Origin of the sequence: Acrocarpospora macrocephala, from assembly GCF_009687865.1 — a bacterium.
Taxonomy (GTDB): domain Bacteria; phylum Actinomycetota; class Actinomycetes; order Streptosporangiales; family Streptosporangiaceae; genus Acrocarpospora; species Acrocarpospora macrocephala.
In genome coordinates this window covers 1-57,671 of sequence record NZ_BLAE01000074.1, presented here as the reverse complement: position 1 = coordinate 57,671, position 57,671 = coordinate 1, and the positions used below count along the sequence as shown (strand labels likewise).

52 protein-coding genes and 1 tRNA gene (1 of these 53 running past the window's edge) are annotated in these 57,671 nt (G+C 67.7%); 31 read left to right on the top strand and 22 right to left on the bottom strand.

Annotated features, from left to right (window positions below; genetic code table 11):
* The 4 genes from Amac_RS44550 to Amac_RS44535 all read left to right on the top strand — a co-directional run.
* Positions 1–476: the 3' portion of a FadR/GntR family transcriptional regulator gene (locus Amac_RS44550; protein ID WP_246269093.1), read on the top strand. It extends 136 nt beyond the left edge of the window; only the last 476 of its 612 coding nucleotides appear in the window; its start codon lies beyond the left edge, outside the window; its stop codon occupies positions 474–476.
* A 186-nt stretch (positions 477–662) separates the two neighbouring features.
* The gene (locus Amac_RS44545) at positions 663–1,682 is read left to right on the top strand and encodes an LLM class F420-dependent oxidoreductase (RefSeq protein WP_155360499.1); all 1,020 of its coding nucleotides are present in this window, start codon (positions 663–665) and stop codon (positions 1,680–1,682) included.
* A 545-nt stretch (positions 1,683–2,227) separates the two neighbouring features.
* Complete coding sequence (locus tag Amac_RS44540) at positions 2,228–2,860, top strand: response regulator (RefSeq protein WP_155349938.1); 633 nt, start codon at positions 2,228–2,230, stop codon at positions 2,858–2,860.
* 175 nt (positions 2,861–3,035) lie between these two features.
* Positions 3,036–3,683, top strand: a complete 648-nt coding sequence (locus Amac_RS44535; protein ID WP_155360498.1) for a hypothetical protein — start codon at positions 3,036–3,038, stop codon at positions 3,681–3,683.
* A gap of 187 nt (positions 3,684–3,870) precedes the next feature.
* Here Amac_RS44535 and Amac_RS44530 read toward each other — a convergent pair whose 3' ends face one another.
* Together Amac_RS44530 and Amac_RS44525 are read right to left on the bottom strand one after the other, a co-directional pair.
* Positions 3,871–7,326: a DNA polymerase III subunit alpha gene (locus Amac_RS44530; RefSeq protein WP_155360497.1), complete on the bottom strand. Its 3,456-nt coding sequence runs from the start codon at positions 7,324–7,326 to the stop codon at positions 3,871–3,873.
* On the bottom strand, positions 7,326–7,598 hold the full coding sequence (locus tag Amac_RS44525) for a DUF6504 family protein (RefSeq protein WP_155349911.1): 273 nt from the start codon (positions 7,596–7,598) through the stop codon (positions 7,326–7,328). Before Amac_RS44525 ends, Amac_RS44530 begins: the two co-directional genes overlap by 1 nt.
* Positions 7,599–7,732: 134 nt before the next feature.
* Here Amac_RS44525 and Amac_RS44520 point away from each other — a divergent pair, with 134 nt between their 5' ends.
* The gene (locus Amac_RS44520; protein ID WP_155360496.1) at positions 7,733–8,692 is read left to right on the top strand and encodes a quinone oxidoreductase family protein; all 960 of its coding nucleotides are present in this window, start codon (positions 7,733–7,735) and stop codon (positions 8,690–8,692) included.
* A gap of 40 nt (positions 8,693–8,732) precedes the next feature.
* Here the strand turns inward: Amac_RS44520 and Amac_RS44515 are convergent, their stop codons facing one another.
* From Amac_RS44515 to Amac_RS44505, 3 genes are read right to left on the bottom strand one after another with little or no spacing between them, the layout of a single operon-like run.
* A complete protein-coding gene (locus Amac_RS44515) occupies positions 8,733–9,713 on the bottom strand; it encodes a PucR family transcriptional regulator (protein WP_246269092.1) in 981 nt (326 codons plus the stop codon).
* Between the two features lie 13 nt (positions 9,714–9,726).
* A complete protein-coding gene (locus Amac_RS44510; RefSeq protein WP_155360494.1) occupies positions 9,727–10,527 on the bottom strand; it encodes an ABC transporter permease subunit in 801 nt (266 codons plus the stop codon).
* Positions 10,496–11,416, bottom strand: coding sequence for an ABC transporter ATP-binding protein (locus tag Amac_RS44505; RefSeq protein WP_155360493.1), 921 nt, complete (start codon positions 11,414–11,416; stop codon positions 10,496–10,498). The genes Amac_RS44510 and Amac_RS44505 overlap by 32 nt, the downstream gene beginning before the upstream one ends.
* A gap of 114 nt (positions 11,417–11,530) precedes the next feature.
* Here Amac_RS44505 and Amac_RS44500 point away from each other — a divergent pair, with 114 nt between their 5' ends.
* Complete coding sequence (locus Amac_RS44500; protein ID WP_155360492.1) at positions 11,531–12,361, top strand: patatin-like phospholipase family protein; 831 nt, start codon at positions 11,531–11,533, stop codon at positions 12,359–12,361.
* Positions 12,362–12,419: 58 nt separating this feature from the next.
* A complete protein-coding gene (locus tag Amac_RS44495) occupies positions 12,420–13,454 on the top strand; it encodes a 1-acyl-sn-glycerol-3-phosphate acyltransferase (RefSeq protein WP_155360491.1) in 1,035 nt (344 codons plus the stop codon).
* 53 nt (positions 13,455–13,507) lie between these two features.
* Here the strand turns inward: Amac_RS44495 and Amac_RS44490 are convergent, their stop codons facing one another.
* Positions 13,508–14,218 carry a sulfotransferase family protein gene (locus tag Amac_RS44490; RefSeq protein ID WP_170322977.1) on the bottom strand — a complete coding sequence of 237 codons (711 nt, stop codon included), beginning with the start codon at positions 14,216–14,218 and terminating at the stop codon, positions 13,508–13,510.
* 248 nt (positions 14,219–14,466) lie between these two features.
* Here Amac_RS44490 and Amac_RS44485 point away from each other — a divergent pair, with 248 nt between their 5' ends.
* Positions 14,467–15,999, top strand: a complete 1,533-nt coding sequence (locus tag Amac_RS44485; RefSeq protein WP_155360490.1) for an endonuclease/exonuclease/phosphatase family protein — start codon at positions 14,467–14,469, stop codon at positions 15,997–15,999.
* Between the two features lie 266 nt (positions 16,000–16,265).
* Complete coding sequence (locus tag Amac_RS44480) at positions 16,266–16,919, top strand: hypothetical protein (protein WP_174900302.1); 654 nt, start codon at positions 16,266–16,268, stop codon at positions 16,917–16,919.
* A 5-nt stretch (positions 16,920–16,924) separates the two neighbouring features.
* Here the strand turns inward: Amac_RS44480 and Amac_RS44475 are convergent, their stop codons facing one another.
* The 7 genes from Amac_RS44475 to Amac_RS44445 all read right to left on the bottom strand — a co-directional run bounded on the left by Amac_RS44475 (position 16,925) and on the right by Amac_RS44445 (position 23,289).
* Positions 16,925–17,140 carry an SHOCT domain-containing protein gene (locus Amac_RS44475; protein ID WP_155360489.1) on the bottom strand — a complete coding sequence of 72 codons (216 nt, stop codon included), beginning with the start codon at positions 17,138–17,140 and terminating at the stop codon, positions 16,925–16,927.
* Positions 17,137–18,630: a cobyric acid synthase gene (locus Amac_RS44470; protein WP_155360488.1), complete on the bottom strand. Its 1,494-nt coding sequence runs from the start codon at positions 18,628–18,630 to the stop codon at positions 17,137–17,139. Before Amac_RS44470 ends, Amac_RS44475 begins: the two co-directional genes overlap by 4 nt.
* Positions 18,627–19,565 (bottom strand): cobalamin biosynthesis protein, encoded by a 939-nt coding sequence (locus Amac_RS44465; protein ID WP_246269094.1) that lies wholly within the window; start codon positions 19,563–19,565, stop codon positions 18,627–18,629. Before Amac_RS44465 ends, Amac_RS44470 begins: the two co-directional genes overlap by 4 nt.
* 161 nt (positions 19,566–19,726) lie before the next feature.
* Positions 19,727–20,536 carry a phosphotransferase gene (locus Amac_RS44460; protein ID WP_155360486.1) on the bottom strand — a complete coding sequence of 270 codons (810 nt, stop codon included), beginning with the start codon at positions 20,534–20,536 and terminating at the stop codon, positions 19,727–19,729.
* Positions 20,537–20,632: 96 nt separating this feature from the next.
* Positions 20,633–21,463, bottom strand: a complete 831-nt coding sequence (locus Amac_RS44455) for an ABC transporter permease (RefSeq protein ID WP_218041663.1) — start codon at positions 21,461–21,463, stop codon at positions 20,633–20,635.
* A gap of 163 nt (positions 21,464–21,626) precedes the next feature.
* Positions 21,627–22,574 carry an ATP-binding cassette domain-containing protein gene (locus Amac_RS44450; RefSeq protein WP_155360485.1) on the bottom strand — a complete coding sequence of 316 codons (948 nt, stop codon included), beginning with the start codon at positions 22,572–22,574 and terminating at the stop codon, positions 21,627–21,629.
* A gap of 121 nt (positions 22,575–22,695) precedes the next feature.
* The gene (locus tag Amac_RS44445; protein WP_155360484.1) at positions 22,696–23,289 is read right to left on the bottom strand and encodes a PadR family transcriptional regulator; all 594 of its coding nucleotides are present in this window, start codon (positions 23,287–23,289) and stop codon (positions 22,696–22,698) included.
* 222 nt (positions 23,290–23,511) lie between these two features.
* On the opposite strand from Amac_RS44445, the gene Amac_RS44440 reads away from it, so the two are divergent.
* A complete protein-coding gene (locus Amac_RS44440) occupies positions 23,512–24,219 on the top strand; it encodes a DUF4352 domain-containing protein (protein ID WP_170322976.1) in 708 nt (235 codons plus the stop codon).
* Positions 24,220–24,379: 160 nt separating this feature from the next.
* Here Amac_RS44440 and Amac_RS44435 read toward each other — a convergent pair whose 3' ends face one another.
* Entirely contained in the window at positions 24,380–25,318 is a 939-nt protein-coding gene (locus Amac_RS44435; RefSeq protein WP_170322975.1) for a tyrosine-type recombinase/integrase, read from the bottom strand.
* Positions 25,319–25,439: 121 nt separating this feature from the next.
* Between Amac_RS44435 and Amac_RS44430 the strand changes: the two genes are divergently transcribed.
* A tRNA-Arg gene (locus tag Amac_RS44430) sits at positions 25,440–25,513 on the top strand.
* A gap of 269 nt (positions 25,514–25,782) precedes the next feature.
* Here the strand turns inward: Amac_RS44430 and Amac_RS44425 are convergent.
* Positions 25,783–26,217, bottom strand: coding sequence for a hypothetical protein (locus Amac_RS44425; protein ID WP_155360481.1), 435 nt, complete (start codon positions 26,215–26,217; stop codon positions 25,783–25,785).
* Positions 26,218–26,559: 342 nt separating this feature from the next.
* Entirely contained in the window at positions 26,560–27,033 is a 474-nt protein-coding gene (locus Amac_RS44420) for a transposase (RefSeq protein ID WP_155360480.1), read from the bottom strand.
* A gap of 130 nt (positions 27,034–27,163) precedes the next feature.
* Here Amac_RS44420 and Amac_RS54120 point away from each other — a divergent pair, with 130 nt between their 5' ends.
* The 6 genes from Amac_RS54120 (at position 27,164) to Amac_RS44395 (ending at position 32,433) form a co-directional block, all read left to right on the top strand.
* On the top strand, positions 27,164–27,685 hold the full coding sequence (locus Amac_RS54120) for a hypothetical protein (RefSeq protein ID WP_170322974.1): 522 nt from the start codon (positions 27,164–27,166) through the stop codon (positions 27,683–27,685).
* The gene (locus tag Amac_RS44415) at positions 27,682–28,362 is read left to right on the top strand and encodes a tyrosine-type recombinase/integrase (protein ID WP_170322973.1); all 681 of its coding nucleotides are present in this window, start codon (positions 27,682–27,684) and stop codon (positions 28,360–28,362) included. The genes Amac_RS54120 and Amac_RS44415 overlap by 4 nt, the downstream gene beginning before the upstream one ends.
* Positions 28,362–29,291 carry a tyrosine-type recombinase/integrase gene (locus tag Amac_RS44410; protein WP_155360478.1) on the top strand — a complete coding sequence of 310 codons (930 nt, stop codon included), beginning with the start codon at positions 28,362–28,364 and terminating at the stop codon, positions 29,289–29,291. The genes Amac_RS44415 and Amac_RS44410 overlap by 1 nt, the downstream gene beginning before the upstream one ends.
* Positions 29,288–30,274 carry a tyrosine-type recombinase/integrase gene (locus tag Amac_RS44405; RefSeq protein WP_155360477.1) on the top strand — a complete coding sequence of 329 codons (987 nt, stop codon included), beginning with the start codon at positions 29,288–29,290 and terminating at the stop codon, positions 30,272–30,274. The genes Amac_RS44410 and Amac_RS44405 overlap by 4 nt, the downstream gene beginning before the upstream one ends.
* A gap of 450 nt (positions 30,275–30,724) precedes the next feature.
* Positions 30,725–31,231 carry a SigE family RNA polymerase sigma factor gene (locus Amac_RS44400; protein WP_155360476.1) on the top strand — a complete coding sequence of 169 codons (507 nt, stop codon included), beginning with the start codon at positions 30,725–30,727 and terminating at the stop codon, positions 31,229–31,231.
* Positions 31,228–32,433, top strand: a complete 1,206-nt coding sequence (locus Amac_RS44395; RefSeq protein ID WP_155360475.1) for a hypothetical protein — start codon at positions 31,228–31,230, stop codon at positions 32,431–32,433. Before Amac_RS44400 ends, Amac_RS44395 begins: the two co-directional genes overlap by 4 nt.
* A gap of 180 nt (positions 32,434–32,613) precedes the next feature.
* On the opposite strand, the gene Amac_RS44390 is transcribed toward Amac_RS44395, so the two are convergent.
* A complete protein-coding gene (locus Amac_RS44390) occupies positions 32,614–33,309 on the bottom strand; it encodes a helix-turn-helix transcriptional regulator (protein ID WP_155360474.1) in 696 nt (231 codons plus the stop codon).
* Between the two features lie 118 nt (positions 33,310–33,427).
* Here Amac_RS44390 and Amac_RS44385 point away from each other — a divergent pair, with 118 nt between their 5' ends.
* From Amac_RS44385 to Amac_RS44355, 7 genes are all read left to right on the top strand, one after another.
* Entirely contained in the window at positions 33,428–33,940 is a 513-nt protein-coding gene (locus Amac_RS44385; protein WP_155360473.1) for a DUF2231 domain-containing protein, read from the top strand.
* Between the two features lie 14 nt (positions 33,941–33,954).
* Positions 33,955–34,365 carry a hypothetical protein gene (locus Amac_RS44380; RefSeq protein ID WP_155360472.1) on the top strand — a complete coding sequence of 137 codons (411 nt, stop codon included), beginning with the start codon at positions 33,955–33,957 and terminating at the stop codon, positions 34,363–34,365.
* Between the two features lie 782 nt (positions 34,366–35,147).
* Positions 35,148–36,032: a hypothetical protein gene (locus Amac_RS44375; RefSeq protein ID WP_155360471.1), complete on the top strand. Its 885-nt coding sequence runs from the start codon at positions 35,148–35,150 to the stop codon at positions 36,030–36,032.
* 97 nt (positions 36,033–36,129) lie between these two features.
* Entirely contained in the window at positions 36,130–36,996 is an 867-nt protein-coding gene (locus tag Amac_RS44370) for a metalloregulator ArsR/SmtB family transcription factor (RefSeq protein ID WP_155360470.1), read from the top strand.
* A complete protein-coding gene (locus Amac_RS44365) occupies positions 36,993–37,592 on the top strand; it encodes a dihydrofolate reductase family protein (RefSeq protein ID WP_155360469.1) in 600 nt (199 codons plus the stop codon). Before Amac_RS44370 ends, Amac_RS44365 begins: the two co-directional genes overlap by 4 nt.
* A gap of 656 nt (positions 37,593–38,248) precedes the next feature.
* Positions 38,249–38,569, top strand: coding sequence for a DUF6247 family protein (locus tag Amac_RS44360; protein WP_155360468.1), 321 nt, complete (start codon positions 38,249–38,251; stop codon positions 38,567–38,569).
* A complete protein-coding gene (locus Amac_RS44355) occupies positions 38,570–38,824 on the top strand; it encodes a hypothetical protein (protein ID WP_218041662.1) in 255 nt (84 codons plus the stop codon).
* A 300-nt stretch (positions 38,825–39,124) separates the two neighbouring features.
* Here the strand turns inward: Amac_RS44355 and Amac_RS44350 are convergent, their stop codons facing one another.
* Positions 39,125–41,761 carry a hypothetical protein gene (locus Amac_RS44350; RefSeq protein WP_155360467.1) on the bottom strand — a complete coding sequence of 879 codons (2,637 nt, stop codon included), beginning with the start codon at positions 41,759–41,761 and terminating at the stop codon, positions 39,125–39,127.
* Between the two features lie 434 nt (positions 41,762–42,195).
* Here Amac_RS44350 and Amac_RS44345 point away from each other — a divergent pair, with 434 nt between their 5' ends.
* The 4 genes from Amac_RS44345 to Amac_RS44330 all read left to right on the top strand — a co-directional run bounded on the left by Amac_RS44345 (position 42,196) and on the right by Amac_RS44330 (position 49,650).
* Positions 42,196–42,333, top strand: coding sequence for a hypothetical protein (locus Amac_RS44345; protein ID WP_155360466.1), 138 nt, complete (start codon positions 42,196–42,198; stop codon positions 42,331–42,333).
* 305 nt (positions 42,334–42,638) lie between these two features.
* Positions 42,639–43,169: a CAP family protein gene (locus Amac_RS44340; RefSeq protein ID WP_170322972.1), complete on the top strand. Its 531-nt coding sequence runs from the start codon at positions 42,639–42,641 to the stop codon at positions 43,167–43,169.
* Positions 43,170–43,500: 331 nt separating this feature from the next.
* Complete coding sequence (locus Amac_RS44335; protein WP_155360464.1) at positions 43,501–46,260, top strand: glycosyl hydrolase family 95 catalytic domain-containing protein; 2,760 nt, start codon at positions 43,501–43,503, stop codon at positions 46,258–46,260.
* A 207-nt stretch (positions 46,261–46,467) separates the two neighbouring features.
* Positions 46,468–49,650 (top strand): ATP-binding protein, encoded by a 3,183-nt coding sequence (locus tag Amac_RS44330; protein ID WP_155360463.1) that lies wholly within the window; start codon positions 46,468–46,470, stop codon positions 49,648–49,650.
* 87 nt (positions 49,651–49,737) lie between these two features.
* Here Amac_RS44330 and Amac_RS44325 read toward each other — a convergent pair whose 3' ends face one another.
* Positions 49,738–50,589 carry an ABC transporter permease gene (locus Amac_RS44325; RefSeq protein ID WP_155360462.1) on the bottom strand — a complete coding sequence of 284 codons (852 nt, stop codon included), beginning with the start codon at positions 50,587–50,589 and terminating at the stop codon, positions 49,738–49,740.
* Between the two features lie 280 nt (positions 50,590–50,869).
* The gene (locus Amac_RS44320; protein ID WP_155360461.1) at positions 50,870–51,871 is read right to left on the bottom strand and encodes an ATP-binding cassette domain-containing protein; all 1,002 of its coding nucleotides are present in this window, start codon (positions 51,869–51,871) and stop codon (positions 50,870–50,872) included.
* Between the two features lie 109 nt (positions 51,872–51,980).
* On the opposite strand from Amac_RS44320, the gene Amac_RS44315 reads away from it, so the two are divergent.
* From Amac_RS44315 to dapD, 3 genes are all read left to right on the top strand, one after another.
* Entirely contained in the window at positions 51,981–53,393 is a 1,413-nt protein-coding gene (locus Amac_RS44315; protein WP_155360460.1) for a dihydrolipoyl dehydrogenase family protein, read from the top strand.
* 54 nt (positions 53,394–53,447) lie between these two features.
* On the top strand, positions 53,448–55,097 hold the full coding sequence (locus Amac_RS44310) for a sialidase family protein (protein WP_155360459.1): 1,650 nt from the start codon (positions 53,448–53,450) through the stop codon (positions 55,095–55,097).
* A gap of 96 nt (positions 55,098–55,193) precedes the next feature.
* Positions 55,194–56,159: a 2,3,4,5-tetrahydropyridine-2,6-dicarboxylate N-succinyltransferase gene (gene dapD, locus Amac_RS44305; protein WP_155360458.1), complete on the top strand. Its 966-nt coding sequence runs from the start codon at positions 55,194–55,196 to the stop codon at positions 56,157–56,159.
* Between the two features lie 180 nt (positions 56,160–56,339).
* Here dapD and Amac_RS44300 read toward each other — a convergent pair whose 3' ends face one another.
* Complete coding sequence (locus tag Amac_RS44300) at positions 56,340–57,107, bottom strand: hypothetical protein (protein ID WP_155360457.1); 768 nt, start codon at positions 57,105–57,107, stop codon at positions 56,340–56,342.
* Positions 57,108–57,114: 7 nt separating this feature from the next.
* Positions 57,115–57,399, bottom strand: coding sequence for a hypothetical protein (locus Amac_RS44295; RefSeq protein WP_155360456.1), 285 nt, complete (start codon positions 57,397–57,399; stop codon positions 57,115–57,117).
* Positions 57,400–57,671: the final 272 nt, after the last annotated feature.

The window sequence follows — 57,671 nt, the reverse complement described above, 5'->3', positions numbered from 1 at the left end:
GCGCGATCCTCACCTACGACCCGGACGGCACCCTCACCGACCTGCTCCGGCTCAACCTCGGCCTGTCCAGCCTGACCATGCGCGAGGTCATCGACACCCGGCTCATGATCGAGCAATGGTCGGCGGCCCAAGCCGCCCGAATACCCCACGACACCGATTCCACCCAGGCCATGGCCGCCGCCCTCACCGCCATGGACAACGCCACCACCCCGGAAGACTTCGTCCACCACGACATGGCCTTCCACATCGCCCTCACCGACCGGGCCGGAAACACCCTCAACTCGGCCATCATGCGAGCCCTCAGCAACACCCTCCGCCAGTACGCGGTCGAAGCCGTCCACCGCCTGGGCCACACCACCGACCTGCAGACCGACCACCGGCTCATCCACACCGCGATCACCACAGGCGCGCCGGCGGATGCCGTAACCGCCGTAACCGAACATTTCGCGCGCGCGTATCCGCCGATTACTCATTAACCGCGAACTCCCGCAGGCAGCCACATAGCCACCGACCAGGCGATTCACCGCCGCGGGTTCGGTGAACGTCTCGGCCGCACTCGGCGAGTTGGTCCTGGTGGTGTTCACAGGCCGACCCACAGTTCCGGGCTTCTCATCAATACGACAATCTGGCCACGCAAATATAGAACGTGTTCTACTACAGGCATGGCGAACGATCTGAGGCTGGGACTGAACCTGGGCTACTGGCAGCGGGACGCGACCGACGCGACCGAACTCGTCCAGACCGCGGAACGGCTGGGGTACGACTCGGTGTGGACCGCGGAGGCGTACGGCAGCGACGCGTTCACCCCACTCGCCTGGTACGGCGCCCGCACCAGCAGGATCAAGCTGGGCACCAGCGTGGTCCAACTCTCGGCCCGGACCCCCGCGGCCACCGCGATGACCGCGATGACCCTGGACCACCTCACCGGCGGCCGCCTCCTGCTCGGCATCGGCGCCTCCGGCCCGCAGGTCGTCGAAGGCTGGTACGGCCAGCCCTTCCCCCAGCCCCTGGCCCGCACCCGCGAATACGTCGAGATCATGCGCAAGATCTGGCGCCGAGCGGAGCCCGTGACCAGCGACGGCCCGCACTACCCGCTCCCCTACCCAGGCGGCGCCAACCTCGGCAAACCCCTCAAACTCATCACCCACCCGCTCCGCCCGGACATCCCCATCTACCTCGGCGCAGAGGGCCCAAAGAACGTCGCCTTATCCGCAGAAATCGCCCAGGGCTGGCTCCCCCTCTTCGTCTTCCCCGAGAAGATCGAATCAATGTACGGCGACGCCCTCGAACACGCCGCCCCCGGCTTCGACATCGCCGCCATGGTCCTCGTCATCGTCACCGACGACCTCCGCGCCGCCCTGGACGGAGTAAAAATGATGTTGACCCTCTATATAGGCGGCATGGGGTCTAAATCCCGCAATTTCCACGCCGACATCATCGGCCGCATGGGCTACGCCGAAGCCGCCGAACACATCCAGGCCCTCTACCTGGCCGGCCGCCGCGACGAGGCCTTCCAGGCCATCCCCGACGAGCTGGCCGACGGCATCTCCCTCCTCGGCCCCCTCCCCAGAATCCGCGAACGCCTCGACCTATGGCGCAAAAGCCCCGTCACCAACCTCCTCATCATGGGCCCCCACGACGAACCCACCCTCACCGGCATCCGCGACCTCGTCCTCGGCTAACACACGGCAAGACCCCAACATCCGCGACTTGCGGGCAGCTAACTCGCCACCGCGTAGAAGCGGAGCCGCTCGTGCGGGGGACGCTGCTCGTTGTAGGCCCAACAGCCCCTGTCCCTCCCGGGACGCCACACAGGCGTGAAATTGGGCCCGCCAACACCGAAGTTTCTGCCAGATACCTACCCGAGGTCTCCATTTCCGATCAGAGGTGACACCCGGCAAGAACCCAGCATCCACCCGCCGCCACCCGACAGAAGCGGCGCCCGGCAAATCCCCAAATCCACGGCCTCGTCCTCGGGTAACACGCGGTAACCCCCGATAGGAACACGTAGCAGAATGCCGCTCTTACACCAGAGCGGCGAGAACCACCACCAGCGCTAACGGCACCGGATAACGGCGAGCGACCCCGGCGCCCCCCTAAGCCATTAGCCCCGATAGGCCACCTCTCACGCGACGAATCCACCGCGCCAACGGCCGCTCAACAGAGGTCCCCCGCAGCAGCCGTCGGGCGAGAGTCACCGGACAGACCGTATATTCCTCGCGTGAAGGTGCTCATCGCCGATGACCAGGAACTCGTCCGTGCCGGTTTCACCATGATCCTCGACGCCCAGCCGGACATCGAGGTGGTCGCCGCGGTCGCCGATGGTGCGGCGGCGGTGCAGGAAGCCCGGCGGTTGCGGCCGGACGTCTGCCTTTTGGACATCCGGATGCCCAAGCTTGACGGTCTCGAAGTCACCCGCGCCCTGGCGGGCCCCGGCGTGCCCGACCCGATGCGTGTGGTCATCGTGACCACGTTCGACCTGGACGAATACGTCTATGGCGCGCTCCGCGCGGGCGCGTGCGGGTTCCTGCTGAAGGACAGCGGCCCGGCCCTGCTGATCGAGGCGGTCCGCGCCGCCGCGGCGGGTGACGCCCTGGTTTCCCCGTCGGTGACCGTACGCCTGCTGGCCCATCTGTCCCGTCCGGTCGCCCCCAGGACCACCGGCGAATCGTTGACCGAACGTGAGCTGGACGTCGTGCGTCTGGTGGCCCGGGGCCGTACCAACCAGGAGGTCGCGGCGGAGCTTTTCGTGTCGCTTTCCACGGTAAAGACGCATCTCAGCAGTATTTTCATCAAACTGGACGCCCGAAATCGGGTGGAGATCGCGGCTTGGGCCTGGGAGTCCGGTGTCATGGCCTGATTAGCGGGAGCTCTGCCGGGATATTAATGAGAAAGTCGTGATCTGGACAGCCGAATCGCCTGGTCAGCGACTATGCGGCTGGCTGTGGGACGGGTTTCTCGTTAGTACAAGTGAGGCAAGTGCTCGGTGACCGGCTGCGACCGGAGGATGAGCTCGCGTGCCGGGGGGAGAATTCATGCGCTCGCTTCAAAGAGCCGCGACCGGGGTCTACGCCGCCCTCACCGCACAGGTCACCGCCACCACGGCACTGGTCATCTTCGAGGAGACCCGCGGTCACCGCCTGGCCCAGCAACTCGCCTCGTTCGGCGGCGACCCGAACGCGCCGGGGGCCGCCGAGGTGGTCGGCGCGGTCACGGTGTTCGCCATCCTCATGATGATCATCGTCGCCACCACCCTGATCGCCGCCGCGACCTACCTGGTCTGGCTTCGCCGGGCCCGCCCCAGTTCGTCCGCGACCTCCGTGCTGGCCGCCTGGCTCCTGCCCGGCGTCAACCTGATCATCCCGCCCCTCCTCGCCGACTGGGCCTGGCAGGACACCGACCGCCAGGGCCGCACCCGCTGGCTGACCCTGCTCACCACCTGGTGGACCAGCTGGCTGATCGTCCTGTGGATCCTCCTGATCCACCTCCCCGGCTCCACCGGCCTGACCGGCCTCGGCCCATCCGAACTGTCGATGATCACCCTCGCCGCGCTACTCTGCGCCACCACCGTCCGCGAGATAACCACCAGCCGCGCCAAATCCCGCTCGATTAGCCACACACCCTCAGCCATGGCACATTTCCACCGAACCTCCCTACCCGGTTCCACCAGAAGAATCGCATAGGAGCCAAGCCGCTCGCCGTTATCCGGCGCCGTTCACGCAGGTGATGGTCCTCGCCGGGCGCCGAGAGCGGCGGCCCCGGTCGGTGCCCACGACGGTGACCACGTCGCCGCGGTGGAAGTTGTCGTAGTTTGTCTGTTCGGTATGTGCCAACACTGCACAGGAGAGCCCAGGCACTGAAACACGCCCGTCAGGGTGTGGGGCCTGAGCTGCCCATGCTGGCGTGCCACAACACCCGCGGCGGCTCCTTGACCCCCGCCGTAGGCCCGATATCCGCGTACGGCGAGAGCCGATACCCGTTCTCGTACCTGATCTGGCGCCCCCCGACCCCATCTCCCGACCCCGGCCTTTCCGCCAGGACGGCATGCACCGCCTGGATGCCCTGAGCACGCCAGAGCCGGTCGAGATCGGTCAGATTCCAGCAGTGCACGGCCCGCATCGAGATCGCCCGCGCCCCCGTGCGCCGCACCACCCCCCGGGCGACCAGCAGCCACGACCCGAAGACCGTGGACGCGGTATGCCCCTGCACCGACTCGAAGAAGGTCAGATCGACCGGCCCGGTGGAGTCGTCCAGCGTGGTGAAGATGACCCGCTGCCCGGATCGCACGGCGGGCGTCTGGGTCGCCACCTTCACCCCGGCGACCAGGATCTCCGCGCCGTTGCGCTGGCGGAGCAGGTCGCGCGCCCGGACCACGCCGATCGCGTCGAGCAGCTCGTCGTGGAAGCCGATCACGTGCCGGCTCACGTCCATGCCGAGCACGGCCAGCTCCGCCTCGACCGCCTCCGCCTCGGTCATCTCCGGCAACTCCCCCGGCGTGATCCGCTCGGCGAACCCCATCGGCAGCTGCACGGCCAGCGCGCTCACCCCGGACCTGGACGCCCGTTCCAGCACCCCGACCTGGGCGATCAGGTCACGCCTGGTCAGCCGCCCGGGCCGCCAGCGGGGCTCCCCGGGCCGCAGGCCGTGCACCGCGTCGAACCCGCCCACCTCGACGATCCGCTCGGCCACCGGCCGGGACGGCCGCGCCCGCGCCCAGAAGTCGGCCATCGACGTATACGGCCTGCCCGCCACCATTCGATCCACTTCGGCCTCGCTGATGCCTTTGATCGCGGAGAAGGGCACGCGCAAGCCGTACCCCCGGCCGAACTCCTCGGCGCGGGCCGCGCTGGCCCGCGCGTCGCCGGGGCTCGCCGGGCCGAGGTCCTCGGGGCGCACGGTCAGGGTGAGCTTCTCGACCCGCCAGTCCCGGTCGGAGTGGTTGATGTCCAGCGGCAGGATGTGCACCCCGCACTGGCGGGCCTCGTCGAGGATCACCCGATTGGGATACATGCCCGGCTCGTGGGTCAGCACGCCGGCGAAGAACGCGGCCGTGTGGTGGCGTTTGAGCCAGGCCGACTGGTAGGTGGGCACGGCGAACGCCGCCGCGTGCGCCTTGCAGAAGCCGAACGCGCCGAACGCGTCCAGGATCTGCCACACCTTCTCCACCGTCTCGGCGTCGAACTCGGGCCGCACCCGCAGCTCCCACCAGGCTCGCACCTTGCGCCGCCCGTCGGGGCTGGAGAGGGTCCGGCGGATCTTCTCCGCCTCCGAGAGGCCGCATCCGGTCATCGCGTCCACGATCCGCAGCACCTGCTCGTGGAAGACGACCACCCCGTGCGTCTCCCGCAACGATTCCCGCAGGTCCTGGTGGGGATAGTGGGCCGCCCTGAACCCATGCCGGGACTCCAGGAACGGCGTGACCATGTCCGAGTTGACCGGCCCTGGGCGGAACAGCGAGATATCCACGATCAGGTCGTGCATGGTCCGCGGTTCCAGCTTGGCGACCAGTTCCCGCTGCCCGGGCGACTCGATCTGGAAACACCCGAGGGTACGGCTGGCGCAGATCATGTCATACGTGGCCACGTCATCCCGGGGCACCTCCTCCAGCGCGATCTCCTCCCCGTCCACCCGGCGCACTTCGCTCACCGCATAGGCCATGGCGGACTGCATGCGCACGCCGAGCACGTCCAGCTTGAGCAGGCCCGCCTCCTCCACGTCGTCCTTGTCGAACTGCGACATCGGGAAGTCCAGGAAGCTGCGCTCGATCGGGGTGCGGCCGCCGAGGCCGGAGTTGCCGATCAGCACGCCGCACGGATGCAGCGCGATGTGCCGGGGCAGCCCGTCCAGCCGTTCGGCCAGCCGGAACACCGTCTCCAGCGCCCGGTCGTTGAGCCCGCTTCCCCGCAACTCCGGCAGATCGTCCAGCGCGGCCCGGATCTGCCTGGCCCGGACGTGCGGGAACGCCTTGGCGATGGCGTCGATCTCGTGCGGCGGCAGGCCCATCGCGGCGCCCACGTCCCGGATCGCGCTGCGCGCGCGGTAGGTCTCCATCATGGAGACGCAGGCCACCCGATCCGTGCCGTACCGCTCGAGGATGAGGCGGTAGCAGTCCAGGCGGCGGGCCGACTCCACGTCCACGTCGATGTCGGGCAGGCCGATGCGGCCCTCGGCGAGGAAACGTTCCATCAGCAGGCCGTGCTCCAGCGGGTTCACCTCGCCGATCCTGATCAGGTAGTTGACCAGGCTGCCCGCGCCCGAGCCGCGGATCGCGCAGCGGATGCCATGCGAGCGGATCATGTCGGTGATCCCCGCCACTGCCACGAAATATCCGGACAAGCTTTTCTTTTCGATGATCCGCAGTTCGTCGTCGAGCCGCCGCCTGGCTTCGCGTGAACGATGCAGGCCGCGCTCGTGCAGCCCGTCCTGGCAGCGGTGGCGGAGGAACGGCACCGGATCCATGCCCACCTCCGGCAGGTGCAGGATCGGATCCTGCTTTTTCAGCAGCGGGACGATCTCGAACGGGTCGAGCGCGGACGCTTCGGCCGTGCGCCGGGTCTCGGCGAGCAGCCGCAGCATCCGGCCCTGGTCGCCGCCGCAGATCCGGGCCGCGACCCGGGCCATCTCGGCGCCGCTTTTGAGGTATGCGTGCGAGGACGGCTGGATATGCCGCCCGTGCAGGGGCACGAGTTTGCGGGCCGCGTCCAGGACGTTGCCGATCTGGTAGTCGGCAGGGTCGAGGTGGCGGACCGCGTTGGTCAGCACGGCGGGGACGCCCAGGTTGTCGGCCAGGGCGAGCAGGCGGGTGGCGGTGGTGGCGTCGCGGTAGCCGTACCGATCGACGAGTTCGACGGCGAGGTTCGGGACGAGGGAGCGCCAGGTGGTGAGCAGGGTTCTGGCCTGGCCGTCGCGGCGGGCGGCCATCGCCCGGCCCACGTCGGAGTCGGGGCCGAGCAGGACCGTCAGGCGGCCGGACTCGGCCAGCATCGCGGGGGTGACGAACGGCGCGCCGCGCTCGCCCGCGTGGTGGGCGGCGGTGATCAGGCGGCACAGGTCGCCCCAGCCGTCGGAGCGGGCCAGCACCACGATCCTGGTCTCCTCGTTCTCCACGGCCAGGTCCACGCCGACGATCGGGGTGATGCCCGCCTGGTAGCAGGCCTGGACGTGTTTGATCGCGCCGTAGAGGCCGTCCCTGTCGGTCACCGCGAGCATGTCCATGCCGTGTTCGGCGGCACGTTTGACCAGGGCGTCCGGGAACGCCGAGCCATACCGCAGCGAATAGGCCGAAGCGACGTGCAGGTGACAGAAGCCAGGGTGGAACGTTCCCATCAATCCCACGCCCGGAGCAGGAGCCATGCCTCGCTCGCGGTGTCGAACCGCAACTCGTAGGTGCCGACCTCCCGACCGGCGGCGGCCTCAACCCGCCAGAACCGGCGCTCGCCGGGGTCGGTCTCGGAGGTCTTCCACCATTCGCGGGCGACCACCCAGTGGTCAAGGATCTGGCGGACGACATAAAGCCGGTCACGCCAGACAAATCGAGCGGGCTGCCCGTCTCTGACCCACACCTCGATCGGATCGCCATAGAGTCGGCTCACGGTCATTCTCCCTGTGGCTGGCAACTGCCACCCGGGGGAAGACGGGCGGTGCTGTATCGAACATATGTTCTCTGGAGATCGAACGCAAGTTCGGGTTGCTGGAGAATGAGCGTGGGCAAGACCAGTCAGAGGGGAGTCGCATGCGCGCCATCGTCGTTTCCGCTTTTGGCGGATCTTCCGTACTCGACTACACCGAGGCGCCCGACCCGGTGCCCGGGCCGGGCGAGGTGCTGGTCGACGTCGCGGCGGCCGGGGTCAACTACATCGACGTCTATCACCGCGAGGGCCGCTACCCGATGCCGCTCCCGCTGGTGCCCGGCTCCGAGGGCGCGGGCACGGTCGCCCAGGTCGGCCCCGGTGTCGCCGACGTCGTGGTGGGCGACGCGGTGGGCTGGGTGAGCGTGCCGGGTGCGTATGCGGAGAAGGCCGTCATTCCCGCCGCGAAGGCGATCCCGTTGCCGCCCGGCGTCAGCCCGGAGCAGGCCGCCGCCGTCCTGCTGCAGGGCCTGACCGCCCACTATCTGACCACTTCTACCCATCCGGTACGGCCCGGCGACACCGTGCTCGTGCACGCGGCCGCTGGCGGGATGGGCCTGCTGCTCACCCAGATGGCCAAGCTGCACGGCGCCCGGGTGATCGGCACGGTGTCCACGCCCGAGAAGGAGAAGATGGCCAGGGAGGCGGGGGCGGACGAGGTGATCGGCTACGACGACTTCGCGACGCGGGTCCGCGGGCTGGTTCCCGAAGGCGTGGACGCGGTCTACGACGGCGTCGGCGCGGCCACCTTCGACGGCTCGCTGGCCTCGGTCCGCGCGCGTGGCCTGCTCGCGGTGTACGGCGCGGCCAGCGGCCCGGTTCCCCCCTTCGACCTGCAACGTCTCAACCAGGCCGGTTCCGTCTTCCTGACGCGGCCGTCGCTGGGGCCGTACACGGCGGACCGGGAGGAGCTGCTGGGCCGGGCCTCCGACGTGCTGGGCTGGCTCGCGTCCGGGCAGCTCCACGTGCATGTGTTCGCCCGGCTGCCACTGGCCGAGGCAGCGCGCGCCCACGACGACCTGGAAGGCCGCAAAACCGTGGGGAAACTGCTGCTGATCCCTTAGCGGCTTGGCCGAGCCCGCCGTGCCGGAGGCGCGGCCAATGTCACAGCTGGTTCGGCCAGTCCAGGAGTCGTGCGCCGAGAATGGCCGTTTCCAGGGTGAATCGCTGGGTCGGGTCCTCGGGGGAGAATCCGGTCAGGCGGCGGACCCGCTCCAGCCGGTAGGTGACCGCCCGGGTGCTGATCCCCAGCCTGCGGGCGGCCGCCGTCTGGTTGCCCTGAGCCGCGAAGACCTGCTCCAGCGTGTCGATGAGCGGCTCCGGGCCGCCGCGCGCGTCGAGCAACGGGCTGAGCACGCTGGTGACCAGATCTTCTATGGCCTCCCTGTCCCGCAGCAGCACCGGGAAGACCAGCAGGTCGGCGGCCTTCAGCACGGGCGCGCGCAGTCCCAGCCGGTCGCCCAGGTCGAGCGCGTTGCTCGCCTCCCGGTAGGAGGTGACCACGCCGCCCGGGCCCCGATGGGCGCGGCCGATCCCGATCCGCCAGCCCGGCTCGAACCGGGACCGCACATGATGGGTGAACTCGCCGGTCGCGGCCGCCAGCGTGCCCGGCACCACGCAGACGAGCAGCCCGGCCCGCACCGCGATCAGGATGTTGTGCGAGCCGAACCGCGCGATCAGCTCCCGCTCGATCGTCCCGGCCAGCGCGTCGGGCACGCCGGTGACCGGGCGGGCCACGGCCACCACGTACGACTCGGCCAGCCTGAGCCCGAAATGTTCGGCTCGTTCGGCCAGCCGTTCAGCCCGGCCCTGGAGCAGGTCGTCGACGAACTCCCTGCGGGCCGTCTCCTCCGAGCGCAGGGCCAGGCGCTGGGCGTCCTCGTACCCCTCGATCAGGGCCGAGACGGCGCGGCGCAGCGCGGGCAGCACGGCGGCCGAGCCGAGCTGCTCGGCCTCGCGCAGCGCGGCGTCCACCATCGTGCGCAGTGGAACGCCCTGCTGGGCGGCCTTCGTCCCGGCTGAGCGGTATTCGTCCAGCATCGCCCGGTCGGGCAGCCGGCCAGCTGTCTCTCCGAGCAATCCCATCGGACACTCCGCATCAGACTCCGACATCGCGCCGGTCGAAGGCCAGTGCCGCCGTCAGCAGCAGCACCGCCGTCGCCCCCGCCAGAACAAGGTAGTCGCCAACGGGAAAGCCCTGGTAAATCGGCTTGCCTTCGAGGTAGTAGTGGAACGGCGAAACCCACTTCAGCCACGATATGGCGGACACGTTCTGGCCGATCGTGACGACCGCGTACCCCCCGATCGTCCACACTCCGGCCACGGCCGAGGCCAGCCCCTTCCGCCCGGTGGCCGCGCCGACGGCCAGGGTCAGCGTGCCGAAGAAGAGCGCGAGCAGGAACACGCCGGTGTGCGCGGCCAGGATGCGATCCGCCGGCACGCCGACACCCACGTTCGTGGCGATCGCCCAGGCGAGCAGGTAGGTCAGCGCCACCGCGGCCAGCAGCCCGAGCAGGCCCGCCCCGAAGCGCTGGAGGAGCAGGCGGACACGTTCGATCGGGAGGGTGACGGTCAGCTCCAGCAGGCCGGACTCTTCCGGCTGGGCGATCGCCCGGTTGCCGATCCCGCAGGCGCAGGCGATGAACAACATCGGGACGAACAGCTGGTAGACCACCGACTGCAGGAATCCGGGACCGCTGGTGAAGTCGGCGAGGCCGCCCATCAGGTCCTTGAGGGCGCCCGGGTATTTGGCGAGGGCGGCCGGGCCGTACACCTCGGGGCTTTCCTTGATGTTCGCGTAGATGCCGATATAGATGGACATGAAGACGCTGATGCCGATGGTCCAGCCGATCAGCATCCGCCGGTACTCACGCAGGCTTTGCGCTACCAACGCGGGCATGCTGATCCTCTTCTCCGCTGTAGTAGGTCAGGAAGATCTCTTCCAGGTCGGGTTCCGCGCTGACCAGGTGCACCACCGTGAACCGGGCGGCGGCCTTGATCAGCGCATCGGGGCGGCCGTCGATCGTGCAGGTCACGCTCGCCCCGGCCGCCCTCAGATCGCGTACGCCCGGCAGCCCTTCGAACGCCTCCGGCGGCACCGGCGCGTCGAAGTGCAGCTCGACCCGGCGAACCGCCTTCTCGCGGAGCGCGGCCACCTCCTCGACCGCCACCAGCCGCCCGGACCTGACGATCCCCACCCGATCCGAGACATGCTCCACCTCGGCCAGCACATGCGAGGACATCAGCACGGTACGCCCATCGGCGCGCACTTCCCGCACCATCGCCAGGAACTCCTGCTGCACGAGCGGGTCCAGGCCGCTGGTCGGCTCGTCCAGAATCAGGAACTCGGGGCGGTGCATGAAAGCCTGGATCAGCCCGACCTTCTGCTTGTTGCCCTTGGAGAGCTTGCCCATCGGGACCGACAGGTCAGCCTCCAGGCGTTCGGCCAGCTCGTCGATCCTGGCCTGGGCGACGCCGCCGCGGGCGTCCGCCAGAAAGCGCAGATACTGCCCCGCGCGCTCGCGCCCCGCCAAAGCCAGCTCGCCGGGGAGGTAGCCGATCCTGGCCCGCACCTTCGCGTCCCCAGGGTCGAGGCCGAGCACCGTGGCCCGGCCCCTGGTCGGCCGGATGACGTCCAGGAGCAGCCTGATCGTCGTCGTCTTCCCCGATCCGTTCGGGCCGAGATAACCGAACACCTCGCCCGGCTGGATCGCGAGGTCCAGGTCCTCCAGACCTCTACGCTGGCCGTAGAACTTGGTCAGTCCTTCGGCTTCCACTACCGCTGTCATGCCGTTCATGGTGGCCGTCCCGGCCTGCCGCCGATAGGTGCCCAGTCCTACAGTTGCCCGCCGATTGCTTTCGCGGTTCCGGCAACATGCCTATGTTGGGAGACGGAGGATCTGGTGGATATCACTGCGTTCGTGCTGGGTGGGGGCGGGGTGCTCGGAGCCCACGAGGTGGGCATGCTCCGCGCCCTCGCGGAGGCCGGGATCACCCCCGACCTGGTGGTCGGAACGTCGGTGGGCGCCCTCAACGGCGTGCTCCTCGCCGCCTCCCCGGCCGACGCCGTCGACCGCCTCACCGAACTGTGGGGATCTTCCATTGTTCGTACGGCTTTCGCCGGCTCGTGGGTGACCCGGCTGTCCACGCTCGCCAAGACCGGCACCCACCTGCACCCGATCGAACCCCTGCGCCGGCTGCTCGGCGCCGCCATCCCCGAGACGTTCGAGGAGCTCCAGGTCCCGTTCCAGTGCGTGGCCGCCTCCATCGAGGGCGCCAGCGCGCGCTGGTTCTCCACCGGGCCGCTCGCCGACGCCGTCCTCGCCTCCTGCGCCGTTCCGGGGTTGCTGCCGCCGGTACGGATCGGGGACGAGCACTACCTGGACGGGGGTCTCGTGCACAGCATCCCCGTCGGGCGGGCCGTGCAGCTCGGCGCGCGGCGGATCTTCGTGCTGCACGTGGGCCGGATCGAGCGCCCGCTGACCCCGCCCAGCAAACCGTGGGAAGTCGGGCTTGTCGCCTTCGAGATCGCCCGCCGCCACCGCTTCACCGAGGAAATGGCCTCCCTGCCCGACGACGTCGAGGTGCATGTCATGCCAGCGGGCTTTAACGGCAAACCCGGCCTGTCCGACCTGCGCTACCGCGATTCCTCCCGAATCGGGGACAACATCGCTCGCGCGTACCACTCCTCGACGGCCTACCTGGCCGCACTGACCAGCCCATCCGCACCATGACCGCGTCGCCCCAGCACGTTTGTTCTCCGGCAGAGCCGCCGGGAGTTAGGAGCCGGTCATGGTGCCGCCCCGGATTATCCGGCGCCTGATCTTCGCGCCGTTGGTGATCGCGCTGACGCTGGCCGTCATCGTGACCCTGCCGATCTGGCTGCTAGTCGGCTTTCTGGCCTCCCTCCGGCTACCGCCCCCGCAGCGGCGGGGAATGCGGCTCATCGCCTTCGCGGTCATCTGGCTGGCCCTGGAATCCGCCGCCCTGATCGCCTGCCTCGGGCTGTGGATCGCGAGCGGCTTCGGCGGCCGCATCCATGTCGAAGCCAACCAGGAACGCCACTACGCGCTGATCCGCTGGTTCCTGTCCCGCATCTACGGCGCCGCCGTACGCATCTTCCGCCTTTCGGTCGACATCGACGAACCCGAGTTCACCCCCGAGGAAGCCTCCCGCCGCCTCACCCGCCCCGTGATCGTCCTCTCCCGCCACGCGGGCCCCGGCGACTCGTTCCTCCTCGTCTACCACCTCCTGGCCCGGTACGGCAGACGCCCCCGCATCGTCATGAAAGCGGCCCTGCAACTCGACCCATCCCTCGACGTGGTCATCAACCGCTTACCCAACGCCTTCGTCCCCCGCAAAATCGCCGAAAGCGGCATAATCACCGAAATCCAACGCCTCTCCGCCGGAATGAACCCCGTCGACGCCCTCGTCATCTTCCCGGAGGGCGGCAACTTCACCCCCCACCGCCGCCACCGCGCCATCGGCCGCCTCCGCGAAAAGGGCCTCCGCGAGGAAGCCGCCCGCGCCGAATCCCTCGACCACCTCCTCCCACCCCGCCCCAACGGCGCGATCGCCGCCATCGAGTCCTGCCCCACGGCCGACGTCATCTTCGTAGCCCACACCGGCCTCGACGACCTGATCACGGTCGGCGACGTGTGGCGAAAACTCCCCGCCCGCACCCACATCCGCGCCAAATGGTGGCGCTACCCCTCCGACCAGGTCCCCCGCACCCGCGAATCCCAAATCACCTGGCTCTTCGACCAGTGGACCCAAATCGACAACTGGATCACCGAAAACCGGACCGCCCAACCGGCTCCTAAATAATCTTCACCAATTCGCCGAGCCCGGATTCTCTTCGGTAAGGGGAAGGGCGGCTGTCAGCGGATCGCTGAGCCTTCTTCTGGGTGCATCTTTCGGAGGGTGAGGGCGCGGCGGCGGCGTAGGGCGGCCGTGCGGACGAAGGAGTCGGTGATGTTGAGGTGCGGGAACGGCTCATCGGGGATCTCGACGCCGAGGAAGTCGCATAAGGGCTGCCAGCCTTGCCGTACGTCGAACACCAGGAGGCGGTCGGGGGCGATTACTCGCTGTACGGCGGTGTTGTGTCGTTGGAAGATTTCCATGGCCAATTGGGGCTCGTCGAAGCGGCCCTCGAAGGTGTCCTCCCAGATCAGGCGCTCGCACAGGGCGCGCCGGCGGCGGAGGGACGGATAGAGTCGTTCCTCCAGGCGCATGATCGCGCCCTCGATGCCGGGCTTTCTGGCCATGTATCGGTAGATGGTTTCGCGGGCGCTGACATACCAGCTTTCGGGGTCGCGGATGGTGAGCACCACCTTGGCGTCGGTATAGGTGTCGGCCAGGTCGCGCCAGAACGAGCACGCCGGCCAATCGACGGCCGACCGGTATCCCGCCAGCAGATCTTTCCAGTCCACCTCCTCGCCTCTTACTACGGCCTCCCACCGAGGGATCAGTTCGGGGTGCTCGCCCAGGGAGGACATGTGGTGGCATGGGCCGTAGCCGAGCTTCACCAGGGCTGCTTGCAGGGAGTATGTGCCGGTTCGTCCCATACCAGCGCCGATGATCTCCACCATGGGATCCTCCGTGGATCGACGAGGTGCGTCGCCTGTTGTACGAACGAACCAGCACGCCGGGATTCACCAACCGCCGGACTCTGACGGCAAGCCCGTCCATGCATGATCACGGTCTTGCCGAACGATGCCGGCCGCGTCGTCGCGGAGCCCTATGATCACGCGTTCCCAATATGATCACTTTACGGTAATCTTGCGGCCTCTCACGTACTAGATCCTTCTTTCGACCATTTGACGAAGAAGGATATTAAATGACCCGTTTTCTGGCCTTCATCGGGCTGCTGGCCGCTGTGGCCCTGCCCGCCCTCCCGGCCCACGCCGCTGCACCCGACGGCACGCTCTCGCTCCGGACAGCGAGCGTGAAGGCGGGTGACCCGATCGAGCTGTCCTACTCCACGCCGCGTCCCCACGCCAAGAACTGGATCGGCCTCTACACCGACCCGGGCAACGGGCCCGTCGACCAGAAGTACGTCGGTCCCTCGCTGAAGTGGGTGTACATCACCTCCGGCTCGGGTACGGCCACCCTGCCCACCGACGGGCTCGAACCAGGCGACTACATCACCTACGCCCTGGCGAAGGACGGCTACGAGTGGCTGGCGCAGCCCGCGAAGCTGAAGATCGTGAGCAGTGAGCCGCTCCACTTCGTGACGCGTGAATTCACCCTGCGCAACGCCCGCGCCAAGTCCCCGTACACGGCCAGCGTCAAGGGTACGGTCCGTGGCGAGGCGACCTTCCGGAAGGTGAACGGCCCGGCCTGGGTACGGGTCGGCGGGGACGGCTCGGTGACCGGCACGCCGCCGGCGTCGGCGTCGGCGAAGACGGCCACCTTCACGGTGGAGGCGCGCAACGACGCGGGCGAGAGCGACACCGCCACGGTCAGCGTCCCCGTACGGCCTCCGGGCGGGCCGCTGGTGCCCGAGCTCAAGACCATGTCCTGGAACCTGTGGCACGGCGGTAGCCAGGTCAAGGGCGGCCGGGAGAAGCAGCTGAAGTTCCTGCTCGACCGCGACGTCGACGTGGTCGGCATGCAGGAGACGTCGTCCACGTCCGCCAAGGAGCTGGCCGAGGCGCTCGGCTGGGACTACTACCAGGCGGGCGCGGACCTGGGCATCATCAGCCGATACCCGATCGTCTCGCGCGGGCCGCTCCCCTCCGAGTCGGGCCTGGCGGGGATCAACGCGAAGATCAGGCTGGACGACCGGCACGAGGTGGCCATCTGGAACGTGCACCTCGGCTACACCCCGTATGGCCCGTACGACGCGTGCTTCGGACAGTGGAGCGTTGAGCGGCTGATGGCCAGGGAGGCCGAGTCGAAGCGCACGCGCCAGATCCAGGAGATCATGTCGGCCATGTCCGGCGACCTCGCGGCCGCGGATCGCACACCCGTCCTGCTGACCGGCGACTTCAACGCCCCGTCGCACCTGGACTGGACTCCGGCGACCAAGAAATGCGGGTACGACTCCGTGCCCTGGCCCACCTCGGTCGCTCCCGAGCAGGACGGGATGAAGGACTCCTATCGCGTGGCCCACCCCGATCCGGTCGCGGCCCCCGGCATCACCTGGTCGCCGGTCTACCCCACGTTTACCGGCGGGTACGGTCACGACGGCCACACGGGTGAGCCCGAGCCGCAGGATCGCATCGACTTCATCCACTACAAGGGCGATCTCAGGGTGAAGTCATCCGATGCGGTCGTCGAGGGCACCCCGGCACCGATTCCGAACCACAAGGACAACGCCTGGACCTCCGACCACGCCGCCGTGCTGACCACGTTCGCCGTCCGCTGACCGGGCCCCGCAGTCACGGGTGGGTTCGCGCTCACGCGCGGCGATGATCAGATGATGCGCGCCGCCGGGCTGTCCTCGACCACCGAGGACAGCCCGGCGGCCGCTTCTTTCGGTTCCTGAGAATCTGGCGTGGACGCTTACGTACGTCTTACCCCTGTCCTATTTCAATCGGCATTGAATGGAAGGGGTGAGCAATGAATGATCCTGAGTTCAGGCCGGCGGAGGTTCTGGGTTATGAGCCTGTTCGGCGGTCCAAGAATCGGGTCGTGATCGCTGGGGTGGCGGCGGCGTTAACCGTCGTCACGGGGGTTGGGGTGGCCGCGGCCGCCTCGTCGCCCACGCCGAGCGAAAGCGGGTCGCCGGCGCCGAGTGAGAGTGGGACGCCGACGCCTTCGGGGACGCCCAGTCCGGTGGAGCCTTCCGAGAAGCCGGGGAGGATCTGGGGGCCGATGAAGGGCGGGATGTTCGGGGCGATTCATGGCGAGTTCGTGGTGCCCAAGGAGGAGGGCGGTTTCCAGACCGTTTCCACCCAGAACGGGACGGTGACGGCGGTTGATCAGGCGTCGGTCACGGTTCGGAGCGAGGACGGGTTCTCGCGGACCTATACGATCGCGGACACGACGCGGGTCAATGGCGGTCGCGAGGGGATCGACTCGGTTGAGGTCAATGACCAGGTGACCGTGCTCGCGACGGTGGAGGCCGGGAAGGCGACGGCCACGATGGTGATCAACATGACGCGTCCGGAGTGGCCTGGCTGGGTCGGTCCGCGCGGCGGCGGGCTCGAGTGGGGACCCGGCCCGGAGCTCCGCAAGCGGTTCTCCCACGGTGATCAGGAAAAGCTCAAGCGTTTCCCACCCGACTCCGAACCTGCCCCTGATTCCGCGAAACCAGAACCGGTTACCCCCACACCGACAACCTGATGGCTTCAGCCGTTGGAGAGGATGGAGAGGCGGTGGCGGTATTCCGCCTCGTCTATCTCGCCGGCGGCGTAGCGGCGGCGGAGGATTTCTCGCGGGTCGTCGGGGTGGGCGGCAAAGGAATGGCGGGGACGGCGGGAGAGAACGACGACCGTGACCACGCCGGCGACCACGGCGAGAAGGAACAACAAGCCCGCGATGAGAAGAAGGGCGGTTGATGTCATCGTGCGCCTCCTGGGTGGACGAGGGGGAGGTCCCGGGGCGGGCCGTTCTCGATGAGGTCGAGAATCGCGCCGGTATTCACATGCTGCTCGATAAGGTCGCCCAGCGCGTCGAGCCGGGCGGCTCGGAAATCGGCGAAGGAGATGCCGGGGGCGGGGGTGAAAGGGCGGCCCGCCGTCGCGGCCACATCGGTGAGGAACGCCTGGCGGAAGGCGTCGTTTTCCAGAGCGCCGTGCCAGGTCGTGCCCCAGACCGAGCCCGCCCGGCAGCCGTCGAGAAACGGCCGCGACGGAGTGGCCGTGTCCACGGTCACGGTGCCATGGTGAATCTCGTAGGCGGCCACGCGGTGACCGTACGCCGTGCCGACGGGTCTGGCGAGTGTTTTTTCGGCGGCGAAACGGACGGTGGCGGGGAGCAGCCCGAGGCCGTCGATCAGGCCTTTCCTGGATTCGACGGAATCGTGGATCGTGCGGGCGAGCATCTGGTAGCCGCCGCAAATGCCGAGCACCGGCCGTCCGGCGGCGGCCCTTTCCTGTACGGCTTGCGCGATACCCGTCTCCCGTACCCAGCCGAGGTCGGAAACCGTCGCGCGGGAACCGGGGAGGATCACCAAGTCGGCGTCCTCCAGTTCGGCCGCCGACCGGACGAAGCGCACGACGATCCCTGGCTCGCTCGCGAGGGCGTCGATGTCGGTGAAGTTCGAAATTCGTGGCAGCCGGACGACGGCGACGCGGAGCGAATGCGGGCGGTAGGGCTGGGCGGGGCGGTTGTCGAGGGCCAATGAATCCTCGACGTCCAGCCAGAGCCCGTCGAGCCACGGCAGCACGCCGTAGGTTTCCCGGCCGGTCAGCCCGTGCAGCATGTCGAGGCCGGGGGCGAGGAGTTCGGGCGCTCCGCGGAATTTGTTGATCAGGAAACCGGCGATCAGCGCCTGGTCGGCGGCGTCGAGCAACGCGACCGTGCCGTAGAGGGAGGCGAACACTCCGCCGCGATCGATGTCGCCGACCACGATCACCGGCAGGCGGGCGGCCTGGGCCAGCCCCATGTTGGCGATGTCCCCCGCACGCAGGTTGATCTCCGCCGGGCTTCCCGCGCCTTCGCAGATCACCACGTCGTACTCGGCCCGGAGGCGTTCCAGGGACTCCACGGCGACGGCTCGTAGCCGCGCTTTGAACGCGCCGTACTCCATCGCGTCCACGTCCGCGATCGCGCGCCCGAGCACGACGACCTGGCTGCGGCGATCACTCCCCGGCTTGAGGAGAACGGGATTCATGTCCGCCGTCGGCTCGATCCCGCAGGCAGCGGCCTGGGTCGCCTGCGCCCGGCCGATTTCCGCGCCGTCGGCGGTGACGAAGGAGTTGAGCGACATGTTCTGCGCCTTGAACGGCGCCACCCGCACCCCCTGCCGGGCCAGCCACCGGCAGATTCCCGCCGTCACGACGCTTTTTCCGGCATCCGAGGTGGTCCCGGCGACCAGCAGCGCGCCCTTCACCGGGCACCGATCCCGCTAGCTTTCCGGGTGGCCAGTGCCGCTCTGGTGAAGACGGCCAGGGCGGCGGCGGTCCAGGAGACGGCTCTGGCGAGGCGTATTGAGCGGCGGATGTCGGGGACCTCGGGGGGAGATCCTTCGCCGAGTTCGGGGCGGTGTTCCAGGCGGCCGGCGTAGTTGTTGACACCACCGAGGCGTACGCCCAGAGCGCCCGCGAAAGCCGCCTCGCAGCGGCCGGAGTTGGGGCTCGGGTGGCGGTGGCCGTCCCTGGCCAGCACGCTGATCGTGGTACGGGGCGAGCCGCCGACGGCGGGGGCCAGGGCGGCCGTGAGCAGGGCGGTCAGGCGGGCGGGCAGGTAGTTGGCGATGTCGTCGAGCCGCGCCGAGGCCCAGCCGAAACGCTCGTATCGCGGCGAGCGGTGGCCGACCATGGCGTCAAGGGTGTTGATGGCCCGGTATGCCACCAGCCCGGGAACTCCGGCGATCGCCCCCCAGAAGAGCGGCGCGACGACGGCGTCGGAGGTGTTCTCGGCGATGGACTCGACGGTCGCCCTGGCCAGTTCCGGCGAAATCAATTGGGACGGGTCACGTCCGCACAGATGGGGTAATCGTCTCCTTGCGGCGGTGATGTCGTCTCGTTCGAGCGCGCTGGCCATGTGCGCACCCTCACGGGCCAGCGTGGTTCCCCCGAGAACCGCCCAGGTGGCGGCAGCCGTCACCGCCGCACTAACGACCGGCCGCCCGCGGCTCACCCGCTCCGCGACCACGCCGATCCCGGCCACGACGCCGACACACACCCCTGTGAACACGGCTCCCCGGAACCGCGAATCCCGATATATCCGCTTTTCGAGGGCTGCTGCCCTGGCACCGAACACCGCCACCGGATGCCCTCTCCGAGGATCCCCGACAACGGCATCCACCCCGACCCCGACCGCCATCCCCACCGCGACCGCCCCAGACCTGATCACCCGGGCATTCTCCCCCATCCCTCGCAATCAGCCCAGACAGGGGTATAGGAACACCTCCGCACACACCCCCGAAATAGGCGCCCATTGCCTCGTATGTGCGCGCTTCCGCACACGTCCGCTCAATGCAGGAGCTAGACCAGGTGATCGCGCAGGTCGTCCTCATGGGCGTCCAGCCAGGCGCTGGCCCGTCTGATGCGCTGACCTGCGCCGTTGGCCCAGAGCTGGGCCCAGGAGCCGCCATGGGATTCCGCCTTGCGGCGCATGGCCAGATAGGAGCGGTCGAATCGCAGGCGGGCGGTCGGCAGGAGGTTCCGGCGGTCGCGGGGCGTCAAGCCGTACGCGTCGGAGAAGAGGCGGAGGCGGCGGCCGACGTCGAGGCCGCGCTGGCGGGGGTCGCGGTCGAGGGGGTCGGCGATGGGGGCCCAGTGGCGGAGAGTGGTGACGACGTCGAACAGGCGGGTGGTGGGGCGGGCCAGGTCGAAGTCGATCAACGCGTGCGGGCGGCCGTCGCGGAAGATGACGTTCTCGGGAGTGACGTCGCAGTGGCCGATGATCTCGGGGGTTTCGTCGGAGGTGGAACCCTGTTCCCAGATGGCGTTCGCGGGTGGGACAAAGGTGACGACCGCGTCGTGGTAGCGCCGCAGGAGGCGGGCGAGCGTGATGAGGGTTTCGTCGGTGACCGCGTACTCGGGGAGGGGGCGGACGGCGGCGGCGCCGTCGATGTAGGTGAGGATCTCGCGGCCGTACGCGTCGATGCCGAGCACGCGCGGCGCGCCGTCGAACCCCGCGGACTCCAGATGGCGGAGCAGGGCATGGACCGATGGCGTGGACGGCTTGAGCGGACGGCGCACGGTCAGGCCCACACGGACGACACCTTCGGTGACATCGCCACCGGTGAGGGGTGTTTCAGACTCGGCCCGTCGCTTCGTCGAGACGAACATGCCACCTCAGCGTAGTGGCCGGCCTCTTCTTCTGAACGGGATTCGGGAAACATCGGCGAGCGGCGGCGCCATGACCTGGCGCCGCCGCCCTCGGTGTCAGATCGAGCGCTGGTACGAGCCGAAGGCCCGCGTGGCCAGGTAACCGAGCAGCAGAGCGATCACCGCGAGATACCCCAGATGCGCCCAGACCGCACCCCAGTCCGGCGAGCCCGACAGCGCCTCACGAGACGCTACGACCGCCCAGTCGACCGGGTTGAAGCGGGACACGCTCCGGATCCAGTCCGGCGCCGCGCCCTGGGACATCAGCGCCGACGACAGGAACGACAGCGGCAGCGCGAGCATGATCGACAAGCCGATGAGGGCCTCCCTGCTCCGCAGCACCAGCGCGTACGCGTTGGAGATCGAGCAGAACGCCCCCGTCAGCAGGATCGTCGCGGCGAGCGAGACGAGAATCCCCGGCGCGGTGTAGGTCGCGCCCAGCGGCCACCCCACCAGGAAGATGATCGCCGTCTGCACCACGATGGTGATCGAGTTGTACGCGAGCGACGCGATGATCAACGCCCCTCGCTTCAACGGGGTGGTGAGCATTCGATCCATCGTGCCCTGGCCGATCATCTCGATGAACGTCATCCCGCTCCAGCTCGCGCCGAAGAGCACGTTCATCACGATGATCCCGGGAATCAGGAAGTCGATGTAGCTGCTCGCGCCGAAGCCCGGCAGCTCCGCGACCCGTTTGAACAGCTCCCCGAACAGCAGCAGCCAGATCATCGGCTGGACCAGCGAGATCGCGACGAAGAACGGCTGCCGCAACAACGCCCGGACCGATTGCATCGTGAGATACCGCGAATGTGTCGCCAGCGCCCAGCGAGCCGATCCCCCGGCGACGGGGACGGTTTCCGGGCTCATGGTGGAGATTGCCCCGCTCATCGACGTCGCCCTTCGGTTCGCGTAGGTGTGCTCGTGTCTCGGTGAGCCGCGGCGGAGATGGCCGCATGGCGGCGCCTGGATGCCTTCCGCGTAGGACGGACAGGTTTCGCGACCGCTGCGGCGGCGATGTCGTGGACCGGGTTGGTGATGATCCTGATCATGCTCATGCCGCGACCCCTTCCGCGTCGGCGAAGGAGCGGCCCGCGTAGCGGAGGTAGACGTCGTCCAGGGACGGCCGGGCGACCGAAACGGAGGCGACGGGGATACCGGCGGAGTCGAGGGCGGCCAGGACGGCGGGGATTGCGGTGGCGCCGTCGGAGACTCTGGCCCGGAGGGAGCGGCCGGAGCTGGTGACCTCGGTGGCGATCCGGGCCAGCAGCGCGCGTGCCTGGGGGATGGTGGCGGTGTCGGCGAGGTCGATGGTGATGGCGTCGCCGTGGAGTTCGTTCTTGAGGTCGTCGGGGGTGCCGGTGGCGACGACCTTGCCGCGGTCGACGATGGCCAGGCGGGAGGCCAGTTTGTCGGCTTCCTCCAGGTAGTGGGTAGTGAGGAGGATGGTCATGCGCTCCTCGGCGGCGAGGTGGGTGAGCTCGGTCCACATCTCGGCGCGGGCTTCGGGGTCGAGGCCGGTGGTGGGTTCGTCCAGGAAGAGCACGCGAGGATGGTGGATCAAGCCCATGGCGACGTCGAGTTTGCGTTGCATTCCGCCGGAGTAGGTGCGGCTGGGGCGGTTGGCGGCGTCGGTGAGGCCGAAGCGGGTCAGTAGTTGGTCGGTTCGGGTTTTGAGGGCGGCGCGGCGCAAGCCGTACAGGGCGCCTTGGAGGTTGAGGTTTTCGCGGCCGGTGGCGGCGGGGTCCACGCTGGTCTGCTGCGGGACACACCCGATAACCCGCCGCACCTTGTCCGGAAATTTCGTGACATCGAGGCCTGCGACGTGGGCGGTGCCGCTGGTGGCTCTTGAGAGGGTGGTCAGGATTTTGACGGTGGTGGATTTGCCCGCGCCGTTGGGGCCGAGCAGTCCGAAGACCGTGCCCGGTTCGACGTCCAGGCTCAGCCCGTCCAGGGCACGGACCTTGCCGTACTCCTTGACCAGGCCTGCTGCGTTGATCATTTACGTGACCTTTCCGGCCACGCGCGTACGATGTCTCCTGATGCGTTGACGGGTCGCCGCGGGTGGCCTGTTGGCTCCTCGCCCCCGGCGTCGTGCTGCAACACCCGCCGGGGGCCTTATGTCACTGCTTATGGAAGTCGTGCCAGAACGCCAGCCCTTCGATGGTCTCCTCCCGGATCTCCCGCACCAACGACGAGACGAACTCCAGCTCGGTACGGCGAAGCGAGATCCGGTACTCCCATTCGATGTAGAACAGCCTCGGCAGCTTTCTCATGGACGCGTGCCCCCGCAACCCATCGGCCGCCGCCAGTTCCTGCTCAAGCCTGGACACCCGCTCCTCAAGCAGCCGTACCGCCTCGTCCGGCCGCAAACACCCCAGCAGCGACAACGCCGCCTCGAATTGGGTGAACTCCTTCGTGGGCACCGCGACCAGCTCGCTCAGCCAGTCGAGCAGTTCGACACTGCCCGGCTCGGCGATCGCGTACACAGTGCGCTCCGGACGGGATCCGTCCCGCTGGATCTCCTGGGCCACGATCAGGCCCCGGCGCTCCAGCGACTGCACGACCGAGTAGAGCGACCCGTAGTTGAGCTTGATGCTGTCCTCTTTGCGGCGTTCGCGAAGGGTTGTGGCCATCTCGTACGGATGCATCGGCCGCTCGAAGAGCAGGGCGAGCACCGCGAGCGCGAGCGGATTGCTGCGTTGCCGTGACCCCATGGCCGACCTCCTTTACTCGATTCCGAGTATTTTCGAGATACATCGCGAGTGTCAAGAGGGCATCGTCGGAAGTTCGACACCCCATGGCCACCCGAATGGGAACATGTCCGTCATCGAGGAGATACACCGGCATGCCGGTCTTTGTCGTCGAGAGACGGCATGATGTCAGTTGTCAGACAGATCAATAGCCGCCGACGGGCATTCCCATCGCCTGGAGCCACCATGTCGCAGTACCCGCAGGGCCCGCAGGGGTATGGGCCGCCCGGCTACTACTACCCGCCGCCACCACCGCCGCCCCGCAAGAGCAGCACGCCGCTGATCCTGCTGGTCCTCGGGATCTTCATCGTGGTGGTGGCAGTCAGTGCCGGCGTCCTGGTGGCGATCAACCGGTCGACGGTGACGGCGGAACCGACGACGTCGGCGACGCCGCGTACCAGCAAGACGGTGAAAACCGCCGGCACCGGGGACGAGACCGAAGAACCCCAGGAGACGGCGGCTCCGGCGGAGGGGGCGCGGCGGCTGGGCCAGGCCATCGAACTGCACGGCATCGCCGAGGAAACCGTGGTCCAGGTGACCGCGCGGCGCATCATCGCCCCGGCGCGGCCAGCGAATCAGTACATCGTGCCCAAGGAGGGCTCGCAGTACATCGCCGTCGAACTCGTCCTCAAGAACGTGGGCGAGAAGCTCTACAACGACGCGCCCACCAACAGCGGCAAGCTCATCGACGTGGACGGCCAGCAGTACAACGCGGCCTTCGCCGAGGTACGCGACGGCGTTTCTCTCAACGGCATGGTCACAGTGTCTGTCGGCGACAGCCGCAGGGGCGTCCTGGTGTACGAGGTCCCTAAGGGTACGAAACTCGCCAAGTACCAGTTCGTCCTGGACAGCGGTTACGGCAAAGACCAGGGCGAATGGGTGATCAACGGCTGAGAGGTCTCGATCGCGAACGTCAGGAGTTGATCAGGGCGTCTTCATTCGTACGGCGCGTGGCCCGGCCGCGCCGGGCAGGCGGCTCTGATTCGATCGGCACAATGGTCTGGCCGCGCGGAACAAGCTCAGCCAGAGTGGCTCGGCTTGGGTCGAGTAAGCGTTAGATTCGATCGCCAGGCGACAGCCTGGCGTGCTCCGCCAGCGCTTCGGTTCCCGCGGTTTCGGCGTAGTGGCGTGCCATCACCGGCGTCTTCCAGCCCCCGACCCGCATGAGGTTGAGCGGATCCCCGCCCTCCCGCAGATACCCGCTCGCCATCGTGTGCCGGAACCGATGCGGAAACACGCCGGGGATGCCCGCCTCCTCGCCACGCCGGTGCAACATCTGCTGGATCCCGGTGGCGGTCAGCCGCCGATCTCCCCCATGCGCGGTCACCCCCCGCTCCGGCAGCCAGAGCCACGGTGAGGACGCATGCCTCAATCGCGTACGAGCCCGCAAATACCGATCGACCGCCGCCGCCGACTTCCGCCCAAGCGGAGCCAGATAGACATCCCCTCCCCCGAGGATGATCCGCAGCACATGCCGTCCCAGCCAGACATCGTTCGCCTCGGGATCGGACGCGCTGTACCGCAGCCCCGCCAGCGCCGACACGCGCATCCCGTTGTCCATCAAAATCCGCATGATCGCCGTATCCCGCCGATCGATCCACGAATCACCGGCACAAACCGCCAGCAGCCGGGCCTGCTCCTGCTCGGTCAGCGGCCGGACCGGCTTCCGGTCCACCTTCGGCGGTTCCACCTCGGCCAGCGGCGACCCCTCCGCCCGCTCCCCCTCGGCGACCAGCCACCCGAAGAAGACCCGCAGGTTGCGGAAGTGCTTGTGCGCGTTACCCGGCGAGGAAACCTCCAGCGAACGGGCCAGAAACGCACGAATCTCCTCGGGGCTGACCCCCTCCACATCCGCCCGCATCCCCCCGTCGATCAGGAACGCCGACAGCCCGCGTACGCTGTCCAGGTAGCTGCGAATGGTTCCCGGCGACTTGTGCCCTGCCTGCAACGACAGCTCCCACGACGGAAGCAGTTCCAGCAGCGTGGGGGACACGGGCACCTGTCTTCGGGGGCGGACCATCGCTCCTCCAAAAATCCGACGCTGTTCCGGCACAACCCAGCTATGCTAGCTTCGCACAAGACCGCCAAATAAGCTGGTCAACGCAGCAGCGGAAGCGCCCATAGCTCAGCCGGATAGAGCATCGGACTTCTAATCCGACGGTCGGGGGTTCGAATCCCTCTGGGCGCGCACGCACTTCAGCCCCTATAGGTCCACAGAAGTGGGTCATCTGTGTGACCTGGGTTGCCCGTTCAGCGGACAGGCCCTGCTGGGAGCCGCCGGATTCGGGTTCTTGACTCTGCGACTGACCTATCTGATCTTCATCCGGCTCCCTTGTGCACTCGCGCTGCTCGTACGCTCAGACGTCTCCAAGGTGGCCGATCCGCCTTTCGAACCCGGAAGCCGTCCCGTTCCGCTCATTGCCGCCGAGTCGACGCCCGGACGGATGAAACGGCTCATTAATCATCTGCATCCCATGCGCCCAGGAAGAAGAACTCCAAGGGAATTTCCATGTTCGGCCATGGGCCGATTTCCTCGGTAATCGAGAGCAGTTTGTGGATCACCGTCGCGAAGCGTCTCGGGCCCACTCGCAAAAGATTATCAGAATTTTCAAGCAGAATCGCATAAGGCCCCCGCCCTTCATCGGGGATATTCCCGTAGTAATCCTGGAATCCCCACCAGTTACCACCGGTCGGATGCGGCCATCCGAGCCGATCGCCTATGTCGTCTAGCAACTCGGCCACGGAAGCGTCCTCCGTCACCCGGACGGCGGAGACCTGGAACCCCAGACCGTCCAAGAGTTCGCCCAATCGTGACTGGTTTGACTGGTTTACCAGGTAGGGACGCCCTCCGCCCACCTCAGGGGCCGCCGCTAGGACCTCCAGGTAGCTCATGTTCGCAACCTTTAATCAGCATCCGGGGTATCCACCCCTGATCTGGACGAACGCTCCACCGTCGTCATCGTAGTGCTTGGAGAAGTACACCTCTCTGCCCCCGCCGAACACCAGGCGACCGTTATAGTCCTCCCGTGTCTTGCCCGGCTCCACCGGCCACACATCCGATTCCACGTAGTAGAGCGAGTTTCCAGGATTTTTGGGAAGCCCGCCACCGGAGTAGATTCCGTTGATCCCTTTTCCCTTAGCTTCCTGTTCCCGCCCTGTTGGACTCCGGGAGGCGGTTCTTCGAATTCATCCACTTGGGCTCTTAGTGAGTGTTTGAGATGGGTCAGTTGCGGGCTATGCGAGGGTTCGTGCCCGTTGGCATGTGGCGGGTGTTCCGCGGGTGAGGCGGGCCATGCCGTTGATGGCGGCCCAGCGGATCATGGCTTCAGCGGTGGCGGGGTGGCGTTCGTAGTCGCGGGCCAGGCGGCGATGGCCGGTCAGCCAGGCCAGCGAGCGTTCCACCACCCAACGGCGGGCGATCACGGCGAAGCCGACCTGGCCAGGCGCTTTGCGCACGATGTCCAGCGTGGAGGCCAGGACCCGCCGGGCCCACTCCACCAGGGCACCGGCGAAGCCGGCGTCGGCGTAGACGAACCGGACCGGGGTCAGCAGATACAGGGACAGCAGGGTGGTCTTGGCGCCGTCGCGGTCCTGGACCGAGGCAGCCATCACACACACCACCAGCAGCAACGCGAGGGTGTCGGTGACGATGAACCGCTTCCTGCCGTTGATCTTCTTGCCGTTATCCCGGTGCCGGGATAACGGCAATTATCTGGGGTGGTGGGTTATGCCGGGCCGAGTGCGGGTCGGCTGGTCGGCGGGGACGTGACTGGCAGGAACGCCGTCATAACTGCGCGAGTGTGTCGGCTTCTTCGTGAGCGCACCGAAGGAGGCAAACATGATGGATCGATATCCGGCTCGGGTGTCAGGTCCGTTGGCGTCGTACGTGGCAGGGTTTCGGGCGGAGTTGGTCCGGCTGGGATACACGCCGCGGGTCGCGCAGGACAACGCCTACGTGATGGCGCACCTGAGCCGCTGGCTGGAGTCGGAAGGCATGTCTTCCACGGAGCTGACCGGGCAGCAGGTGGAGCGATTCGTGGAGGCACGGCGTGCCGCTGGCTATCAGCGATGGGTGACCGTTCGGGCGTTGAAGCCGCAGCTGGGATATCTGCGGGAGATCGGCGTGATCCCGGAGGTGGACTGCGAGGAGATCGACTGCCCGGTCGAGCACGTGCTGCAGACCTACGGCGTCTACCTGCGTCGCGAGCGTCGGTTGGCCGAGCGGACGGCACGCCAGCGTGTGGACGTCGCCCGCAGGTTCTTGAGGACCTTGGTCGTCGGGGAGGCACTGCGGTTGGAGCGGCTGGAAGCGGCTGCCGTCATCTGCTTCATCATCGAGGAGTCGCGGCGCCGTCGATGAAGGTGACGACCTGCTCGTTGCGGTCGCTGCTGCGCTTCCTGTTCGTCACCGAGGTCGCAGACCGGGATCTGGCGGAGGCGGTGCCGTCGGTCGCCAGCTGGCGGATGAGCGCCCTGCCGAAGGGCGTGGACACCGAAACGGTGACCACACTGCTGGCCGCCTGTGATCAGACCACCAAGGTCGGGTGCCGGGACTTCGCCGTGCTGATGTTGATGGCGCGGCTGGGCCTGCGCGCGCGGGAGGTGGCTGCGCTGCGCCTGGACGACGTCGAATGGCGGGCCGGTGAGCTCGTTATTCATGGGAAGGGCGGCCGTATCGATCGGCTGCCGCTGCCCGCCGATGTGGGTGCCGCGCTTGTCGGCTACCTGCGTAACGGCCGTCGGCCCTCGGCGGTCCGGGAAGTGTTCCTGCGTTCGTGCGGCCCGGACACGCCGATGTCTCGCCAGTCGGTGGTCATGGCCACCCGCGGGGCCTCTGCTCGGGCCGGGATTCCCACGGTCGGTGCGCACCAGCTGCGGCATCGTGCGGCATCTCAGGTCCTGGCCAATGGCGGGAACCTGGCAGAGGTCGCGCAGCTGCTGCGCCACCACGGCGAGGAGACCACAGCGATTTACGCCAAGGTCGACCGGGACGCGCTCGCGGCGGTCGTCCGGCCATGGCCCGGGGCAGGTGAGTGATGAGCACCATGCGGGAGGCAGCCGAGGAGTACCTGGCGATGCGGCGCGGTCTGGGTTACAAGTTGCGGCAGGAGGGCCGGATGCTCCGGCAGTTCGTCGCGTTCGGCGAGGGGCACGGTTTGGAGCACTTGACCATCGAGGCCGCGCTGGAGTGGGCCACTTCGCCCAGTGAAGCCGATCCATCCTGGTGGGCGAAACGGCTGACGGTGGTGCGCGTATTCGCCCGCCACATGGCGACCATGGACACCCGCACCGAGGTCCCGCCAGCGGATCTCCTTCCCCGCGGCCACCAACGGCCGACGACACCGTATCTGTATTCGCCCGAGCAGATCACCGCCCTGGTGGGCGAGGCCGGCGCGTTGACCTCGCCGCTGCGGGCCGCGACCTTCACCGCCTTCATCGGCCTCATGGCGGTGACTGGGCTGCGGACCGGTGAGGCGATGGGGCTGGATCGCGACGAGGTGGACCTCGCCGAGGGCGTCCTGCTCGTTCAGGGCACCAAGTTCGGCAAGTCCCGGTTGGTGCCGCTGCACCCCAGCACCACCGACCAGCTGCGGAGCTACGCGCGGCGACGCGACGAGCTCTGCTCGCGGCCATCGACCCTGGCGTTCTTCCTGTCCGGAGCCGGAACCCGTCTCACCCACACCAACGCCAGCAAGACCTTCAACCGTCTGCTGCGGGCCACCGGCATCTGCACACTGCTGGGCGCGGCCAAGCCGCGCCTCTACGATCTCCGCCATTCCTTCGCGGTCGCCACCCTGGTGACCTGGTACTCCCAGGACGCGGACGTGACCCACCTCCTTCCGGCGCTCTCCACCTACATGGGGCACATCAGCCCGGCGACCACCTACTGGTATCTGCACGCCTGCCCGCAGCTGATCGCGGCCGCCGCGACCCGCCTGGAGGAGGTATGGAAGGAGTCGGCGTGACCGCTCTAGCCCCCGTCTTGCAGGGTTTCTTCACCGAACGCCTGACCCAGCGCAGGGTCAGCCCGCACACCGTCAGCGCCTACCGCGACACCTTCCGCCTGCTGCTGCTCCACGCCCAGCAGCGGCTCGGCCGTCCACCCTCGGCGCTGGATCTCAACGATCTCGATGCCGTCTTCATCGGCGCCTTCCTCGACCACCTTGAACACCAGCGCGGCAACGCCATCACCACCCGCAACGCCCGGCTCGCCGCGATCCACTCCCTGTTCCGCTACGCCGCCCTACGCTGCCCCGAACACGCCCTGCTCATCCAGCGTGTCCTGGCGATCCCGCACAAACGACGCGACTCCACCCAGATGTGCTTCCTGAACCGGCAGGAGAGCGACGCGTTCCTGGCCGCCCCGGACCGCACGACCACCCTGGGCCGACGCGATCACCTGCTACTGCTCGTCGCCATCCAGACCGGCCTGCGCGTCTCCGAGCTGACCTCCCTGACCTGCGCCGACACCGCCCTCGGCACGGGTGCTCACCTGCGCTGCACGGGGAAAGGCCGAAAACAGCGGTGCACCCCACTGACCAAGCCCACCGCCCGGCTGCTGCAGCAGTGGATCACCCACCGGCACGCCGACCCAGCCGATCCGCTGTTTCCCACCCGCACCGGCGGGCACCTGAGCAGAGACGCTGTCGCCGATCTGCTGACCAAGTACCTGCCCGCCGCCACAGCGACATGCCCGACCCTCGGCTCCAAGCACGTCACCCCGCACACACTGCGTCACTCCGCCGCTATGGCGCTCCTCCAAGCCGGCATCGACACCTCCACCATCGCCCTCTGGCTCGGACACGCCAACACCAAGTCCACCGACGTCTACCTCCACGCCGACCTGGCCATGAAGGAACAAGCCCTCGCCCGCACCACCCTCCACGAACCCCGCCCCGGCCGATACAAACCCACCGACGGCCTACTCGCCTTCCTTGAGAACCTGTAGTTATGACGGCGTTCCTGCCAGTCACGTCCCCGCCGACCAGCCGACCCGCACTCGGCCCGGCATAACCCACCACCCCAGATAATTGCCGGCGGCATAGCCGCGGGTGGCGCACGGGATGGTGTCGGCGCCCTTTAGTGGTCGGCTCCGGAAGTCCTTCGTGGGTTGATCATGTAGCTGGCCCGGCGGAGGATACTTCCTGATGATCGTCAAACTGGGCCGAAGCCATGGCCCAGGACGGAACCGGCGAAACCTACCGCGAGCACATCCGCCTTCTCCAGGCCTGCGACCACCAAGTACACGACCAGCGCCACCACGGCCGTCAGCGCGACGCCCCCACCGGCGAAACCCAGAAGACGACGAGATATACCGCCATTGTCCGTGCTTTCCCGGGTCCGGCATAGATTGGCGGGCCGCCCGCGTCCTTGATGGGTGATACCGCAAGGAGGACAGGTGGATCTGGAACCGGATTTCCGGGCGTTCGTCACCGAACGGTCGGGGGCGCTGTTCCGCTCCGCGTACCTGCTGACCGGGGACCGCCACACGGCAGAGGACCTAGTGCAGACGGCGCTGACCAAGACGGCGGCGAAGTTTCGCAGCCTGAACGACCCGAGCGCGCTGGAAGGCTACGTGCGGCGGGTCATGTACAACGAGCAGGTCAGCTCGTGGCGGCGGCGCAGGCAGATGACCGAGGTCGCCTTCGGCCACCTCCCCGACCAGATCGCCGAAGGTCACGCCGACACGGCCGACCTGCGGCTGGTCATGCGGGGGGCGCTCGCCCGGCTGACGCCGAAGCAGCGGGCCATGCTCGTGCTGCGCTACTTCGAGGACCTGTCCGAGGCCGAGATCGCCCGGGTGCTCGGGATGCGGATCGGCACGGTGCGCAGTCAGATCTACCGCTCGCTGGAGCGGCTCAGGAAGGTCGCGCCGGAACTCAGCGCGGTAAGGGAGCTCAGGTGAACATCGAGGATCTGCTCCGGGAAACCCTCGCCGACATGGCCGACGACGAGACCCCGCCCCATCCGTCCAGGTTTCTGGTCACCCGGCCGGTCCGGCGCCCCCCGTGGCTGGCGCTGGCCGCGGCGGTCGCGATCGTCGTGCTGGTGGCCGGGTCCACGTACGCGGTCCGGGGACTGACCTCGCAGGACGCGCCGCCGCGGCCCGCAGTGGTTCCGTCACCCGCGAGCGAGCCCCGAACCGTGCCGCTGGCCAAAGTCTGGCCGGACGCGGTCCACACCGTGCCGCGGAAACTGCCCAACGGCCTGACCTTCACGCCGGAGGTGTTCCTTGACGCCGACACCCTGCTGGCCAGGACCGGCCCCGCGCAGAAGCCCCGATACTGGGCCTACGAGCTGGACGGCTTCCGCGCCAGGGAACTCTTCACCTTCACCGCGCCCCCCGCGACCGACTACACCTCGGGTGTGACCTTCGGCGAAGGCCGCCTGGTCTGGTACACCGTCTCCTGGGGAGCCATCAAGGGCGCCCTCGACCTCTGGACCGTCCCCGCCACCGGCGGCCGAGTCACCAAGGTCACCACCATCCGCCAGAACATGAAGTACGGCGACCTCGACGCCCTCACCATCCAGAACGGCAGCGTGATCTACTCCCGCCGCAATCCGGGCGGCATCTACCAGGTCCCGCTGACCGGCGGCGACCCGGCCCCGCTCCCGTCCTCCCTGCCCGGCCTGCACCTGCTCGAATGGCCCTGGGCCGGAATCGCCCACGCCGAATGGCCGGCCAGAAACCAGCACATCGTCAACATGCTGACCGGCGAGAAACGCGACATCACCGCACTCCAGGGGGATCGCTGGATCTGCTCCCCCACCTGGTGCATGCAAACGCGCGGCCAGTTCGACCCCGTCGCCATCGTCAAACGCGACGGCACGTCCCGCCGCGAAGTCTTCGGCCCGAGCCTTCTGACCGGCCCGCCCACCAACGATCGCTTCATCATCCTGACCAAGAGCAAAGGCGGCACCTACCGCCTGGCCCTACACGACATCACGACCGGCGACACCGGCGACCTCGGCATCACCGGCACCCTCGGCACGACGGCGGCCAGCAGGATCCAGAAACAAACCATGCTGAACGGCGGCACGCAGAACCTCTACACGTACCCGCTGAAAGGCAAGCAGATCGTGGTCAACCTTACCGCGATCAAATGACTCCAGCCTGTTACGCGCGGGGGCGGCGAGGTGTCGGCTCCGTGAGTGTTTGAGATGGGTCAGTTGCGGGCTATGCGAGGGTTCGAGCCCGTTGGCGTGTGGCGGGTCCTCTGCGGGTCAGACGGCGGGCCATACCGTTGACGGCGGCCTAGATCCATCGGGCACGGCGACTGACCGGCCTCACGGTCTGCCGCTGAGTTCGACGCAGCAGGCGCCCGGCCGCGGCGCCAGGATGGCGTTGACGGTCTCGGCGCCCAGGCCGGTGAGAAAGCCGGTGAGGAAAGCGTGATTGATCCCGCAAACCAGGTCGGGGTCCTTGGCCGCCATCGGGTGGAACGGGCAGTTCCGCAGCCGGACCAGGGTCGGCGCGGTCCGCGAAGGCTCGAAACCGTGGCGTTCCAGCATCAGCCCCGCGCAGGTCAGGGCCCGTTCGGTGCCAAGGCGGCCCAGCTTCAACTCGGCACGTTCCGCTTCGCCCGCCATCCGCCCTCGCTCGGTGGCCACGCGGAGGGCGGCCGCCCGCCCGGTCTCCCCCGGCTCCTGCAGGCGCACGGCATCCAGGAGAATGTCCGCGAGCAGGCCGTGCTCTCGCTGCGGAATGCTCACCTGGACGCTCGCGGCGCCCGGCCGGTAGACCTTCGGCGCCCGGCCGACCTGGCGTAGCCCGTCCGGTCGCGCGTAATCGGCGGTGAGCAGGCCGACGGCCACGAGTTTGTCCAGGTGAAAGGCCGCGAGTTTCCGGGAGATGCCCACGCTTTCCGCGGCCTCGTCCCGCGTTACCGGGCGGCCGGACCGCCGGATGAACTCATACATCCGGCGCCGCAGGTCGTCACTGAGTACGGCAACCGCTTCCAGCGTGGCGCGATCGGGGGTCACCAAACCAGGTTAACACCTACTCTCGTAGTCAAAACACGACATGTTGCTGATTGTGCCCTGATGATTGACCCCGTGCCTTTATATCGCTAAAACTTGTTAGTGATATAGGAGGTTGGGAATGTCCACTCCACCACGACGGGCCAAGGAGCCGGTGACGGTGCTCGCCGGGCCGTACGGGCATCCGTTGCATCCGATCCTCGTGACGGTTCCGATCGGGGCCTGGGTGAGCAGCCTGATCTTTGATCTGGGGTCTCATCTGGTCAGGGAGCCGGGCTTCCTGACCGAGGGCTCAATCTGGCTGATCGCGGTGGGGGTGATCGGCGCCCTGGTGGCGGCCATGTTCGGGTTCCTCGACCTGCTCGCCATTCCGGGCGGCACGCCCGCGTTCCGTACCGGGCTCGTGCACATGGGTGTGAACGTGGCGGTAATCACCGCGTACGCGGTGGCCTGGGCTTGGCGGCTGGCCGGGGACGGCCTGGCCGCGGTCGGCGCCGGCCAGATCGCGCTGTCGGCGATCAGCCTGGCCGGTCTGGCCGTCTCGGGGTTCCTGGGCGGCAAGCTCGCCTTCCGGTACGGCGTGCGGGTCGCCGATGAGGTCACCCAAGCGCGGGGTTTCGATCTCAATTCATAACGAAAGAGGGCATCATGGGCATTGCCGCACTCATCACCTGGTTGATCACCGCGGTAGGCGGCTTCTTCATGCTGAGCATCTGGATATCCCGGGGCGGTCTCCGCCAGCGACCGACCCACCTGCCGGTCCCGTTGATCTTCGCGCACTTCCTGCTGGCCGCCGCCGGACTTATCGTCTGGATCATCTACGTAGCCGCGGACGTCGACGCCCTCGCCTGGGTCGCGTTCGTCATCCTGCTCCCCGTCGCCGTGCTGGGTTTCACCATGCTGGCTCGCTGGCTCCAGTCCCGCCAGGGCGACGCCGCCGCCGCGGACGCCCCCGCGGAACGAAGCTTCCCGGTCCCGGTCGTGATCGGCCACGGCTTGTTCGCCGTGATCACGCTCGTCCTCGTCCTGCTCACCGCCCTCGGCGTCGGCGAGAGCTGACCCGACCCTCTCCCCCCAGCCGCGAGGCTGTCGTTGCGACGTTGGACCGTGTTGGCCGAGGCGGGCAACGCCTTCCTTGGCTCGATCCTGGATCGAGGACACGACCGTCCTGGCCCCTTTGACGTGCCCCAGCATCTCCGGCGATTCGTCCACCGCGACCACCTCGTGGCCGAGCGCCAGCAGCCCGTGCGTCACCCACCCGGTTCCCGCGCCCAACTCCAGGATCCGGGCCCCGGCGGGCACCGCGCCGTGGATCAGCTCGGGTTCGCCGCGCGGTTTGCCCGGCCGACCTGCCCTGGCGGGGTAGGTCCATTTCTTCTTGACCAGCCTGCGATGCCAGGCCAGCAGCGTGCCGGGGGTCACGATGCGATGCAGCCGAAGCTGAGCAGGCAACAGTCGGGCCAGCGCAGACAGCACCGCCCGATCCGCCCAGTCAGGCTTTGGACGGGTGACCTGGCGACGCAGCACCGCCACCTCGATGCTCGAGCCACGAACCCCCAGGTCAACCTCGGCGGCTGAGTTTCCGCACCCGACAAGGTCAGCCGTGCTCGGTCCATGCTCGTCCGTCCCGGAACGGGGCGTCAGGACGCGTAACAGGCGGACGCCTAAACCAGCCCCACACGGGACGGACTGACACCAACTGACACGTCGCAAGCTAAAGGATCTTGCTTCTAATCCGACGGCCGGCAAGCTTCGACATCGGCGAGGGAAGCGCTGCCGCGCAAGTGTTCAGGGAGATGCCTCGTCGGAAGTCTCGCCAGGCAACCCCTTATGATCACCGGGTGGCCTTGCCGAGGATCGCAGCGATCGTCCTGATGCTCGCCCTGACGGTCGGCTGCGGAGGCGATGCGGTCACGGCGCGAACGCCCGCCGAGGCGGTGGCTCAGCGGATGAAGGGCTCGACCGGCGTGAAGGTCGCCAGGCTCGTCCGCCTGGACTACGGCGAGAACGTGTTCACCCCTCCAGCGGAGGACGACTTCATCGTGCCGGTCAACATCGGCGAATACAGCGAGAGCCGTACCGCTGGAGTCCTAAGCGCGGCTGCCTCCGACCTGACCACGACCTACTACCAGACCAACGTCCCCGATGAGCTGAAGAGCGTTTTCCCAACCGACCTGTCCTACATGACGACCCGGGCGATCTCGATCGCAGGCTCCGGCACCTACAGGTACCGGGCTGATCGGCAGGATGTTCCCGCGGGCAAGTCCTGGCTTCACAGCCGCAGCTCCGGGTGCGAGCAGCGGTTGCGCGCCATCGGCTCGCTCGGCGTACTCGACCTCGTCTCACCGGAGGTGCTGCGAAAGCTGGCGGCCCCGGTTCCCTCTGCGGGGGAGGCCATCGACGGAGTTGCCACCGTCGTGCACGCCGGGAGCAGCTCGCAGGCAGAGTTCGGCATCGCGGCTCCACACGACGACCCCGTGCTCGCCGCCCAATTGCTCAAGCGGCTCGGCTCGATACAGGTCTCCTGGCAGTTGTGGGTCGGACCGGACCGGCTTCCCCGTCGGGTGCGCCTCACCTTCACCCATCCCATGGCCGAGGACAACCAGCCCAAGACCGCCGTGGCCGAGGTCGACTTCACCGACTGGGGCAGCGATGTGCTCATCGACTCCCCACCGCCGGACCAGGTGCACGAGACCGGGACCTGTCTGGACCCGGAACCATACTGAGCGGCGTACGACTTCGAGAATCCGGTCTGGCCGATCCCGACGCTACCGGACTGATATTCCTTGACACGAATATTCTCTGAAGAGAATACTTCTGTCCATGGACGCACTCCTTACCGCACTGGGCGACTCGGCCCGCTGGCGGCTCGTGAGTCTGTTGGCCGAGCGGCCCCGCTCGGTCGGCGTTCTCGCCCAGCTCGCCGAGGCGCGCCAGCCGCAGACGACCAAGCACCTGCAGGCCCTTGAGCGCGCCGGCGTCGTCACCTCCCAGCGCACCGGCCAGCGCCGCATCTACGCGCTACGGCCCGCTCCGCTGCGGGACCTGGCGGCTGCGCTCAACCGGCTCGCCGACACCGCGGACCAGGTCGGTGGCCTACGCGAGACCTACGACCGTTACGGGCTCAGCCTCCACGCAGAGCGGCTCGCCGCGGAGGAGTCGGGGTGGGCCGACGGCCGCTCGTTCAGGTTCCTCCGGTCACTGACGGGGCGCCCCGAGCTGGTCTGGCGCCACCTGACCGAGACCTCTCTGCTCGCCCGCTGGTGGACGCCCGACGACCTCCGCGTCTCCGAGCTCGTATTCGAGGCGCGACCGGGTGGGCGGATCGTCCAGGAGTACCGCGATGCCGAGGACGCCGACGGCTCCGACCTGGTCGCCGGGCGCGCGGAGGGAGTCGTCGACGACGTACGCCCCGGTGAGCGCCTCGCCTACCGGCTCTCCCCGCTGCTTCCCGGCGGCGGCCTCGCCTTCACCGCCCACGTCGACCTCGGCCTCCGGCCCACCGACACCGGCACGGACCTCGACGTCCACTACCGGATCACCGACAGCACAGTCGACTCCGCGGACTTCATCGCAGGCATCGAGATCGGCTTCGGCCAGAGCCTCGACAAGCTCGCGGCGACCCTCGCCGCAGATTCCTACAGCACCGACAACACCGAGCACGACACCGACACAAGGAGCACGAAGTGACAGACCAGACCGGCCGCAGAGTCGTCACCAACATGAGCCTCTCCCTGGATGGCCACTACGCCAAGCCGGACGACCCTCTGGACATGGGCTGGGTGATGCCGTACGCCGTCACCGACGTCGCCCGCGACCACCTGACCAGCCTCTGGGAGCCGGCGACGACGGCCCTGCTCGGGCGGGTCAACGCCGAGGGGTTCCTCGGTTTCTGGCCCACCGTCATCGGCATGGAGGGCGCCGACCCGCGCGACGAGGGCTTCGCGAAATGGCTCGTCGACACCGACAAGGTGGTCCTCTCCTCCACCCTCGGCGAGGCGCCGTGGGAGCGGACGACGATCGTCGACAAGCCGACCGCCGAGGTGGTCGCGGACCTCAAGACGACCGAGGGCGGCGACATTCTCGTGCTCTCCAGCGCGAGCGTCATCAAGGCGCTGCTGGCGGCCGACAAGGTCGACCGGCTGGCGATCACGATCTTTCCGATCTTCCTCGGCGGCGGACCGCGCCTCTTCGACGACGGCCTGCCCACGGGGCAGTGGACGCTCGTCAGCCAGGCCGCGGGCGAGCACGGCACGCTGGCTCTCATCTACGACCGAGTCCGCTGAACCGACCGATCAGCGCACTCAGCCGGCGAGGTGGCCCCCAGCTTGGAGCCAGCTAGCGCCACGGCCCGCATGGGAGGACAGGGAGCCACAGCCCTTCGTAAGCGCCCTCCGTCATAGGAAACTCCGGGCATGCGAACGGCCCGCACACGGCGGGCTCAATCGCGTTCAGCTGAACATATGTTGGCGTTCGCGCAGGTCATGTCAATCCAGCCTGGCCCGATGCCTTTACGCCGCATCAGTGAGGAACTCTTCGTGCTGCTCTTCACGAGCAAGTGCCCGAAGGAAACGTCCCGTCAGACGGCGAGTGATTGTTCCTGGCGCCGTGGTGAGTTCCGCCCACGTCACCTCCGTAGCTCGCGTGGACGAGGCGGCCGGAGGTGATCATGAAGGCGAGTGCCGGGAACGCTGGCAATCTCGCCGACGCGGACAAAGTCGTCTTCCGTCAGTTCGTCCAGCCTGGTAGGGCTCACCAGTGTGATCACTTCAGCTATATGCACGGCAATGCCGGACTTGAGTAGATTCAGACCGAGCGTGATCTAGTTCGCCATCGATGCTGGGCGACGGAGCAGCCCTTCGAGGGTGGTTTTTCTCCACCCCAGGCAGGCTCTCCTGCCCGCTGATGTACGGGTACTTAGCGTCGGGGCTAGCATGGCTTTATGACCGCTCAGCCCGCGCACGAAGGGCCGGTGCCGTTCCTGGTCCCGCCGGAGAAGAACCTGCGGGCGATCCGGGTCGCTCTCCTGCCCGAATACCACCCGGACTTCGACCGCCAGTTCCGTCAGGTCATGGCGGACGCGACAGAGACCCTGGATCTGTCCCTGATCACCGACTTCATCGAACACTGGTGGCGGTTGGCGCGCCTGTGTGGTGATCCTGCGCGTCACCGAAGCGCCATGGACAAGGCCGCCCGGCTTGAGCGCGGCGAGCACGTCCCCACGCTCTCGCGGGCTGAGACGATGGCCCGGCTGGGTCTGTAGGTGTACGTCGTTGAGGTGCTGGAGGAAGCCTCCGCCCAACTCTTGGAAGCTCCCGCAGAAGCCAGGCACGCGTTCGTGGCGTTATGGGACCTTCTCGAACTCCATCCATGGAGCGGCGACTCCGCCAGCAGGGAGAAGCCGGACGCGAACATGCGCATCCACTCGTTCGGCGAACGCGGTGAAGGCATGGCCTTGTACCTGATCCTGGAGGATCAGCGCCGGGTGGCCGTGCTGCAAATCACCTGGATCGGCTGACGGCCCGGACCCGCGAGTTCGCCGGCCAAGCTGGGGTACGCGGCAGACCGTCGGTACGCTGACCAGCAGAGAGCCCTGGCGCGGGGAAGCGTCCGGAACTGTCACACGTTTGGCGGCGGACTGGCTGTCATTCGTCTGCTGCTTCGCTCCAATCTCCTTCACGGCCGGCTCTACTGGAGCTTTGCGCCTGCGGCTGGTCCGTTTGGCTCCGCTGGGGGCCAAACGCGCGGTCCGGCACGCGGCGCTAGCTGCCTCACGACACCGGCGTTTCGACGCAGTGCAGGCGGTTGTCGAGGTTGTTCAGGGCTGTGGCCAGGGCGTGGTATCGGACCTGTGACCGCATATGTCGGCCCAGCCCCAATGGTCGGCGGGGCGGCCGTCGGCTGACAGGCCGAAGGTTAGTCGGGCGATGTTGGCGTCGCCGATATTCGACAGATGACGGAAGCCTCCGAGTGGGGTACGGACAAGATTCGCCTCGGTCAGGCGTTGTTCGAGGACATCCGCCGCGGCGTCTTGTCCCAAGCGGCGGAGTTTGTCCAACAGCGAATCGATGAGCGGCTCGGTCAGCGGTATCTCGGCAGCGGTGCATCGGCACAGGTCCTCGATCGCGTCGCGTGCGTCGCCCGCTTCCAAGACATCGAGCAGCAATATCACCTGCCAGTCGTCATCGGTGGGGGCGTGCGCGAGGCGGTCGACCATGCGTATGAAGGTCGTGCGGAAGGGCGTCTCGGGAAGCAGGTCCAGGTCGCGAAACGAATTGAAGCCTTCCGGAGCCGATGACAACACCCAGTAGGGGGGAGCCGCGAGGGGTTCGATAGCCCTGAGGAGGTGAGCGAAGCCGTAGCACCCAAGGGGTTCGCGCGCGACGAACGGGACACGGTAGGGGAGGTCACGGTCTAATAGCTGGGAGATCGCACGATCTGCGCCGATTCCGTGGAGGGCTTCGAGAAGGAAGCCCACCCCTTCCCCGACCTCGAGGTCGACTTCCAGGGCAGGGTTGCGCGCCAGCAGGTTGTGTAACGTGCGCAGGGCGCCGATGTGAGCGAGTTCTTCGGGAACTTCTGCCGACGGGTCGAACCGGCCTGACCACTCGAACGCGACATCGGGCCCAGCGCAATACCAAAGACTTTGTATTAAGAGCGCGACCCCGCTGGCGTCAGTGAGCCGGCAGTGGGCTCCGGGGTCGCGAACGATTAGCGCCGCGACCGCCTCATGCGCGTGCGCTTCGTACAGACCGTCCAGTAAGAAGCCCAATGGCTCGGGATCATCGAGCGTGACCTGCTCGCAGAAAGTGACCAAATCTGGGCGTGCCGCGAGGGCGGCTGCCGCGCTCGCACAGCGTGTCTCGGTCAGGGCCGTCAGGAACGGCCACAGGGTGTCAGGGTGATCGAACGTCATGGCCGCCGGCGCCCGCAGGGCGAAGGCTTCGGCTGCTTCGTGGTCTTCGTCCGCCAACGCTCGAAGTACGCTGACCGACGACCATGTATCGACATCGGCGGCTATAACCGCCGCGTGTGCGAGAAGTGTCGATCGGGCGTCGTCGGCCCCGGTGTCCTTGAGAGTTTCCAGTAGGGTGCCGATTCCCTCTCCCCCTGACACTTGTTCCACGACCCAGCGGCTCACGTCGGCCGTACTGGCGGGGTCCACCTGATGGATGATCTCGACCAGACCGCTGCCGGAGTACGCGTCGCCGAGTGTCATGACAGCTCGCTGGAATGCGCGGGCCGCGTCGCGGTAGTAGTCGATGCCTTGCAGATAGAAACCAACAGTCCGTGCGCTCTGCGGGTCGGCATGGCGGACGAGTACCTCCAGTAGCGTGCGCGGCGGTTCGACCTGCCAGCGTCCGGTCAGGGCGAACTGAACGAGAAAGTCCTCGGGTTCGTAGTACGCGCCGAGGTCGCCCGACCTTTGCCGTAGCGCGGTGAGTGCCGTCAGCGTGCGTCTTATGTCGGTCCTGGATCCGTCGGTACGGACGCCCGACGTGATGTTGTTCAGGGCTGTCACTGCCCAGTCCGGATCGCCGGGGCGCTGGCGGTCGGTCAGGTACCCGTCGGCAGCCGCTTCCAGCAGAACTGCGGGCAGAGGCCGGTGGTGTCCTAGTCGGCGCGCGTCGAGCGCCGCGGTGATCAAGGCATGTTCGACAGGGGAGAACAGTCCTCCATGAAGGTAGGCGTCCAAGAGTTCATTGGCGCCGGTGAGACGCTGGGTCAACCGCCCGTCTTCGCCGCTTGCCTGGGCCGCGGCTTCGAGTCTGGGATCGTCGGAGGCCAGCCGGCCCAACTGCTCGGGCTCGAAGTTCGGCGGTACGGGAATCCGCGCCGTGGCGGGCCCTTCCAACAGGTCCCGGACGCTCGCGTGACCATCCGGGAAACGGCCGCGGGCAAGGAACTCGCTCAGATAGGGGTGCTCCCACATCGATCCGATCACCAGGACCTCGGATGCCCGGTCCAACAGGCTAATCAGCAGGCGGGCGACTCGCTGACCGGATGGGCCGTACAGGAACCGCTGCGTTTCGTTGAGCCACAGCACGGTTCTTGGCTGGATCGTGCTCTTCGTGAGGAGACGGAGTAAGTCTTCCGCGTCTTCGGGCCGGATCAGAGGCCAGTCTCCGGCCAACGCGGCAACCGCCTCGTACATCGCGCGGGTCTTGCCCGTCGTCGATTCCCCTGTCAGTAGGGCGAAAGCTGCGGATCCGCCGTCTTTCACGGACGAGATGACCGCGCGGAGCCGGTGGTCGTGCACGCGGGTCAGATACTTCGTCAGTTCCGGCAGGTCAGTCGGCTCGATATCGCCAGCGGGCAGGACCGCACGGTGAATGCCAAGAAGCCGTGGCGACAGGTCGCGGATCGTGTGGCGGGCGTACGGCGCCGAAGGCGGCGAGGTGCGATCAGGCGATATGCGGTTGTCCCGAACGCTCTTGGCGGAGGACAGCAGCACGGTCCATTCCCGCTCGCTTCGCTGTGCCTCGGTCAGTCCTGCCCGCCGTCGTTCAGCGGCTCGGACGCAAGCGCGTACGACACGGAGAAGACGGTCCTCCGACTGCGGGAGATTGAGCCCTTTCTTCCAGTCGGAGATCGTCGCGTGTCCGACACCGCTTTGATCCGCCAGTTGACGGTCACTCAGTCCGGAAGAGTCCACCAGCGCGGAGAACCGAAGGCAGAAGTCCTCTGGACCAGGTCGCCGCATGGTGCCTCCCCTGTCCACCGGCTGTCGTGTCCGAATGCCCCGGACGGTTGCCCACTAAATCCGACGCCCGTCATCTGCGCAGTTGAGAAAACGTCAGCGGCCGGTGTCCGGAATGCCTGTCGAGTGGCCGCCTCTTTCCCATCAAATTCTCCCGAGGAAACAGATCACGACGAATCGAGGAAGCCGTGGACCGACAGGATGAGCGTAACCAGGAAATGCACCGCCGGACGTCCGGATGGCAGGTCGTGCAGGCGATCACCAGCCTGGGCAGGCTGATCGTCGAAGTCGCACGCTGGGTCATGGACGACGGGTCCCGGAGTTGACGGAGTCGGTCATCCGTGCGACCGGGAGGCCGGCTCCCCCGAAGAGCCGGGAGCCGGCCGCAGTGAATCTCTCTTGCACCACGAGTAAGGCCATGGCATCTTCCCCACCGCGACACCGACGACGCCGGGCGAAGAATCAGGGCATGATCACGTACTTGATTCTTGAAAATCAGCGCCACGTGGAGATCTTGGACCTGGTGCGGGTTCAGTTCTAATGAGCGGGCTGAGGTGTGCGGCAGGTACCTTGATCACGAGATCCTTGATTACTTTGTGTAGTCATACTACAACATATAGTTATGACACGTATGCGCTTCGTTGCAACCTCAGCCCTTCTCGCCGTCGGTCTCATGCCGGCTGTCGCTCAGGCTTCGGTGGAGCCGCCTCCGGGGCTGAAGGACCAAACCCTCGCTAGCGCGAACAGTAATCGGGCCAAGTATGGTGCCAGGCCACTGGCATGGAGCGATGCGCTGTATCCGGCCGCCGACCAGTGGGCGCGTGGATGCCGGTTCCAGCATCCACGAACCGCAGGCCGCTATGGCGAGAGCCTGTTTGCGACGTACGGCGCCACCAGCGCCACCGCCGCACTCACGGACGCCTTCAAATCCTGGATGTCCGAGGCATCCAGCTACAACTACAACAATCCGGGCTTTTCTGGAGCAACAGGTAATTTCACTCAAGTGGTATGGAAGAGCACCACCAAACTCGCGATTGCTGTTGCTCAATGCCCCGCGGGCAGCATATTTCCATTCGCATCCTATTTCGTGGTGGCACGTTACAGTCCGCCCGGTAACGTCACCGGCCAATTCCCGCAGAACGTAGGTCGCCGCGTGGCATAACAGGGCGACGCCGCCCCGAAGAGATCGTGGGCGGGCGTTCTCGCATCCGGCACCCGCTGATCAACGAGAGCCCGCCCCAACGAGCCGATCCCGTCGTGACCAATCTGTTGCCAAGCTCGCTCTTTGAAACCTCGCGGTAACACTCTAGCCTTCGGGATAACGTTATCCCAAGGCCATTACGGACAACCCGGAACATCCAGCCAGGGCGACCGCCACCCACCTTCGAGCTCAGCGGCCCGCTTCCGACGTGGGCGGATACCTGCTGCCCGGCCCCGTTTCCCAACACGCCGAGCTCAACTCCGGTCACCGAAAGGTACTGAAAGGCACCACCATGAGAAGACCGCGACGCATTGTGTTAGCCGCCGCTCTCGCGACGGCACTCACCGGCTCGCTGCTGACCGCCACCCCGGCCAGGGCGGCGACCCCCACCGCCGACCAGCAGTGGGCGCAGGTCCAGCAGCTCGTCGGCGCGATCAAGGGCCGCTGGACGACCCCGGCATACGCGAACTCGATCACGCGCACCATGCCGGACACCGCGCTGCTCGGAAACGGCGACATCGGCGTCACCTCCGGCGGCGGCGTCGGCTACAAGACGTTCTACATCTCCAAGGGCGACTTCTGGATCGGCACCCAGTCGCCGTCCCTGATCGCCCTCGGATCGGTGACGATCACGCCCGCGACCGGCGCGGAGAACTCCGCCAACCTGGCGATCGGGGCGACGGCCACGGCCTCCTCGTCGCACCCCTCCTTCCCGCCCAGCCGCGCGGTCAACGGCAACTGGGGCGCGGGCTACGAGGGCTGGGTGTCGAACGTCGGCAAGCCGCAGACCCTCAACCTGGACCTCGGCTCGGCCAAGACCTTCAAGCGCTACATCCTCAAGCACGACGCGGCCGCCCGCCCGAACGAGAGCGCCAACACCAGCAAGGACTGGACGCTCTCGGTCAGCACCGACGGCCAGAACTACACCACGGTCGACACCGTCACCGGCAACAACCTCCCGACCACCGACCGGACGTTCGCCCCGGTCACCGCGCGGTACCTGCGACTACACCTCGCCGAGCCGACCCAGGCCACCACCCCGGACTCGATCAACAACCCGCGCGCCAGGATCGGCCAGTTCGAGCTGTACGACACCGAGGGCCCGACCCAGCCCACCGACCCTTTCCTCGAGGAGCAGAACATCCTCAAGGGCGACGTCGAGACCTCGATGACCATCGGCGGCCAGCCGGTCTCGATGAAGACGTGGACCGGCGCCGACGACAACATCGTGGTCACCCAGATCCGCTCGCTCGGCAGCCACACCGTGCGGTTGCAGGCGCGGACCTCGACCGGTTCCGTCGACGCGCGCGGCGGCCTGACCAGCACCTCCGGGGTCTCCGGCGACAGCGTGTGGGCCACCCGTACCACCCTGGCGGCACCGCGCTGGACCACCCGCGCCTCGCTCGCCACCCGCGTCATCGGCGGCCAGGTGATCGGCTCGCCGACCGCGAACGGCCCGGCCGGTCAGATCGTGTTCGACCTGCCCGCGGGTGAGACCGTGAACATCGTCACCGGTGTCGCGGGCGGCGGCCAGAATCCGGCCGACCCGGCCCCGGCCGCGCTGGCGCTGGCCGGCGCGCAGACCGGCGCCACCGTCGACGCGCTCTACGACGCGCATCTCGACTGGTGGAAGCAGTACTGGCTGAAGTCGTATGTCGATCTCGACGACGACGTGCTGGAGAAGTTCTACTACGGCCAGCTCTACCTGCTCGGTTCCTCGCTGCGTGAGGGGAAGACGGCGTCCGGCCTGTACGGCATCTGGGCCACCTCGGACTTCCCGCAGTGGGGTGGCGACATGCACCTCAACTACAACTGGCAGGCCAACTACTACGGCGTGTACTCCAGCAACCGGGCCGACCTGGCGTTGCCGTACTACGACCTGGTGGCGGACTTCCTGCCCGAGGCCAGGCGGCGGGCGAAGGAGGACCTGGTCAGGGTCAAACCGGACTACATCACCCCGCGTTTCCCGAGCGGCGGCGTGCCCGGCGGCGTGCTGTTCCCGGTCGGCATCTCGCCCTTCGGCGCCACCAGCGACAACAACTACCACCAGCAGGTCGTCAACGGGCTTTTCACGGTGACGCAGCACATCGCGTACTGGGACTACACGCGGGATCGCGAGTTCCTGGCCATGACGGCCTACCCCGTCATGAAGGAAGTGGCCGAGTTCTTCGAGCACTACCTGGAGTGGGACAAGGCCGCGAAGCAGTACAACCTCTACTCGGGGCCGCATGAGGGCATCTGGGCGAAGAACTCCAGCCCGGACATCGGCATGCTCAAGCTCCTGCTGACCAAGACGATCGAGGCCAGCGAGCTGCTCAAGGCCGACAAGGAGAAGCGCCCGGTCTGGAAGCAGATCCTCAAGCACCTGCCGCCGGCGCCGACGATCGTGCACAACGGCAAGACCGTGTTCGCGCTGGCCGACCCCGGCACGGTGAGCGACGGGCGGGACATCCGCCCCGGCGACAACACCATCAACCTGGAGTTCATCCACCCGGGTGAGCAGATGGGCATCACCTCGCCCGAAGCGGACCGGCAGATCGCCATCGACACGATCGACGCGATGAACTCGTGGGGCCAGGAGAACAGCTTCCCCAAGATCTTCCTCCAGGCCGCCCGCGTGGGCTACCCCGCGCAGACCCTGATCGACCGGCTCAAGACGCAGATCAACAACCGGATGGCGGGCAACCTGCGCATCACGGACGGCAACCACGGCCTGGAGAAGGCCGGCACCATCGAGGCCGTCAACAACATGCTGGTGCAGAGCTTCGACGGCACCGTAAAGGTCTTCCCGGTCTGGCCAGTGGGCAAGAACGGCTCGTTCGTCAAGCTCCGGGAGAAGGGCGGCCTGGTCATCTCCAGCGAGATCAGCGCCGGCCGAGTGACATATGTGGACATCACCAGCGAGGCCGGCGGCGACGTCAAGCTGGTGAACCCCTGGGGCCAGAAGGTGCGCATCATCCGGGTGGGCACCAAGCAGGTCTCGTACGACAGCGGCAACACGATCGAGTTCTCGACCAAGGAGGGCTCGACCTACAACATCACCCCCGTCTGACGGGGTATGGCCCGGCGCGTCCGGTTGGCGAGCTGATCGCCCCGGACGTACCGGGCTTTCCGGTCCGGTGGGTACGTTGTTGCGGGCGCGACGCCGATCTCGCGGTGCTGTATGAGCGTGACCAGCCTCCGAGCCCTCTGGTTTTGTCATACGGGCTCGCTACCGTGTGCGGAGTACGCGTTTCCGGACCTGAGGTGGCTGGACGGCATGACGGCTGTGCTCATCGGGCGAGACCACCCGGCGGGAGTGCTGCGGTCCGAGATCGAACGGGCCGCGGACAGCCACGGCGGCCTGGTGCTGGTCACGGGTGAGGCGGGGATCGGGAAGACGACGCTGGTCACGGGGGCGGTGGAGGAAGCCAGGCGGCTGGGGGCGCTGGTGCTCAGCGGGTCGTGCTGGCATTCGGAGGGGGCGCCCGGGTTCTGGCCCTGGGTGCAGGTCGTGCGAGGGCTGCGGCGGAGCGCGACGCCGCAGGAGTGGGAGGCGGCCGCGGCGGCGGCCGGGGGCAATCTGACCGTGCTGCTGGGCGAGCAGCCCGCGCCGGGGTCGGCCGAGGCTTTCCAGTTGTACGACGCGGTCACCGCTGCCCTGGCCTCGGTGTCACAGCGGCGGCCGGTGGTGGTCGTACTCGACGATCTGCACTGGGCTGACACGGCGTCGCTGCGCATGCTGGAGTTCGCGGCTCAGCACACCTGGTTCGAGCGGCTACTGCTGGTCGGGACGTACCGGGATGTGGAGGTCGAGTCGGGCGGGCATCCGCTGGAGACGCTGATCATGCCGCTGGTGGCCAAGGCGACGACGGTGACGTTGACCGGGCTTGCCCGCGACGAGGTGGGCACGCTGATGGCCCGGACCGCCGGGCGGGAGCCGGAGCCGGAGCTGGTGGACGAGGTTCACCGCAGGACCGGCGGTAATCCGTTCTTCGTCGAGCAGACGGCTCGGCTGTGGCGGAGCAGCGGATCGGTGAGCGCGATCGCGCCGGGGGTCAGGGATGCGCTGCAGCGGCGGCTGTCGTTGCTGCCGCCGCCGCTGGTCGAGTTGCTGACCGCGGCGTCCGTGCTGGGGCGCGAGTTCCATCGGGAGGTGCTGGCGGCCACGTCGGGCACGCCGCCCGGACGGGTGGGCTCGCTGCTGAACCAGGCGGTGAACGCCCGGCTGGTCGTGGCGGGGGAGGACGGGCGGTTCTCGTTCGCGCACGACCTGGTCAGGGAGACGTTGTACGCGACGATCGAAGGTCCGCAGGCGCGGCGGCGGCATGCCGCGGTGATCCATGCCCTTGATGAGTCGGCCGCGTTGACCGAGTGGATATTTCCGGCGGATCAGGCGCATCACGCCTACCTGGCCGGGGATGAGCTGGATCCGGCGCGGGTGGTGCAGTCGTTGCGGGCGGCCGAGCGGGATGCCGGAAGGCGGCTGGCCTCCGAGGAGGGCATGGGGCATCTGCGCCGGGCGTTCGACGTGTCGGCGGCGCTGGATCCCCGCAGCCGGGCGATGATCGCTCTTGATCTCGGCGAGGCGCTCGATCATTCCGGGGAGCCCGAAGAGGCCAGACGGGTTTTCCGCATCGCCGTGGAGCTGGCCAGGGAGGTGGACGCGCCGGATCTTCTGACGCGGGTCGCGCTCAGCATGTATCGGTCTGAAGCGCCCGGGTTGCGAACCGGCCGGAACCCGCAGATGACCACCGATCTCATCCGGGAGGCGCATGCCCGGATGCTGGGAGTGGCCGACCCTGGGCCCCCGGGTCAGGCTTCGCTGGACTCGCTGGCGGAAGAACTCACCGCGCATATGGCGGAGCTGGCTCGCCGCGACCAGGACGATGAGGCGCTGGCGTTCAGTCTGAGCTCGCGGTTTGACGCCATCTGGCGGCTGGGGACCGCGGCGGAGCGGACGGCGATCACCGGCGAGCTGATCGAGACGGCACGCCGCAGGGGCGATCACGACGGGGAACATTTCGCCGCGTCGTTGCGGTGGGTGTCGCTGCTGGAGCAGGGCGATCCCAGCTATCTGGAGCAGTACGACACCTCGACCACGTTCGCCGAGCGGGACGGCATGCCCCGGTTGACGTTCGCGGCGTTCGTCGACCAGAGCATCATCACCACGCTGATGGGCCGGTTCGAGGAGGCGGAGACCTTCCTTGAGCAGGCCATCGACGCGGCCGGGGAGGAGGGCGATTCCTTCTTCCCGTTCATGGTCAATCATTTGCGCTGGGCCTTTCTGCTGATGCAGGGTCGTTTCGACGAGCTGGGCGAGGTGCACGCGAAGCTCGTGGAGCACGGGCATCCGTATCCCGAGCTGCTGGAGGGGATCACGGCCCTGAATCAGGGGGACGTGTCCGCGGCACTGGGCTTGTTGCCGGAGATCGTCCCGGGTGTGGATCCGTATCCGCGGAATGTCATGGCGCTCGGGTTGCGATTTCTGGCGCACGCCGCGGTGGCCTCGGGCGATGCGCGGTTGTGCGCGTGGACGCGGGCAGAGCTCGCGCCCTACCGGGGGCAGTGGCTGGTTTCGCTGTACGGATGCGACATCAGTGGGCCCATCGATCTGTGGCTGGCCAGGATCGACGCCGCCCAGGGACGGTTCGCGGACGCGGTCGAGGAGTTCACCGCCGCTTATCGGTCCGCCGATCGGTTGAAAGCGCGGCCGTGGTCGATCGAGGCGCGCATGCAGCTGGCGGCGACGCTGGTGGACCGGGGTGACGGCGAGGATGTGGCCGTGGCGAAGGAACTCATCGATGAGGTGGAGCGGGAGGCCGTGGCCATCGGCATGCGGCACGTGGTCGAGCGGGTCCGGCGGATGCGCCGCGAAGCCGACGCCGACGCCACGGCGGCTCCGGCGCCGAAGCCGAGCGGGGTGTTCCGGATGGAGAGCGGAGTCTGGTCGCTGGGCTTCGGCGGGCTGACCATTCATATGCCGGACGCCAAAGGGTTGCGCGATCTGCACTATCTGCTTGGCAGTCCTGGCGGTGACATTCCGGCCGTGCGCCTGCTGGATCCGGAGGGCGGGGAGGTCGTGGTGGCCGCCCGGCGTTTCGGTGGCGACGCCGTCCTCGACGAGGAGGCCAAAGCCCAGTTCCGGCGACGGCTCACCCAGCTGGACGACGAGATCGACCGGGCCGCCGAACTGGGCGACGACCGGCGTGCCGTCGCCTTCGATCAGGAGCGTCAAGCCCTCCTGGCCGAACTGCGGGCCGCCGCGGGGCTGGCAGGCCGGGATCGCCGCCTGGGCGACGAGGCCGAACGAGCCCGCAAGACGGTGACCGCCCGCATCCGCGACACCTTACGCAAACTAGACGACCGCCATCCTGAACTGGCCAGACATCTCCGCTCGGCGGTCTCCACCGGCTCCACCTGCCGCTACCAGCCGGAACGTGAGATCGACTGGCGGCTGTGACGGCGGCTTCATGAGAACGGGCCTTGGTGTCCGCGATCATCATGATCACGGACACCTTGGCTCTTTGAGATCGTGGACACCTTTGGACTATTTGCGGTTGTAAAGGCGCATGGTGAGGGTGCCGAAGATGGCGGTCATGACCACGCAGGAGATCAGGACCCAGGTGATCTCGCCAGTGTCCCAGGTGCCCGCCATCAGGGCGCGTACGGCTGTGACCAGGTGGGTGATGGGGTTGACGTCGACGAATGCCTGGAGCCAGCCGGGCATCGTGGTGGGCTCGACGAAGACGTTGCTGAGGAAGGTGAGCGGGAACTGGAACAGCATGCTCACGCCCATGACGGACTTCTCGCTGCGCAGGAACAGGCCGAACATCGTCCAGATCCAGGAGAAGGCGAACGAGAACACGACCAGGAGGGCAACTCCGGCGAGCACGCCGAGGATGCCGCCGGAAGGGCGGAAGCCCATGATCAGGCCGACGATGATGATCGTCGTGGAAGCCAGGACGTAGCGGAGGAGGTCGCCGAGCAGGTTTCCGACCAGGGCCGCCGGACGCCAGATGGGCAACGTCCTGAACCGGTCGAAGACGCCCTTCGCGATGTCGGTGTTGACCGCGACGCCGGTGTACATGGTGGTCATCACCACGCTCATCACCATGATGCCTGGCAGCAGATACTGCAGGTATGCCCCCGTGGACCCCGCCAGCGCGCCGCCGAACAGATACGTGAACATCAGCGTCATCATGATCGGGAACGCGGTCACGTCGAACAGCTGCTCAGGCACATGCTTGATCTTCAGCATCGCCCGCCAGCCGAACGTGATCGACGCCGACAACGCACTCGGCCGGGGCGGCCGCTCCCCCGGCGCCATGACCGCCCCAATGGTCTCGGCGGCCGGCACATAGGGAACAGCAGGAGCGAGATTCTCCGTAGTGGCACTCATACCGCGCTCTCCTTATAGAAATTCGTTCGGGGGGTTCTCCCACCCACCCGCCCTTTGGGTCGCTGGCGCTCAGCCCCACCCGCTCGCTGCCGCTCGACGACATCCATCCGCCGCCGCTCGGCCCCGCCGATTCGCAAGCGCTTGCCAGCATTCCGCCGCTCCGCTCCGCCGATCCGCAGGCGCTCGACGGCATTCCGCCGCTCTGCTCCGCCGATCCGCAGGCGCTCGACGGCATTCACTTGCTGGCGTTCAGCCATATCCCCGCGCTGTCGTCCAGCCATCACGCGGCCGCATCCGCAGGGGTAGAGCGATCAGTGAGAGCGAGGAACACCTCGTCCAGACTGGGCTGGCCCAGGGAGAAGTCGTCGACCACGATCCCTGCCGCGGCGAGCTCGGACAGGGCCCGGGACGCCTGTTCCGCGGCTCCCATGTCGAGCTCCCGATCAGTCCCGTCACCGATCACGCGTGCCGTGAGCGCGACAGGATCGGCGTCCAACTGCACGGGAACATTAAGAACCCGAGCCAGCACACGTTCGGCGTCCTGGCGCTGGCCAGGGTCGCGGAGGCGGAGGTGGACGGTTCCCGCGCCGATGGAGGATTTGAGTTCGCCCGGGGTGCCTTCCGCGATGACGTGGCCGTGGTCGATGACGGCGATCCGGGCGGCCAGGTGGTCGGCTTCGTCCAGGTATTGGGTGGTGAGCAGGACGGTGGTGCCCTGGACGACGACGGCGCGGATGATGTCCCAGACCTGGTTGCGGCTGCGGGGGTCGAGGCCGGTGGTGGGTTCGTCGAGGAAGAGCAGGCGGGGGGTGTTGAGGATGCTGGCGGCGATGTCGAGTCTGCGGCGCATGCCGCCGGAGTAGTTCTTGACCTGGCGGTCGGCGGCGTCGGTGAGGCCGAAGGCGTCCAGGAGCTGGGCGGCGCGGGCGCGGGCGGGGGGTTTGCGGTAGCCGAGGAGGCGGGCGAGCAGGATGAGGTTCTCGGTGCCCGTCATGTCCTCATCGACGGAGGCGTACTGCCCGGTCAGGCTGACCAGGCCGCGGACGGCGTCGGCTTGCCGTACCACATCGAGGCCGAAGACGCGGGCTTCGCCGGCGTCGGGGCGGAGCAGGGTGGCGAGCATTCTGACGGCGGTGGTCTTGCCCGCGCCGTTGGGGCCGAGCACGCCGTAGACCGAGCCGGCGGGGACGGTGAGGTCGAGGCCGTCGACGGCGCGGGTGGTGCCGAATACTTTCACCAGGCCGGAGGTCTCGATGGCCGGGGCGGTTTCTCGTTGAATCATGGGTGACCCTCTCTGTCACCCTGCTGGCGCGAGAGACACCGCTAGATCGGATCTAGCAGGGAGTCGATCACCCAACGTGTACGGTCGGAAGCGAGCATCTGGAGGAGCTATGTCTGACGTCTTCGACGTGATCGTGATCGGCGCCGGGCCGGCCGGCGAGAACGTGGTGGGCCGGGTGACGCGCGGCGGGCTCACGGCCGCCATCGTGGAGCAGGAGCTGGCGGGGGGTGAGTGCGCCTACTGGGCCTGCGTGCCGAGCAAGGCGCTGCTGCGCCCGATGGAGCTGGTCGCGGAGACGGGCCGGATGCCGGGCCTGAAGCTCGGGCCGATCGATGTGGCGGCGGTGCTCGCCCGGCGGGACGAGACCGTGTCGGGGTATGACGATTCCGGCCAGATCCGCTGGATCGAGTCGGTCAACGGCACGCCGTTCCGGGGCAAGGGGCGGCTGGCGGGGCCGCGCCAGGTCGAGGTCACCGACGGGGACGGCGGGAAGCGGCTGCTCACCGCGCGGCACGCGGTCGTGCTGGCGACGGGGAGCACGGCGGCGATCCCGCCGGTGCCGGGGCTGGCGAACGCCCAGCCGTGGACGAACCGGGAGGCGACCGGCGTCAAGGACGTGCCGGAGCGGTTGGTCGTGCTGGGCGGCGGCGTGGTGGCGTGCGAGATGTCGCAGGCGCTGCACGCCCTGGGGGCGAAGGAGACGACGCTGGTGGTCCGGGGTGACCGGCTGCTGGGACGGGTCGAGCCGTTCGCGAGCGAGATGGTCACCGAGTCCCTGCGCGAGTACGGGATCGACGTGCGGTTCAACACGACGATCCAGAAGGTGTCGCGGCCGGTTCCGGGGGGCGAGGTGACGGTCGATCTGTCGGACGGGTCGCGGATCGTCGCCGATGAGATCCTGGTGGCCGCCGGGCGGAATCTGGCCAGTTTCGATGTGGGGCTCGGGTCGATCGGGCTGGCGCAGGAAGGGCCGGTGGCAGTCGATGACAGCATGCGGGCGACGGCGGTCGAGGATGGCTGGCTGTATGCGGTCGGGGATGTGAACGGGCGGAACATCCTTACCCATATGGGGAAATATCAGGCGCGGCTGTGCGGGGATGTGATCGTGGCTCGGGCCACCGGCGGCAAAGAGGATCTGCCGTCGATGCGGGACCGTTCTGACATAATCGGCGCTCCGCAGGTCATCTTCACCGATCCGAATGTGTGCGCGGTCGGGCGTACCGAGGAGCGGGCGCGCCGGGAGGGCTTCAACGTCCGGAGCGTGGAGTACGACCTGGGTGCGGTGGAAGGGGCGTACCTGCTGGGAGATGGGTACAAGGGCCGGGCCAAGGCCGTGGTGGACGAGGATCGGCGGGTGCTGCTGGGGGTCACGTTCGTGGGGCCCGGGGCGGCGGAGTTGCTGCATGCCGCGACGATCGCCGTCACCGCCGAGGTGACCTTGGACGATCTTTGGCACGCTGTCCCGACGTTCCCCACGGTCAGCGAGATCTGGCTGCGCCTGCTGGAGGAATACGGCCTTTAAGTTCACCTGGAGTTCCTTGCGGGGAGCGCCAGAGTGACGGTTCGGTGAGTTCCCATGAACGTGAGCGAACCGGTCATTGTGGACTCGACGGCCGAGCGGGATGGTTCCGGTGAACTCCGGCACGAGGGCAACCGGGTGCCGGACATCGTCACGCTGGACGCGGACCGCTGGGTGGTGGCGTGGCGGGCGGGCCTGCGAGACGATCGTGATCCGGCCGCGACCGATCAGGGTTCGATTCGGTACGCCCGGTCGAACGACGGGGGACGCACCTGGACGAAGGGCACGCTCGCTCCGGCGACGGCCACCCATCGTTTCCACTATTGCGTGTTCCTCAACGATGACGGCGTGCTCTACGCCCTGCTCGGCCGGATCACGATCGCGGAGGACCGGGACGGCATCGACGTGGACGGCTTCCCGACTCGATTGGCCATGAAACGAAGCACCGACCGTGGTGAGACATGGTCAGATTTCCCGATAACTGTGGATGTTCCTGGTAATAACCGGGGTGTGGTCGTGGCGGGTAAGCCGCTGAAACACCAGGGCGTGTGGCTCATTCCGTACTGGCGGCAGGGGACCCGGGTGTCGCAAGCGGGCGTGCTGCGGTCGTCGGACCTGCGCACCTGGACATCCGGCGCGCTCGCGGAGACCCCGCAGGGGATCGGCGTGGAGGAACCCCAGATCATCGCGGATGGTGACACTCTGCTCATGGTCACCCGCGCGCTGGTACGGACTGCGTCGCCGGAGAAGCGCGACGAGTACTACCGCACCCACACCGCCTACTCCGCCATCACCACCAGCACTGACGGCGGCCTCACCTGGGCGCCCATGACCCTCGACCCCGATCTGCCCAACTACTACGTGAAAACCTTCTACGCGAGAGCCGCCGACGGGCGACATCTGGCGATATACAACACGCTCGCCGGACCTTTCGCCGGTTCGGCTCAGAGCAAGCCCGACCGGCACCGCGAAGTCCTCCACTACAAGGTCCGCGAACCAGGCGAGCCCTGGCAGCCAGGCAGGCTCTTCGCCGACGGCCCCCGCCTGACCAAGGGCGCGGCCAGAGGCTGGGACGTCTACCCCAGCGGCGACGAATTCGCCCCCGGCAAGTTCGCCATCGTCTGGGAACACAACCAGATCAACATCAAGGTCGCGATCCTCGACCTCGACCACGACCTCCCCGTCGATCTGGCCCCCGGCCCCTGGACCCTCGACCATGGAGCCCTCCAGGACGAAACCGGCCTCCACCTGCGCAGCACCACCGCCACCCCGGTCAAGGCCACCACGCCGCTGATCGCCCTCTGCGACTTCACCGTGGAGTTCCACGGCCGCGTCGTGAACGACAGCGCCCTGGATCCCCGTACCGGCCAAGGCGTCAGCCTGGGCACGAAAGTCTGCAACGGAGCCAGACGCCTGATGCTGACCATCCAGCGTGGCGGCGTCTGGACGATGCGCAAGGGCTCGACGACCTGGGAACGCGTGCACTCCGCGCCCCTAGCCGAAGCGACGTGGAAGGTGATTACGGACAGCGCCGGACTGGCCCGCCTCTTCCGCGACGAGGAGGACACCGGCGTCACCTGGATCATCCAGGACAGCGGCGAGAAACCCGGCCTGACGCACTGGGTGGCCGGCACCCCCGGCGGCAACATCGCCGAAGCACACATCGCCTGGACGAAGGTCACCCCAACGATCTCGCCCTCGCCATGAACTCGGGAATCGGGCACGCCCTATTCGCTCAAATAGCAGGCGCGCCCGATTCCTCCCCTCACCCGGGTAACAGGCACGCCCGGTATTTTGGACGCCGTGACAGCTATTGATCCCGGCACCACCGGTGCGCACGGCATAGGCCTGGCGACGATCGCCGCCAACGGCACGGTTCTGGACACCTGGTTCCCCGCGCCCACCCTGGGCGAGCCGCCTTCCATCGGCACCCAGCGCCTCTCCCCCGACGAGGCAGGCGAGCTGGCCACGCTCATCGGCCCCGACACCGATCGTGGCGTGGACGTCGTAGCCGTACGAACCGGGATCGGCAAGCTCGCTGAGCCCCCCGCCGACGCCCACGACGCGTACCTCCGCCTGCACCTGCTGTCCACCCGCCTGATCCGCCCCCACGGCCTCAACCTGGACGGCCTCTTCGGCCTGCTCGCCAACGTCGTCTGGACCAACCACGGCCCCTGCGCGGTCGAGAACTTCGAGTCGGTACGGCTCCGCCTGCGCCCCCGCGGCCTCGTCACCGTCTACGGCGTGGACAAATTCCCGCGCATGGTCGACTACGTCCTGCCCACCGGCGTCCGCATCGCCGACGCCGACCGCGTCCGCCTCGGCGCCCACCTCGCCTCCGGCACCACGGTCATGCACGAGGGCTTCGTCAACTTCAACGCCGGCACCCTCGGCGCCTCCATGGTCGAAGGCCGCATCTCGGCCGGCGTCGTCGTCGGCAACGGCTCCGACATCGGCGGCGGCGCCTCGATCATGGGCACCCTCTCCGGCGGCGGCAAGGAAACCATCACCATCGGCGAACGCTGCCTGGTCGGCGCCAACGCCGGCGTCGGCATCTCCCTGGGCGACGACTGCGTGGTAGAAGCCGGCCTGTACGTCACCGCCGGCACCAAGGTCACCCTCCCCGACGGCACCATCACCAAGGCCCGCACCCTCTCCGGCCAGCCCGGCATCCTCCTCCGCCGCAACTCCACCACCGGCACCGTCGAAGCCGTCCCCCACAAGGGCACCGGCATCGAACTAAACGCCGCCCTACACGCCAACGACTAAACCCCAGCCCCAGCGACGCCCACCATGTGCGCCAGCCTTCCCGCACTGGCGCACATGGTCACAGCACTGAGCCATTAACAAATGTGCCCTCCTGGCTGTCTGACCTTGCCGGGCTGACGCCAGCCGCGCAGCGCTGCTACGCCAGAAGGCTCGGTCAGAAGGCTCGTCGTGCCTGGAGGGTCAGGCTTCTTCGAGGAGTTCGGCGGCGGCCTTGGGATCCATGATGTTGGACCAAACCTGTTCGGCGGGCAGGAGATCGCGTTCGGGCAGCGCGTACTCGGGGAACCAGCCGTCCGCCTCGCAGCCGGGAACCCGGCCCAGGATCATCGCGGTCAGGTTGGCCGGAGCCGAGCCGGTGATGCGGATCGCCGCGTAGGTTTCGTTGCCGTCATCGGCGCGGATCTGGATGCCGAGCCGGAAGCCGGGGAAGTCGGCGGCGTGTTCGTGGCCGTCGTGCAGGGAACCGCGTGCGAGATCGCGGATGGTGGAGTTGAGGCGCAGGGCGAATCTGGTGGCCGCTTCGAGTAGGTAGCGGTCATGGTCGGCACGGCTGGGCAGGAGGTGCCCGCTGTAGGTGCTGGTGGTCAGGGCTTGGTTGTGCTCACTGTTGTAGCGGGCATGGGCCGCTTCTCCGGCGGCTCCCAGAGCGGCATAGAAGTCATCGCCGGAGCCGTCCTCGCGGACACCTGCGGCGACCAGCCATGTGGGGACCTCGGCGTCGGGATCATCGATCCATACGGCTCCGCGCCAGCGCTGCACCTTCACCTTGAACAGCACCACATCGTCGATGGCACGGATGCGCTCGTGCGCGGTGCCGGGATCGGCGAACTGATCGGAGGCCTTGTCCAGCAGAGGGTGGCTGATCGTGTCCAATGGGATCTGAGCGGAGGGGAAGGACAGTTTCAGGTCCTCGCGGAGGACGCGCAATGTGGGACGGACGCGGAGCATGGGGATGTCATTCCTCCCAGTCGCCAGTGCCGCCGAGCTCCTCGATGCGTTCGGGCGACAGGCCGGTCAGCAGGGACACGCTGGAAGACAGCGAGCCGTCCAGGACCTTCATCGACTCGATCATCCCGCGGCGGATTTGTTCGCGCTGCTGGTCCAGGTAGACACGGACGGCGACGGCGACCAGGTCTTTCTTGGTCATCCCGAGGAAGTGGGCTCCCTGGGAGATCAGCTCATCGGTTGCCGGGTCGACTTTCAGGGGTGATTGCCGCTTGGCCGGGTGGGGCATGGTCATAGCTTCCTCCTGAGCTCATAGTACCTAGGTACCTCACTCCTGGGAGGAGAGTACTCCGGGTGACCCGAGGGCACGCCGAGCCAAAACCGACCATATGTTCGACTGCTCCTGAGAGCTAACCAACGCGAATCCCATGCCGAGAGCCAGGCAGAGTCCAAGAAAGACGACGAGAGAGCGAAATACCCACGCCGCCGTGGTTGTCGTTTCCATGCGGCAACCACGGCGATCGTGGGGCCGGGCGGAGCCCGAGGGAAACAAAAGGGCTGGGTGGG

Bases quoted from the DNA above. Each gene is read 5' to 3' on its own strand.
- Amac_RS44520 (WP_155360496.1), top strand. From the start codon at position 7,733: ATGCGCGCCATCGTCGTTTCCGCTTTTGGCGGATCTTCCGTACTCGAC.
- Amac_RS44530 (WP_155360497.1), bottom strand. From the start codon at position 7,326: ATGGGAACGTTCCACCCTGGCTTCTGTCACCTGCACGTCGCTTCGGCC.
- Amac_RS44300 (WP_155360457.1), bottom strand. From the start codon at position 57,107: ATGCTCCGCGTCCGTCCCACATTGCGCGTCCTCCGCGAGGACCTGAAA.
- Amac_RS44315 (WP_155360460.1), top strand. From the start codon at position 51,981: ATGTCTGACGTCTTCGACGTGATCGTGATCGGCGCCGGGCCGGCCGGC.
- Amac_RS44465 (WP_246269094.1), bottom strand. From the start codon at position 19,565: ATGGCGGTCGGGGTCGGGGTGGATGCCGTTGTCGGGGATCCTCGGAGA.
- Amac_RS44380 (WP_155360472.1), top strand. From the start codon at position 33,955: ATGGGCATTGCCGCACTCATCACCTGGTTGATCACCGCGGTAGGCGGC.
- Amac_RS44545 (WP_155360499.1), top strand. From the start codon at position 663: ATGGCGAACGATCTGAGGCTGGGACTGAACCTGGGCTACTGGCAGCGG.
- Amac_RS44440 (WP_170322976.1), top strand. From the start codon at position 23,512: ATGTCGCAGTACCCGCAGGGCCCGCAGGGGTATGGGCCGCCCGGCTAC.
- Amac_RS44340 (WP_170322972.1), top strand. From the start codon at position 42,639: ATGCGCTTCGTTGCAACCTCAGCCCTTCTCGCCGTCGGTCTCATGCCG.
- Amac_RS44525 (WP_155349911.1), bottom strand. From the start codon at position 7,598: ATGACCGTGAGCCGACTCTATGGCGATCCGATCGAGGTGTGGGTCAGA.
- Amac_RS44310 (WP_155360459.1), top strand. From the start codon at position 53,448: ATGAACGTGAGCGAACCGGTCATTGTGGACTCGACGGCCGAGCGGGAT.
- Amac_RS44510 (WP_155360494.1), bottom strand. From the start codon at position 10,527: ATGCCCGCGTTGGTAGCGCAAAGCCTGCGTGAGTACCGGCGGATGCTG.
- Amac_RS44295 (WP_155360456.1), bottom strand. From the start codon at position 57,399: ATGACCATGCCCCACCCGGCCAAGCGGCAATCACCCCTGAAAGTCGAC.
- Amac_RS44330 (WP_155360463.1), top strand. From the start codon at position 46,468: ATGACGGCTGTGCTCATCGGGCGAGACCACCCGGCGGGAGTGCTGCGG.
- Amac_RS44425 (WP_155360481.1), bottom strand. From the start codon at position 26,217: ATGAGCTACCTGGAGGTCCTAGCGGCGGCCCCTGAGGTGGGCGGAGGG.
- Amac_RS44335 (WP_155360464.1), top strand. From the start codon at position 43,501: ATGAGAAGACCGCGACGCATTGTGTTAGCCGCCGCTCTCGCGACGGCA.
- Amac_RS44445 (WP_155360484.1), bottom strand. From the start codon at position 23,289: ATGGGGTCACGGCAACGCAGCAATCCGCTCGCGCTCGCGGTGCTCGCC.
- Amac_RS44320 (WP_155360461.1), bottom strand. From the start codon at position 51,871: ATGATTCAACGAGAAACCGCCCCGGCCATCGAGACCTCCGGCCTGGTG.
- Amac_RS44515 (WP_246269092.1), bottom strand. From the start codon at position 9,713: ATGGGATTGCTCGGAGAGACAGCTGGCCGGCTGCCCGACCGGGCGATG.
- Amac_RS44325 (WP_155360462.1), bottom strand. From the start codon at position 50,589: ATGAGTGCCACTACGGAGAATCTCGCTCCTGCTGTTCCCTATGTGCCG.
- Amac_RS44460 (WP_155360486.1), bottom strand. From the start codon at position 20,536: ATGTTCGTCTCGACGAAGCGACGGGCCGAGTCTGAAACACCCCTCACC.
- Amac_RS44505 (WP_155360493.1), bottom strand. From the start codon at position 11,416: ATGACAGCGGTAGTGGAAGCCGAAGGACTGACCAAGTTCTACGGCCAG.
- Amac_RS54120 (WP_170322974.1), top strand. From the start codon at position 27,164: ATGATGGATCGATATCCGGCTCGGGTGTCAGGTCCGTTGGCGTCGTAC.
- Amac_RS44360 (WP_155360468.1), top strand. From the start codon at position 38,249: ATGACCGCTCAGCCCGCGCACGAAGGGCCGGTGCCGTTCCTGGTCCCG.
- Amac_RS44385 (WP_155360473.1), top strand. From the start codon at position 33,428: ATGTCCACTCCACCACGACGGGCCAAGGAGCCGGTGACGGTGCTCGCC.
- Amac_RS44450 (WP_155360485.1), bottom strand. From the start codon at position 22,574: ATGATCAACGCAGCAGGCCTGGTCAAGGAGTACGGCAAGGTCCGTGCC.
- Amac_RS44415 (WP_170322973.1), top strand. From the start codon at position 27,682: ATGAAGGTGACGACCTGCTCGTTGCGGTCGCTGCTGCGCTTCCTGTTC.
- Amac_RS44475 (WP_155360489.1), bottom strand. From the start codon at position 17,140: ATGACATCAACCGCCCTTCTTCTCATCGCGGGCTTGTTGTTCCTTCTC.
- Amac_RS44495 (WP_155360491.1), top strand. From the start codon at position 12,420: ATGGTGCCGCCCCGGATTATCCGGCGCCTGATCTTCGCGCCGTTGGTG.
- Amac_RS44455 (WP_218041663.1), bottom strand. From the start codon at position 21,463: ATGAGCGGGGCAATCTCCACCATGAGCCCGGAAACCGTCCCCGTCGCC.
- Amac_RS44535 (WP_155360498.1), top strand. From the start codon at position 3,036: ATGCGCTCGCTTCAAAGAGCCGCGACCGGGGTCTACGCCGCCCTCACC.
- Amac_RS44485 (WP_155360490.1), top strand. From the start codon at position 14,467: ATGACCCGTTTTCTGGCCTTCATCGGGCTGCTGGCCGCTGTGGCCCTG.
- Amac_RS44490 (WP_170322977.1), bottom strand. From the start codon at position 14,218: ATGGTGGAGATCATCGGCGCTGGTATGGGACGAACCGGCACATACTCC.
- Amac_RS44370 (WP_155360470.1), top strand. From the start codon at position 36,130: ATGGACGCACTCCTTACCGCACTGGGCGACTCGGCCCGCTGGCGGCTC.
- Amac_RS44410 (WP_155360478.1), top strand. From the start codon at position 28,362: ATGAGCACCATGCGGGAGGCAGCCGAGGAGTACCTGGCGATGCGGCGC.